This is a genomic window from uncultured Methanofollis sp. (assembly GCF_937919355.1).
Lineage (GTDB): Archaea > Halobacteriota > Methanomicrobia > Methanomicrobiales > Methanofollaceae > Methanofollis.
Genome location: NZ_CALFSA010000145.1, coordinates 1 through 40,550, shown reverse-complemented (window position 1 = coordinate 40,550; position 40,550 = coordinate 1). Strand labels below are relative to the sequence as shown.

Annotated in this window: 40 protein-coding genes; 19 read left to right on the top strand and 21 right to left on the bottom strand. The window is 61.4% G+C overall.

Annotation, left to right across the window (positions count from 1 at the left end; all coding sequences use genetic code 11):
- Window positions 1–212: 212 nt before the first annotated feature.
- From uvrB to uvrA, 3 genes are read right to left on the bottom strand one after another with little or no spacing between them, the layout of a single operon-like run.
- Entirely contained in the window at window positions 213–2,144 is a 1,932-nt protein-coding gene (gene uvrB / locus Q0520_RS07155; protein WP_298668134.1) for an excinuclease ABC subunit UvrB, read from the bottom strand.
- On the bottom strand, window positions 2,141–3,691 hold the full coding sequence (gene uvrC, locus Q0520_RS07150; RefSeq protein WP_298668131.1) for an excinuclease ABC subunit UvrC: 1,551 nt from the start codon (window positions 3,689–3,691) through the stop codon (window positions 2,141–2,143). Before uvrC ends, uvrB begins: the two co-directional genes overlap by 4 nt.
- Window positions 3,688–6,489 (bottom strand): excinuclease ABC subunit UvrA, encoded by a 2,802-nt coding sequence (uvrA, locus tag Q0520_RS07145; RefSeq protein ID WP_298668144.1) that lies wholly within the window; start codon window positions 6,487–6,489, stop codon window positions 3,688–3,690. The genes uvrC and uvrA overlap by 4 nt, the downstream gene beginning before the upstream one ends.
- A 108-nt stretch (window positions 6,490–6,597) precedes the next feature.
- On the opposite strand from uvrA, the gene Q0520_RS07140 reads away from it, so the two are divergent.
- From Q0520_RS07140 to Q0520_RS07125, 4 genes are all read left to right on the top strand, one after another.
- Entirely contained in the window at window positions 6,598–8,742 is a 2,145-nt protein-coding gene (locus Q0520_RS07140; protein WP_298668128.1) for a helix-hairpin-helix domain-containing protein, read from the top strand.
- A complete protein-coding gene (locus tag Q0520_RS07135; RefSeq protein ID WP_298668125.1) occupies window positions 8,739–9,227 on the top strand; it encodes a DNA-deoxyinosine glycosylase in 489 nt (162 codons plus the stop codon). The genes Q0520_RS07140 and Q0520_RS07135 overlap by 4 nt, the downstream gene beginning before the upstream one ends.
- A gap of 25 nt (window positions 9,228–9,252) precedes the next feature.
- Entirely contained in the window at window positions 9,253–9,846 is a 594-nt protein-coding gene (locus tag Q0520_RS07130; protein WP_298668122.1) for a hypothetical protein, read from the top strand.
- Between the two features lie 505 nt (window positions 9,847–10,351).
- Complete coding sequence (locus Q0520_RS07125; RefSeq protein ID WP_298668121.1) at window positions 10,352–10,618, top strand: hypothetical protein; 267 nt, start codon at window positions 10,352–10,354, stop codon at window positions 10,616–10,618.
- 318 nt (window positions 10,619–10,936) lie between these two features.
- Here the strand turns inward: Q0520_RS07125 and Q0520_RS07120 are convergent, their stop codons facing one another.
- Window positions 10,937–11,335, bottom strand: a complete 399-nt coding sequence (locus Q0520_RS07120) for a DUF5804 family protein (RefSeq protein ID WP_298668119.1) — start codon at window positions 11,333–11,335, stop codon at window positions 10,937–10,939.
- A gap of 6 nt (window positions 11,336–11,341) precedes the next feature.
- Window positions 11,342–12,499 carry a proteasome-activating nucleotidase gene (locus Q0520_RS07115; RefSeq protein ID WP_298668117.1) on the bottom strand — a complete coding sequence of 386 codons (1,158 nt, stop codon included), beginning with the start codon at window positions 12,497–12,499 and terminating at the stop codon, window positions 11,342–11,344.
- A gap of 44 nt (window positions 12,500–12,543) precedes the next feature.
- Between Q0520_RS07115 and Q0520_RS07110 the strand changes: the two genes are divergently transcribed.
- The 3 genes from Q0520_RS07110 to Q0520_RS07100 are packed head-to-tail and all read left to right on the top strand — an operon-like array spanning window position 12,544 to window position 14,720.
- On the top strand, window positions 12,544–12,942 hold the full coding sequence (locus Q0520_RS07110; protein WP_298668114.1) for a DUF126 domain-containing protein: 399 nt from the start codon (window positions 12,544–12,546) through the stop codon (window positions 12,940–12,942).
- A gap of 13 nt (window positions 12,943–12,955) precedes the next feature.
- Window positions 12,956–14,065: a TIGR04013 family B12-binding domain/radical SAM domain-containing protein gene (locus tag Q0520_RS07105; RefSeq protein WP_298668110.1), complete on the top strand. Its 1,110-nt coding sequence runs from the start codon at window positions 12,956–12,958 to the stop codon at window positions 14,063–14,065.
- A 13-nt stretch (window positions 14,066–14,078) separates the two neighbouring features.
- Window positions 14,079–14,720 carry a metallophosphoesterase gene (locus tag Q0520_RS07100; protein WP_298668107.1) on the top strand — a complete coding sequence of 214 codons (642 nt, stop codon included), beginning with the start codon at window positions 14,079–14,081 and terminating at the stop codon, window positions 14,718–14,720.
- On the opposite strand, the gene cyaB is transcribed toward Q0520_RS07100, so the two are convergent.
- Window positions 14,710–15,231 (bottom strand): class IV adenylate cyclase, encoded by a 522-nt coding sequence (gene cyaB, locus Q0520_RS07095; RefSeq protein ID WP_298668105.1) that lies wholly within the window; start codon window positions 15,229–15,231, stop codon window positions 14,710–14,712. The two genes, Q0520_RS07100 and cyaB, sit on opposite strands and share 11 nt — an antisense overlap.
- Window positions 15,232–15,287: 56 nt before the next feature.
- On the opposite strand from cyaB, the gene Q0520_RS07090 reads away from it, so the two are divergent.
- Window positions 15,288–15,995: a peptidylprolyl isomerase gene (locus tag Q0520_RS07090; protein WP_298668100.1), complete on the top strand. Its 708-nt coding sequence runs from the start codon at window positions 15,288–15,290 to the stop codon at window positions 15,993–15,995.
- 21 nt (window positions 15,996–16,016) lie between these two features.
- Here Q0520_RS07090 and Q0520_RS07085 read toward each other — a convergent pair whose 3' ends face one another.
- On the bottom strand, window positions 16,017–17,270 hold the full coding sequence (locus Q0520_RS07085) for a winged helix-turn-helix transcriptional regulator (protein WP_298668097.1): 1,254 nt from the start codon (window positions 17,268–17,270) through the stop codon (window positions 16,017–16,019).
- 135 nt (window positions 17,271–17,405) lie between these two features.
- Between Q0520_RS07085 and Q0520_RS07080 the strand changes: the two genes are divergently transcribed.
- Entirely contained in the window at window positions 17,406–18,416 is a 1,011-nt protein-coding gene (locus tag Q0520_RS07080) for a hypothetical protein (RefSeq protein WP_298668094.1), read from the top strand.
- On the opposite strand, the gene Q0520_RS07075 is transcribed toward Q0520_RS07080, so the two are convergent.
- Together Q0520_RS07075 and rqcH are read right to left on the bottom strand one after the other, a co-directional pair.
- Window positions 18,401–19,426, bottom strand: coding sequence for an mRNA surveillance protein pelota (locus Q0520_RS07075; RefSeq protein ID WP_298668091.1), 1,026 nt, complete (start codon window positions 19,424–19,426; stop codon window positions 18,401–18,403). The two genes, Q0520_RS07080 and Q0520_RS07075, sit on opposite strands and share 16 nt — an antisense overlap.
- Entirely contained in the window at window positions 19,416–21,326 is a 1,911-nt protein-coding gene (gene rqcH / locus Q0520_RS07070) for a ribosome rescue protein RqcH (RefSeq protein WP_298668089.1), read from the bottom strand. Before rqcH ends, Q0520_RS07075 begins: the two co-directional genes overlap by 11 nt.
- A 200-nt stretch (window positions 21,327–21,526) precedes the next feature.
- On the opposite strand from rqcH, the gene Q0520_RS07065 reads away from it, so the two are divergent.
- Both Q0520_RS07065 and Q0520_RS07060 read left to right on the top strand, forming a co-directional pair.
- Window positions 21,527–21,898, top strand: coding sequence for a hypothetical protein (locus Q0520_RS07065; RefSeq protein WP_298668087.1), 372 nt, complete (start codon window positions 21,527–21,529; stop codon window positions 21,896–21,898).
- A 6-nt stretch (window positions 21,899–21,904) separates the two neighbouring features.
- Entirely contained in the window at window positions 21,905–23,677 is a 1,773-nt protein-coding gene (locus Q0520_RS07060; protein WP_298668085.1) for a ribosome biogenesis/translation initiation ATPase RLI, read from the top strand.
- Between the two features lie 63 nt (window positions 23,678–23,740).
- On the opposite strand, the gene Q0520_RS07055 is transcribed toward Q0520_RS07060, so the two are convergent.
- The 4 genes from Q0520_RS07055 to Q0520_RS07040 form a co-directional block, all read right to left on the bottom strand.
- Complete coding sequence (locus Q0520_RS07055) at window positions 23,741–24,325, bottom strand: flavodoxin family protein (protein ID WP_298668083.1); 585 nt, start codon at window positions 24,323–24,325, stop codon at window positions 23,741–23,743.
- Between the two features lie 93 nt (window positions 24,326–24,418).
- Window positions 24,419–24,862 carry a hypothetical protein gene (locus tag Q0520_RS07050; RefSeq protein ID WP_298668081.1) on the bottom strand — a complete coding sequence of 148 codons (444 nt, stop codon included), beginning with the start codon at window positions 24,860–24,862 and terminating at the stop codon, window positions 24,419–24,421.
- Between the two features lie 128 nt (window positions 24,863–24,990).
- Complete coding sequence (gene speB, locus Q0520_RS07045) at window positions 24,991–25,857, bottom strand: agmatinase (protein ID WP_298668079.1); 867 nt, start codon at window positions 25,855–25,857, stop codon at window positions 24,991–24,993.
- A 44-nt stretch (window positions 25,858–25,901) separates the two neighbouring features.
- A complete protein-coding gene (locus tag Q0520_RS07040; protein ID WP_298668141.1) occupies window positions 25,902–26,282 on the bottom strand; it encodes a translation initiation factor IF-5A in 381 nt (126 codons plus the stop codon).
- 67 nt (window positions 26,283–26,349) lie between these two features.
- Here Q0520_RS07040 and Q0520_RS07035 point away from each other — a divergent pair, with 67 nt between their 5' ends.
- The 3 genes from Q0520_RS07035 to Q0520_RS07025 all read left to right on the top strand — a co-directional run bounded on the left by Q0520_RS07035 (window position 26,350) and on the right by Q0520_RS07025 (window position 28,737).
- Entirely contained in the window at window positions 26,350–27,126 is a 777-nt protein-coding gene (locus Q0520_RS07035) for a bifunctional fructose-bisphosphatase/inositol-phosphate phosphatase (RefSeq protein WP_298668077.1), read from the top strand.
- Window positions 27,127–27,131: 5 nt separating this feature from the next.
- Entirely contained in the window at window positions 27,132–27,950 is an 819-nt protein-coding gene (locus tag Q0520_RS07030) for an NAD(+)/NADH kinase (RefSeq protein ID WP_298668075.1), read from the top strand.
- Window positions 27,951–28,026: 76 nt separating this feature from the next.
- The gene (locus Q0520_RS07025; protein WP_298668072.1) at window positions 28,027–28,737 is read left to right on the top strand and encodes a DUF169 domain-containing protein; all 711 of its coding nucleotides are present in this window, start codon (window positions 28,027–28,029) and stop codon (window positions 28,735–28,737) included.
- Window positions 28,738–28,898: 161 nt separating this feature from the next.
- On the opposite strand, the gene Q0520_RS07020 is transcribed toward Q0520_RS07025, so the two are convergent.
- The 5 genes from Q0520_RS07020 to Q0520_RS07000 all read right to left on the bottom strand — a co-directional run bounded on the left by Q0520_RS07020 (window position 28,899) and on the right by Q0520_RS07000 (window position 33,386).
- Complete coding sequence (locus tag Q0520_RS07020) at window positions 28,899–29,354, bottom strand: hydrogenase maturation protease (protein ID WP_298668070.1); 456 nt, start codon at window positions 29,352–29,354, stop codon at window positions 28,899–28,901.
- 25 nt (window positions 29,355–29,379) lie between these two features.
- Window positions 29,380–30,267: a glycine betaine ABC transporter substrate-binding protein gene (locus Q0520_RS07015; RefSeq protein ID WP_298668067.1), complete on the bottom strand. Its 888-nt coding sequence runs from the start codon at window positions 30,265–30,267 to the stop codon at window positions 29,380–29,382.
- Between the two features lie 239 nt (window positions 30,268–30,506).
- Complete coding sequence (locus tag Q0520_RS07010; RefSeq protein WP_298668064.1) at window positions 30,507–31,394, bottom strand: glycine betaine ABC transporter substrate-binding protein; 888 nt, start codon at window positions 31,392–31,394, stop codon at window positions 30,507–30,509.
- Between the two features lie 25 nt (window positions 31,395–31,419).
- Window positions 31,420–32,268 (bottom strand): proline/glycine betaine ABC transporter permease, encoded by an 849-nt coding sequence (locus tag Q0520_RS07005; RefSeq protein WP_298668062.1) that lies wholly within the window; start codon window positions 32,266–32,268, stop codon window positions 31,420–31,422.
- Window positions 32,265–33,386 (bottom strand): glycine betaine/L-proline ABC transporter ATP-binding protein, encoded by a 1,122-nt coding sequence (locus tag Q0520_RS07000; protein ID WP_342765246.1) that lies wholly within the window; start codon window positions 33,384–33,386, stop codon window positions 32,265–32,267. Before Q0520_RS07000 ends, Q0520_RS07005 begins: the two co-directional genes overlap by 4 nt.
- A 425-nt stretch (window positions 33,387–33,811) precedes the next feature.
- Between Q0520_RS07000 and Q0520_RS06995 the strand changes: the two genes are divergently transcribed.
- Genes Q0520_RS06995 through Q0520_RS06985 form a run of 3 tightly spaced genes read left to right on the top strand, consistent with a single transcriptional unit; the run spans window position 33,812 to window position 36,391 of the window.
- Window positions 33,812–34,303, top strand: a complete 492-nt coding sequence (locus Q0520_RS06995) for an amino acid-binding protein (RefSeq protein WP_298668057.1) — start codon at window positions 33,812–33,814, stop codon at window positions 34,301–34,303.
- The gene (locus Q0520_RS06990; protein WP_298668138.1) at window positions 34,303–35,289 is read left to right on the top strand and encodes a homoserine dehydrogenase; all 987 of its coding nucleotides are present in this window, start codon (window positions 34,303–34,305) and stop codon (window positions 35,287–35,289) included. Before Q0520_RS06995 ends, Q0520_RS06990 begins: the two co-directional genes overlap by 1 nt.
- Window positions 35,273–36,391, top strand: coding sequence for a helix-turn-helix domain-containing protein (locus Q0520_RS06985; RefSeq protein ID WP_298668056.1), 1,119 nt, complete (start codon window positions 35,273–35,275; stop codon window positions 36,389–36,391). The genes Q0520_RS06990 and Q0520_RS06985 overlap by 17 nt, the downstream gene beginning before the upstream one ends.
- Before the next feature lie 102 nt (window positions 36,392–36,493).
- Here the strand turns inward: Q0520_RS06985 and Q0520_RS06980 are convergent, their stop codons facing one another.
- A complete protein-coding gene (locus tag Q0520_RS06980) occupies window positions 36,494–37,732 on the bottom strand; it encodes a proteasome-activating nucleotidase (RefSeq protein WP_298668054.1) in 1,239 nt (412 codons plus the stop codon).
- 56 nt (window positions 37,733–37,788) lie between these two features.
- Here Q0520_RS06980 and Q0520_RS06975 point away from each other — a divergent pair, with 56 nt between their 5' ends.
- A complete protein-coding gene (locus tag Q0520_RS06975; protein WP_298668052.1) occupies window positions 37,789–38,271 on the top strand; it encodes a multiprotein bridging factor aMBF1 in 483 nt (160 codons plus the stop codon).
- Complete coding sequence (tpiA, locus tag Q0520_RS06970) at window positions 38,272–38,940, top strand: triose-phosphate isomerase (protein WP_298668050.1); 669 nt, start codon at window positions 38,272–38,274, stop codon at window positions 38,938–38,940.
- Here tpiA and Q0520_RS06965 read toward each other — a convergent pair.
- Complete coding sequence (locus Q0520_RS06965) at window positions 38,937–39,491, bottom strand: CBS domain-containing protein (protein ID WP_298668048.1); 555 nt, start codon at window positions 39,489–39,491, stop codon at window positions 38,937–38,939. The genes tpiA and Q0520_RS06965 overlap by 4 nt on opposite strands.
- Before the next feature lie 119 nt (window positions 39,492–39,610).
- Window positions 39,611–40,183, bottom strand: a complete 573-nt coding sequence (locus Q0520_RS06960; RefSeq protein ID WP_298668046.1) for a hypothetical protein — start codon at window positions 40,181–40,183, stop codon at window positions 39,611–39,613.
- Between the last annotated feature and the right edge of the window lie 367 nt (window positions 40,184–40,550).

The following is a 40,550-nucleotide window of genomic DNA, read 5'->3' as shown; positions in this document are numbered from 1 at the left end:
CTGGCCGGGGGACTACGCCGAAAATCAAAGATTTTCTTGAACTCGCTGACGCTCGTTCCCCGCTCAGGATTGGACTTCAAAGGGGCAAACGTGTATTTTGAAGGGGGACTGCCCTCCACCCCCTATCCTCATGACAGGGTGCGAACGAAGTGAGCATGAGAAAATCTCTGATTTTTGATACAGTATGAGGGTTTCTACAGAGCCAGATTTCCTCACTTCTCCATCCCGGCCCGCAACTCCTTTGCCCGGTCGCGCAACAGGATCGCCCTCTCGAAGTCGAGGTCCTCCGCGGCCCTGTACATCTGTGCCTCCAGTTCGATGACGAGGTTCGGGATCTCCGATTTCGGGAGGTGCTTCGTGTCGGTGAGGTCGATCTCCTTCGCCGGGACCGGTTTTATGATCGTCTGCGGGACGATGTTGTGTGCCTCGTTGTAGGCGACCTGCATCCGCCGCCGCCGGTCGGTCTCGGCAAGGGCGGTGCGGATCGAGTCGGTGCTATGGTCGGCATACAGCACCACGCGGGCGTTCACGTTCCTCGCCGCCCTGCCTATGGTCTGGATGAGGCTCCTTGCGTCCCTGAGGAACCCCTCCTTGTCCGCGTCCAGGATGCCGACAAAACCGACCTCAGGGATGTCGAGGCCCTCGCGGAGGAGGTTGATCCCGACGAGGACGTCAAAAGTTCCGAGGCGGAGTTGCCTGATGATCTCGGTCCTCTCCAGGGCGTTGATCTCCGAGTGGAGGTAGCGCGTCCTGATCCCCTGCTCAGCAAGGAAGTCTGTCAGTTCCTCGGCAAGGCGCTTCGTGAGGGTGGTGACGAGCACCCTGTCGCCCCTCCCGATCGTCCGCCTGATCTCCGCCATCACGTCCTCCACCTGCCCTTCGAGCGGGCGCACCTCCACGGCCGGGTCCACGAGGCCTGTCGGCCTGATGATCTGCTCGACGACCCCTGCCGAGTGCGTCAGTTCGTACTCGCCCGGCGTCGCCGAGACGAAGATGACGTTCTTCATATAGCCCTCGAACTCCCTGAACCGCAGGGGGCGGTTGTCGAAGGCAGAGGGGAGGCGGAAGCCGTACTTCACCAGTGTCTCCTTCCGCGAGCGGTCGCCGCGGTACATCCCCCGCACCTGCGGCACCGTCTGGTGGGACTCGTCGATGACCATCAGGAAGTCGTCGGGGAAGTAGTCGAGGAGGCAGTACGGCTTCTCCCCCGCCTTCCTCCCGTCGAAGTGGCGGGAGTAGTTCTCTATCCCCTTGCAACTCCCCGTCTCCCTGATCATCTCGATGTCGAAGAGGGTCCGCTGCTTCAGGCGGTGGGCCTCGATCATGCCGAGGGAGGGGAGAGTCTCGTCGAGTTCCTCCGCAATGGAGACGATTGCCCTCTCCCTCTCCTCTTCGGTGGCGACGAAGTGGCGGGCCGGATAGACATAGAAATACTCCATCGTCTCCTTCCGCCGTCCCGTCACCCTGTCGATCTCAGAGATCCGGTCGACCTCGTCGCCGAAGAGTTCGACCCTGACGATGTCGTTGAAGTAACCGGGGACGATATCGATCACGTCGCCCTTCGCCCTGAACCGTCCGGGGGCGAGGTCGAGGTCGTTCCTCTCGTACTGGATATCGACAAGTCTCTCCAGCAGGTCGGCCCGCCGCATCCTCTCCCCCTTTCTCAGTTCGAACCCGAGGCCCCGGAAGTTTGCCGGGTTGCCGAGGCCGTAGATGCAGGAAACAGAGGCGACGATGATGGTGTCTGGCCGCGAGAGCACGGAGGCCGTGGCGGCAAGGCGCATCTGCTCGATCTTCGGGTTGATCGAGGCGTCTTTCTCGATATACTGGTCCTTTGCCGGGAGGTACGACTCGGGCTGGTAGTAGTCATAGTACGAGACAAAGTACTCCACCCTGTTCTCCGGGAAAAATCCCGAGAACTCGTGGTAGAGTTGCGCCGCCAGGGTCTTGTTGTGGGCGATGACCAGGGTCGGTCTCTGTGCCGCCTCGATCACGTTCGCGACCGTGAAGGTCTTCCCCGACCCTGTCACGCCGAGGAGGGTCTGGAAGCGTTCGCCCTCCGCAATGCCGTCTGTCAGTCCCCGGATCGCATCGGGCTGCGACCCTGCCGGGACAAAGTCCGCGTTCAGCCTGAATTCAGTCATCCTCTCATCTCCTTCCTCCGCAACAGGCGGTTGTAGGTGATCGCGAAGCGGTGGGCCTCGTCCCTGATCTCCTGCACGAAGAGGGAGGCCTTCTCGTCCTTCCTGACCGGCAGGGGATGGGGGAAACCGGGCACATAGATCTCCTCCTCCCTCTTGGCGATCGCGATCACCGGAAGACGTGTGCCGAGGCGTTTCAGCACGTCGAGGGCGGCGTCGAGTTGCCCCTTCCCGCCGTCGACGATCACCAGGTCGGGGAACTCCCCGCCCTCTTCGCGGATGCGGGTGTACCGGCGGCCGACCACCTCCGCGATGGAGGCGAAGTCGTCTATCCCCTCGACCGTCCTGATCCTGAAGCGCCGGTAGTTCCGTTTGTCCGGTCTCCCGCCCCGAAACTGCACCATCGACCCGACCATCGCCGTGCCTGCAAGGTGGGAGATGTCGAAACACTCAATGACATTCGGCGGGTCGGGGAGGTGCAGGGCCTTCTGGAGGGCCTCGACCTTCAGGGCGTCGCCGAAGAAGGCGATCTCAAGGTTCTTCTCCGCAAGGTCAAGGAGTTTTTTCTTGTCCCCCTTCTGCGGCACCGTGACCTCGACCTTCGAACCCCGGCGGTCTGCCAGGTAATCGGCGAGAGGTTCGCCGACGCCCGCGGGGAGGACAACCTCCTTCGGGGGGGCGTGCTCGCCGTAGTACTGGACCAGGAACTCCTCGACGGCGTCGTCCGAGGCCTCGAAGACGTACTCCTGCTTCCCGGTGAGGGTACCCATCTCAACATGGAAGAGGAGGAGATAGAGGTTCCCGTCCTTCTTCTGGTAGGTGATGATGTCCTCGTCGTGGTCTCTCCGGCGCTCCACCCTCTGCCGCCCGGCAAGGTGCCTGATTGCCGCGATCTCGTCCCGCAGTTCGAGGGCACGCTCGAACTCGAGGGCCTTCGACCTCTCTGCCATCTCGGCCTCCATAGCGGCGACGAGGTCCTTCCCCTGTCCGCGGAGCACCGCCCGCGCCCTCTCGATTCGTGCGGCGTACTCCTCCTCCGTCACCGTCCCGGCGCAGGGGGCCGAGCAGGTACCGATGTGGTGGCGGAGACAGGGCCTCTTCGGGATGCGCCGGCACGACCGGAGGCCGAAGGCCTTCTTCACGACGGAGAGCACGTAGTCCCTCTCCCGCGCCGAGACGAAGGGCCCGAAGTACTCGCCGTCCCTCCCTGCCCGGCGGGCGATCCCGATCCGCGGGAAGGCCCCGCCGGAGAGGTGGATGTAGGCATAGTTCTTCGCGTCCTTCAGGTCGATGTTGTACTTCGGCTGGTGCCTCTTGATCAGGGTGTTCTCCAGGATCAGGGCCTCGACCTCGTTCTCGGTGACGATAAAGTCGGCCGAGGCGATCTGCTCGACGAGTTTCTGCGTCTTGGCGTCGTGGCCCCTCTTCTGGAAGTAACTGGAGCCCCGCCTCTTCAGGTTCTTCGCCTTGCCGACATAGATCACAGTCCCCGCGGCGTCGCTGTACAGGTAGCACCCCGGTTCCTCGGGGACGGCAGATAGGTCGATCATTTCAGCATCCCGGCCAGGAACTGCCCGGTATAACTCTCCTTCACCCCTGCCACCTCCTCGGGTGTGCCTGTGGCGATCACCCTGCCGCCCGCGTCCCCGCCCTCGGGGCCGAGGTCGATGAGGTAGTCGGCGCATTTGATCACGTCGAGGTTGTGCTCGATCACCACGACCGTGTTCCCCTTCTCGACGAGATCGTCCAGGACGCCGATGAGCTTTTTCACGTCGTGGAAGTGGAGGCCGGTCGTCGGTTCGTCCAGGAGGTAGACGGTCCTCCCTGTCGCCCTCTTCGAGAGTTCGCGCGTCAGTTTGATCCTCTGCGCCTCGCCGCCCGAGAGGGTCGTCGAACTCTGCCCGAGTTTGATGTAGCCGAGGCCGACCTGGCAGAGGGTCTCAAGCCTGTTCCTGATCGCCGGGATGTTCTCAAAGATCCCTGTCGCCTCCTCGACCGTCATGTCAAGGACGTCGGCGATGGACTTACCCCGGTATTTCACCTCCAGGGTCTCGGCATTGAAGCGCTTCCCCTTGCACTCGTCGCACTCCACGTACACGTCCGGGAGGAAGTTCATCTCGATCTTGATGACGCCGTCGCCCTGGCAGGCCTCACACCGCCCGCCCTTCACGTTGAAGGAGAAGCGGCCGGGTTTGTAGCCCCGCACCTTCGCCTCCTTCGTCTCCGCAAAGACCTTCCTGATCTCATCGAAGACCTTCGTGTACGTCGCCGGGTTCGACCGCGGCGTCCTGCCTATGGGGCTCTGGTCGATGACGATCACCTTGTCCACGGGAATGTCTGATGTGAGGGTGGCGAAGGCGCCGGGCGTGGCCCGCGAGCCCGAGACCTGCCGTGCGAGGGCGGGGTACAGGGTGTCGTAGACGAGGGTGGACTTGCCCGATCCCGAGACGCCGGTGACGACGGTGAGGGTGCCGAGGGGGATGGCCGCGTCGATGTTCTTCAGGTTGTTCTCCCGGCACCCCGTGATCCGCAGATATGCGTCGCTCTGTCGCCTGTGGTCGGGCACAGGGATGGTGAGGGCCCCCGACAGGTACTGCCCGGTGAGGGAGGCCGGAGATGCCGCTACCTCGTCGGGCGTCCCCGCGGCGACGACCTCGCCGCCGTGCACCCCGGCGCCGGGGCCGATATCCACGACATAGTCAGCCGCCCTGATCGTCTCCTCGTCGTGTTCGACGACGATGAGGGTGTTTCCGAGGTCGCGGAGTTTTTTGAGGGTCTCGATGAGCCTGCGGTTGTCGCGCTGGTGGAGGCCGATGGAGGGTTCGTCCAGCACGTAGAGCACGCCCGTCAGGTTGGAGCCGATCTGGGTGGCGAGGCGGATACGCTGGGCCTCGCCGCCGGAGAGGGTGCCGGCGTTCCGGGAGAGGGTGAGGTAGCCGAGGCCGACCTCTTCGAGGAAGGTGAGGCGGGCCCTGATCTCCTTGAGGACCTGGCGGGCGATCTCGGCCTCCCTGCCGGTGAGGTCGAGGCCGTCGAAGAAGCGGACCGCCGCCGTGACAGGGAGGTCTGTCACCTCGACGATGTTCTTCCCGCCGATCTCCACGGCGAGCACCTTCTCCTTCAGCCGTTTGCCCCCGCACTTCGGGCAGGGCGAGACACGCATGAACTTCTCCAGTTCCTCGCGGCGGTACTCGGACTGGGTCTGGTGGTACAGGCGTTCAGCCTGCGGGAGGAGGCCCTCCCAGGCGCCTGTGTGCGACCAGCTGGTGTCGCCCCCCTTCCCCTGCACGGAGAACCTGATCTGGTCGGGCGAGCCGTACATCAGGGCCCTGTACTGTCCCGGCGTCAGGTCCCTGACCGGCGTCAAAACGGAGAACCCGAAGTGGCGTGCGACCGCAGCCAGGTACTGCGTCCTGTAGCCGTCGACATAGTTCTTGTACAGGGCAACGGCACCGTCCGCGATGCTCAGCGATGGGTCGGGGATGATGAGGGCCGGGTCGAAGTCCATCTTGATGCCGAGGCCGTTGCACTCCTCGCAGGCGCCGAAGGGGGAGTTGAAGGAGAACATCCGCGGCTGGAGTTCCTCGAAGGAGAGGCCGCAGACCGGGCAGGCCATCTTTGCAGAATAGGTCTCCTCCCGTCCGTCTTCCCCGACGGCGATGACGAGGCCGTCGGACTTTGCGAGCGCACCCTCGACGGCCTCGACGAGGCGGGAACGCTCAGAGGGGTCGAGGCGGTCGACGACGATGTCGATGTCGTGCATGACGTACCTCTCCAGGGGGTGCTCCTCGTCTGTCCGCACGATCGCACCATCGAGACGGACGCGGCTGAAGCCTTCGGCGTCGAGGTCCTTGAGGAGTTGCCCGTACGTCCCCTTCTTCCGGCGGACGATGGGAGCGAGGACTGTCACCTGCCCGCTGAATGTGGCCGCGATGGCGTCGGCTATCGCCTCGGGCGAGCGCGATTCGATGCGCGTGCCGTGCTCCGGACAGTACGGCACGCCGATGCGGGCATAGAGGAGGCGGAGGTAGTCATAGATCTCGGTGACCGTGCCGACGGTGCTGCGCGGGTTCTTCGAGGTCGTCTTCTGCTCGATGGAGATGGCGGGGGAGAGGCCCTCGATGGCGTCGACGTCGGGTTTCTTCATCAGACCGAGGAACTGGCGGGCGTAAGCGGAGAGGGACTCCACGTACCGCCTCTGCCCCTCGGCATAGATTGTGTCGAAGGCGAGGGTGGACTTGCCCGACCCGGAGACGCCGGTGAGGACGACGAGGCGGTCGCGGGGGAGGGTGACGGTGATATCCCTGAGGTTGTGCTCCCTCGCGCCCCTGACGACGAGGTGTTTCATCACGCGGATATTCTGTCCTCCCCCTTCATAGAGGTGCAGGCGCGGGCAGTGAAAGTGAACGTGTCGCGGTGTTCCTTTATCCGGAGAGGACCCAGAGAGTTCAGAAGTATGGGGACTGAAGTGGCCGGGGAGCGCTCATGCCGGATCGTCACCGGCATTGCGACTGCCCTCGGGATCAGGAGGGAGCAGGTGGAAGGGACCGCGGCCCTTCTTGCGGGCGGGGCGACTGTCCCTTTCATTGCGAGGTACAGGAAGGAGGCGACCGGGTGCCTGGACGAGGTGGCCGTCGCCGCGATCAGGGACCGCCTTGCCGCGATGCAGAGGCTCGAGGAGAGGAAGGAGACGGTCCTGGCATCGCTGCGGGAGCAGGGCGTGCTCACCCCTGCCCTCATGGCCGGCGTGATGGGGGCGGAGACTCCCGCGGCCCTCGAAGACCTCTATCTCCCCTTCAGACCAGCACGCCGGACCCGCGCTTCGGCGGCGCGGGAGCAGGGGCTTGCACCCCTGGCAGAGGCGCTGCTGAGAGGCGAGTGTGCCGATCCAGAGGTTGAGGCGCGGAGATATGTGCGCCCCGGCGGGCCTGCGGATTGTGCAGAGGCGCTTGCCGGTGCGAAGGACATCATCGCCGCCACTGTCTCCGAGGACGCCGACGTCCGGGCGGCGATGCGCCGCCTTTTTGCAGAGGCCGGGGTGCTCACGGTCAGGGCGGCCCGCGGGAAAGACCTTGCGTCCACCCCGTATGCCGACTATGCAGGCTATACCGGGACTGTCAGGACCATGCCGGGCCACCGCGTCCATGCGGTGCTGCGGGGAGCGCGGGCGGGTCTGCTCTCTCTCACCGTCGCCCCGCCTGAGAGACGGGTGCTCGCCCTGCTGGGAGAGAGGGGCCGGGGGCCGTTGGCGGAGGTGGTGGCAGCGGCGGTGCAGGACGGGTACCGCCGCCTCCTTGCCCCGGCAATGGAGCGCGAGACTCTTGCGGCCGCAAAGGAGCGGGCCGACCACGAAGCAACGCGGGTCTTTGCCGCAAACCTCAGGCGTCTCCTCCTGGCGCCCCCTCTGGGGAGAATGGTCGTGCTCGCCGTCGACCCCGGTTTTGCGGCCGGTTGCAAGGTCGCCTGCCTGGACAGGCAGGGGAAACTCCTCGACGCCACGGTCGTCTGTCCCCTCCCGCCGCACCGGCAGGAAGCGAAGGCCGGTGCGGTGCTCGCCGACCTCTGCCGGCGGCACGGCGTCGAGGTGATCGCGGTCGGGAACGGGCATGGCGGCAGGGAGGCACGGACCTTTCTCCAGGGCCTCGACCTGGGCCCGGTGATCTCGGTGAGCGAGTGCGGGGCCTCGGTCTACTCGGCCGCGGCAGAGGCCCGCCGGGAGTTCCCCGACCTCGACCTCACCCTCAGGAGTGCGGTCTCCATCGGCAGGCGCCTCCAGGACCCGCTTGCCGAACTGGTGAAGATCGACCCGCAGGCACTCGGCGTCGGGCAGTACCAGCACGACGTGGACGGGAGACTCCTGGCCGCGGCCCTCGACGACACGGTCGTCAGCGCGGTCAATGCCGTCGGTGTGGAGGTGAACACGGCGAGCGCCTCTCTCCTCGCAAGAGTCTCCGGGATCGGGCCCGCACAGGCCGAACGGATCGTCGCTTTCAGGGAGGAGCACGGCCCATTCAGATCGCGCCTGGCCCTCCTGGACGTGCCCGGGATCGGGCCGAAGACCTTCGAGCAGGCGGCCGGTTTTCTGCGGGTCGTCGGCGGGGCAGATCCCCTGGACGCCACCGCTGTCCACCCGATGCACGCGTCGGTCGTCAGGGCGATGGCCGACGACCTCGGCGTCGGGGTCGGCGACCTTGTTGGCAACCTCTCCCTCCTCGGGCAGGTCGAACCAGAACGCTATGTGCACGGCGCGGTCGGCCTCCCGACAGTGCAGGACATCTGCGCCGAACTCACCGCCCCCGGACGGGACCCGCGTCCGCCCTTCGACCTGAGCGTCTCCGAAGGCGCACCCGCCTCGATCGACGACCTCGCTCCCGGGATGACCCTCACCGGGACGGTGACCAATGTGACGGCCTTCGGGGCCTTTGTGGACATCGGGGTCGGGACTGCCGGCCTGGTCCACGTGAGCGAACTGGCCGACACCTATGTCGCCCGCCCTCTCGACGTCGTGGGGGTGCATGACCGGGTCGCCGTCACCGTCCTCTCGGTGGACCTGAAGAGGCAGAGGATCGCCCTCTCGATGCGGGAGAGTCAGCGGGGATGACCGGCCTTCCCCCTGCTGCGGGGCCCGCACCCCGTATCCTGATCCTCGGCAGTTTCCCGAGCGTCGCTTCGCTCCGTGCAGGCGAGTACTACGCGAACCCGCGGAACGCCTTCTGGCAGGTGATGGAAGGTGTCTTCGGGGTTCCGGCCGACCTCCCCTACCCGGAACGACTGGAAGGACTGAAGGCGGCGGGTGTCGCCCTCTGGGACGTCCTTGCCGGGTGCACGCGGGAGGGGAGCAGTGACGCCTCTATCAGGGACGCGAAGGCCAACGCCATCCCTGGCTTTCTCCGTGACCACCCGACGGTGAGGACGGTCGCCATCAACGGCAGGGCGGCAGAGCAGTGGCTCAGGCGCGTCCACCCCGGCGTGTGGGAGACGCCCGGAGTCAGAGTCCTCTCCCTCCCCTCGACGAGTCCGGCGAACGCCCGCCTCACGGTGGAGGAGAAGGTCGCCCTCTGGCGGTCGGCCGCCGGCAAACCCTGATATAGCACCCAGGCGAGGGAGGGGCATGGAGAGGCAGGGCGCGGTGCTGGCCGGGGGAATCGCGGCACTCTTTTGTATCGTCAGCGCCTCGGCCCTTCTCACGGGCGGCGAACCCCTCTCTCTTCTCGTCCGCCTCCTCGCCCTCAACGGTTACCTTGCCCTCGCCCTCGCCGCCTCGATGTCTCCCTTCCTCCGCGAGATCAGGGTGGCATTCGGGAGGCCGTTCCTCACCGTCCACCACGCCCTCGCCGCCTTCGGCCTTGCCGTCATCCTCCTCCATCCCCTCTCCTATGCCCTCATGGCCGGGAGCCTTGCGGTCCTGCTGCCCTCGACCTGGATATGGAAGGAGTTCTGGACCTATGCAGGGCGGCCTGCTCTCGTCCTTATCTTCATCGCCCTGATCGCCGTCAGCCTCCGGCGCCGCATCCCCGCATACTGGCGTCCCTTCCATATGCTCATGTATGCCGCCCTGGTGATGGGCCTCGTCCATGCCCTCCTCCGCGGCACCGACACCACGGACCCGGTCGTCAGGGTGGTGCTCGGCGGCGCCTTCGCCGTCGCGATGGGGGCATTCGTGGTGAAGAGGTGGCAGAGGAAAAAAAGAGTTATATTAGTATAACAATCACTATCACAAGAGCAACACATACTCCGATAGTAATTCCTAGCCAAATAGATTCCATTCTTGCTTCACCTCCGTCTAATTTCCCAGTTAAGATGGTGAAGATGGAGTGATCAACAGGATTATATCTGGGGCGGGGGACTATACTATGTCACTAATTTAGTCCGAAGTTTGTTGCTCCAGTGGGAATAGTAGGCTATTTTTTGAAATCACTGACTGTTTCAACTGGTATGTCGTGATATATGTGTCCAGAACGTATAAATCCGTCATGACCTCGAAACTATATTTAATTTTAGATAAATTGTTGCGGATTTATTGCTCAGACATTGAGGTTATCCCAAAACTGATCCGAACCCTCATTCAAACCGATGAAATTACTCGCGTTAGGTTCTGAAAAATCCTATTCTGGCATCTGTTACGAGGGATTTCATCCGAAAATCAGAGATTTTCTCAAGGTCGCTATCGCTCCCTCCCCCTGACCCCCCATCATTGCGATAGGGAGTGGATGGCAATCTCCTTCATCAGGATCTCTGTTATCTCTTCCCCGACTCTATCCTGTTTCGGGGGGACGAGCGTCAGCGAGTTCGAGAAACCGAAGGTTTCGAGTTCCGGGGGCGTCAGTCCCCAGCCGAGAGTTGGGGGAAGGAGGTGGTTTCGCACTATTCTTCATGGAATTCAGGAAGATATCGACCAGATCATAAAATTTTCTCCCGATGCCCTGCATGCAGAGATTTGGGGAATGGACGAGAATTTTGGGATGACCTCATGGTAAAATCTCATGTTTGGGTCAATGAATCTCCAGATCCCATGATGAGCGGTGCAGATCCACTGCCTTCCCTGCAATCTAAACCGGGGGACTTCCTCGAAGACTTCGTCTTCTCGTTGCCCCCAGACCCCCGATCTTTAGGATAGGAGTGGAGAAGGATAATCCCTGCATATCAAAGGAGATTGCCAACCCCGCCCTATCGTAATGGTGGGGAGACCGGGGTGGTTCACCCCTCCAAACAAACACGAGATCAGGATTTTTTCAGAACCCGATACCGAGCATTCCATCGACAGGACAGAGGCTAGGATCGGTTCGGGGATGACCTCATACTGTTATCCTCTCCCCCGGCAGGGCCCAGACCTCGACGGCGCCCTCGTCGCCGGCATTCGCCTCCCTGACCGTGCCGTCCCTGATGACGAGGTACCGGCGGTCTGTCGGCGGAGTGTCAGGATCGACCTCTCTCTCCTCGATCGCATGGGCATAGGCGAGGGTGCAGAACCGCCGCGGCGCCATCTCGAAAAGAGTGAGGGCGACGTACCGCCTGAGGTACCACCTCAACTCCGCGGCAAGGGATAGGGCCGCACCAAGAGAGATGACCCTGATGGAGATGCCATATGACCGTTTTTCCGGGCGATAAAATCGGAGGATCTCGCGGCTCGTCTCGGATGCAAAAAGAGTGGTGTTGAGGTCGACCCCCTCACGCGCGATGAGGAGCAGGTGCATGGCGGTTCAGATATACATCCGGAGATCGCCTGCGGCCTCCTTGTGGCTGACCTTCTTGATCGCCTCAAGGAAGTCGTTGTGCTCGATGGCCGTGGCATTCCGGCGGACCGCCCGCATGCCCGCCTCGCGGCAGACCGCCTGGATCTCGGCGCCCGTCATCCCCTCGGTGAGGGGGACGAGGGCTTCGAGGTCGACACCGTTGAGGTTCATCTTCCTGCTGTGGATCTTGAAGATCTCCCTGCGCGAGTCTGCGTCAGGGACAGGCACCTCGATGATCCTGTCGAAACGACCGGGCCGGAGAATCGCCGGGTCGAGCATGTCGACGCGGTTTGTGGCCGCCATGATCCTGATATTGCCGCGGTTGTCGAAACCGTCCATCTCGGCGAGGAGTTGCATCAGGGTCCGCTGGACCTCGGCGCTCCCCGACGTACCGTCGTTTGTGCGCTGGCTTGCGATGGCGTCGATCTCGTCGATGAAGACGATTGCCGGGGTGTGTTCACGCGCGAATTCGAAGAGTTCCCGCACAAGCTGCGCCCCTTCACCGATGAACTTGTGGACAAGTTCTGAGCCCGACATCCTGATGAACTCGGCATGGGCATTGTGCGCCACAGCCTTTGCAATGAGGGTCTTACCGGTGCCGGGCGGCCCGTAGAGCAGGATACCCTTCGGCGGTTCGACACCGACTTTCTCGAAGATCTCCGGCCTCGTGAGCGGGTACTCCACAGCCTCGCGCACCTCCTCGATCTCCTCTCTCAGCCCGCCAATCTCTTCAAAGGTGATCTCCGGCGCTTCTTCAAGTTCCATCACCCTGACACGGGAGTCATAGGTCGTGCCGATGGGCTTCACGATGGAGAGGGCATTGTTCACCGCGACCTTCATGCCCACCGTCAGACCGTCATAGAGTTCGGGGTTGACCCGCGTGATATATTCCTGGTTGTTTCCCTGCTGTCTGAGATAGACCTCGCCGTCACCGAGTTTGTCAACAACGGCTGCAACAAAGAGCGGGACCCGCTTGAGCTGGTTGTTCTCCCGCCGCAGCTGGTTGACCTCTTTCTGGAGCAACTCGTTCTGCATCTTCAGGTCGAGGACTTTCGCCTTCATCTCCTGGACCTGGAGTTTATACAGATCATTGTCATTGTTGACGCCAATCACAGAGTCTTCCATGTCTCTAATATAGTGGATCCTTTATACATTTATTAGGTGTGTCTGTGATAATCAATGGAAGAGGCATTGCTCGGGGAACAGCGACCGGGAGGTTGCTCGTTTCCCCGGCACCACTGTCATTCCTCTCAGGGGTAGACCCTGAGAGCGGCGTGATCATCGAAGAAGGCCATCCCCTCAAGGGCGAATCGATTGCAGGGACTGTTCTTGCTTTCCCCTTCGGGAAGGGCTCGACAGTCGGGTCCTATGTGATGTACGCCCTTGCACGGAATGGAAAGGCGCCGGCCGCCATCATCAACGAGGAGGCTGAACCGATCATCGTCACCGGTGCGATCATGGCGCGGATCCCGATGGTTGACCACCTTGAGGACGGTCTTTCCGGCATCCCGGCAGGGGCGACCGTGACCGTGGACGGGGACGCCGGGACGGTCTCATGGGAGGCATGAGAGGGCAGACAGGATGCAGGTGAACTGGCGGGAGATCACCGCGGCCAGGAACACCTTTGCCGCCCTCTATGCGGCATGCGAGACCGAAGGGTTCGTCCTGCGTCAGGTGAGCGGGCCAGAAGACGACGTGACCTGCTACAGTCTCAACTCCATCAACGCCCCGCACTTCGAGGACGAGATCGCGTCGGCGCACTGCGTCACCGTCGTCGGCGGCCCCCATGCGGCGGCATGCCCTGCGGAAGTTGCGGCGTACGCCGACTACGTCGTCACCGGCGAGGGTGAGCACACACTCCCGCGGCTCCTCCGGGCAATCGAAGCCGGGGAGACCAGGCCGATACCCGGCGTCGCCACACAGGACGGTATCTGCCCGCCGGACCATACGGTCTTCCTCCCCGCGTACCCCCCATTCTCGCAGTTCAAGGGCTACATCGAGATCTCCCGCGGCTGTCCCTTCGGGTGCGCGTACTGCCAGACCCCCTGCATCTTCGGGAGGAGGATGCGCCACCGGCCCGTCGATGAGATCGCCCGGTATGCAGCACGGTTCAGGGACGCCCGTTTCGTCACCCCCAATGCCCTTGCCTACGGTTCCGACGACGGCATCCACCCCCGCCTCGATAGGGTCGAATGCCTGCTCCGGGCGCTCGACAAGAACCAGATCTACTTCGGGACCTTCCCCTCGGAGGTGCGGCCTGAGTTCGTCACCGACGAGTCTCTCGATCTCATCTCCACCTACTGCGCAAACCGTCGCCTCCACTTCGGGGCCCAGTCGGGAAGCGACCGTGTGCTCGGCCTCCTGCGCCGTGGCCATACCGTCGCCGACGTTGAGAATGCCCTCGACCTCTGCCGGGACCACGGTTTCACCCCTGTGGTCGACTTCATCGTCGGCCTCCCGTGCGAGGAGGACGAGGACGAACTGGCGACCCTTGCCCTGATCCGCGAGGTCACGCGCCGGGGCAGGGCCCATGTCCACCTCTTCATCCCGCTGCCGGGCACTCCGATGGCAAACCTGAGGCCAAAAGCGCTTCTTTCGGAGATGCAGCGTGACCTCGGCCGCCTTGCACTGAACGGGAAAATATCCGGCTCCTGGGGCGATCCTGAGAGAAGATTTTATAGGAACCGCTAGAGAAGTTCCTACCATGATGGATGTGCTTTTGCTGGCAGACCTTCATGGCCAGTTGGGCAAGCTGGAGTCCTTCATGACTCTCCAGCCCGACTTCGTCATCATTGCCGGCGATCTCACACAGTTCGGGCCATGTGACATGGTCAACAAGGTGACCTCGCTCATCGACGTACCGTGTTTTGCGGTACCGGGGAACTGTGATCCATGTGATATCTGTGATGCTCTTGAACACTCCGACTGCGTCAATCTCCACGGCGCCGCCTTCTCGCTTGGGAATATCTCGATGGCGGGCGTCGGCGGGTCCAACCCGACGCCCTTCGGGACGCCCTTCGAGTTGAAAGAAGAGGAGATCGATCGTCTGATCAAGGAGGCTACGGCTCACATGGACAGGAACGTCCATAACGTGCTCATCAGCCATGTCCCGCCCCACGGCGTCTTCGACCTTGCGGGCGAGAACCACGTGGGCAGCACGAGCGTCAGGAACCACATCAAGGAGTTCGACCTCGTCTGCTGCGCACACATGCACGAGAACAAGGGGGTCACCGAGGTGGACGGTGTCAAGATCGTCAATCCCGGCCCGGCCTCTGAGGGCAACTGTGCCCTCATCCACTTCGGCGACGAACCGAAGCAGATCGAGATCGAACTGCTCACTCTCTGAGCAGTTCGAGATAGGACTGTGGGATGTGAGGACCCTCTATTCCCAATTCTCCTTTAATCTGTTCGATCTCTTTTTCCGCTTCCTCGTCGGCGTCGTGCGCCATCACCTCGATCTCGACGAAACTCCCGAGGCCGTCCACCTCGTCGAGGGCAACGGAGGCGGTGCCGATGGCGAACTCCTCCCTGTGCTTCCTGACCTCCGCACTCCTGACAAAGCCGAGGCGGGTGAGGATCTCCTCCAGGTTCTCCCCTGACTCGACGGCGAGGTTGAACTCTTCCCTGGTCTTTGTCCCCTTCGTGGCGAGTTTTGGGCCCTTATAGGTGAGGGTGCAGCGGTCGCCCTCGTACCTGACCCTGAGGGCCTCGTCAGTCCTGCCGAAGTCCCGCACCGGGTGGTTGTAGTAGACGTCCTGCTGGTCTGAGACGATGGATGATCGAGCCCCGACCCTGATGAGACGGGACCGGATCTCCGGGAGATCAGGGACACGTATTTTTGTTTCCACTTCAAACATCTATGCCACCAATTTAAGTATTTTCGTCGAGACTTAATATAGACAAGGTGTATATCATGGCAATTCAGGAAGGAGACATCGTTAGACTCAACTATACCGGCCGCGTGGAAGGCGAGATCTTCGACACCACCGTCGCCGCCGATGCAGAAGAAGCAGGCATCAAGAGCAAGAAGGACTATGCCCCGATCGTCGTCCGCGTCGGGAGCAACCATGTCATCCCCGGCCTTGACGAGGCACTCGTCGGCAAGGAGATCGGCCAGCAGTATGAGGTCGAGGTGCCGGCGGAGAAGGGCTTTGGCCCCCACGACATGAAACTCGTCGAGTCCGTGAACACCAACCAGTTCAGAGAGAAGCCCAAGTTCGGCATGCGTATCCAGGCGGGCGACCGTGAAGGTGTCGTCGTCAACGTCGTCGGGAAGCGGGCCGTCGTCGACTTCAACCACCCGCTCGCGGGCAAGGACCTCGCCTACACCTTCACCATCGAGGGCATGGTCGAGACCGTCGAGGAGAAGGCAAAGGGCTTCATCAAACTCTTCTCGGGCCGCGACATGGACCTCACCTTCGCCGAGGGCACCCTCACCCTGACCCTCCCGGCAGGGATCAACTACGACCGCCGCTGGGTCATGGCCCGCGGGATCGTCGTCCACCAGATCTTCGAGTTCATCCCCGAGGTGCAGGACATCGTCTTTGTCGAGTCCTTCAAGCGCCCGGAGAAGACTGCCGAAGAACCGGCAGCTGCCGAACCCGAAGCGAAGGAAGAATAAATACAACCCTTTTTTCCCCTTTCAGTCGTTTTCGCCGCCCATAATGTGCAGGGCGCGGATCAGCGTGTGCTCGCTCTCTCCTGCTATGGCAAATGATGCGGCACGCCCATCCATGCTCTTCTCGACGATCCCGACCTTCTGGAGTCTGTCCATATGGCGGGAGACGGCAGGGCCCGATATGCCGAGACGTCCTGCAATCTCCTGTCGCGAGAGGCCCGGGGTCTGGAGGAGGTTTTCCAGGATCTCTCTCCTCGTGGTGTTCCCGAGGGCGGAAAGGGTCGCCCGTTCACGGCCTGAATATTTTCCGTTGTTTTCATAATAGCGGCAGCAACCTGCCGCCTGTTCGACCGCGATCTTCCCGGCCTCCCTGAGGGCCGCGAGATGATAGCGGAGCGTGCCCCGGTTTGTCCGGGTGATACGGGCGATATCCTTCCTCCTGATGCCGGGGTCCTCCCGGATGATCTGGTAGATACGGCACCGCGTGTCGTTTTCGAGGATGTTTTTCTGGGTGATGCGCCGGTAACCGAGACTCACCCACATGTGCAGGGCGACGTAGGACTCGACGGGGAGGATGACCATCTGCGCAAGGAGAAAGGCGAGGTTCATGAGAAAGTCGGAGGTCACGGGAGGGATACGCTCCCACACTCCTCTCGGTTTTTCGAAGGCAAAAGTGTCTCCCGGGAGGCCGGCGTTCACCCTGAGGTCATGGTACTCCGCCGACCGCACGAGCGCCCCGGTGCTGTCGTAGCCGTCGATACGTAGAGGAAGCATCGTCTTCCCGTCGATCCAGATGGAGAGACGACCGGTGTCGGGGGGGAAGGGGTCGATGGTGCCGAGGGGTATGACGTCCACGACAGGAACGACCCTGCCGTCCATGACGGCCTCGTGCATGCCCGTGACCTTCCCGGTCGAGAGGGCGGCGATCCCGGCGGTCATATAGTCGCCGTCAAGGGGCTTTTCCACACCTGTCGATCCCCCCGTGCACCGGGGAGGCGCATACCACCAGATGGATCCTTCCGACAGGACTGCAAGGGCGGAGCCGTGATGGAGAGACGGGTCGCCGTATTCGGCCCTGAACCTGCCGGGCGGCATGGCCGCCACCCTGACAACTTCGTCCACGCCCGGACCGTGAACAGCGACGTCTGCCGTATAGTCGGAGACCTGATGGTACGCAGAGACGACCGCGGCGGCGACTTCCTCGGCAGGTGCCGCCGCAGACACCCCTGCGAGGGAGCACACGAGGACCAGGACGAGCCACAGGGAAATCGATCTCATTGTCGACAGTGGTAGGTCGGGACCGGTCTATTTATTCATTCTGTACCTTCCGGTTACAGGTCGGGCCTTCGGGAAGAGGATGTGTAACCGATCTTGAGATAAAGACTTTATCTATCCGGGCAGGATCTTTCCCCTATGCCTGCGGCTGCAACAGATCTCGGCGTCTCCGAGGTCGAGGTCACCTCTGTCTCTCTCCGGTCGTGTGTCCTGATGGCGGCGGCGATCTCCCTGGTGGTCGGCGTCGTGTGGGGGGTCATGGTGCTCCCGACGGCGGTCAACGAGAATATCCCCGTGACAACGGCAGAGGGGGAGATGGTCCGGGCCCTTGGCTACCATGTGCTCTACCTCGTGCCCCTTCTCCACGTCGTATCGGCGATCGTATTTGCAGCGCTTGCGGCGACCCTGTACAACCTCGCCGCCGGCAGGTTCGGCGGGGTCGTCGTGAGGGTGCGGCCGGGGACCGTGACGGAAGGGGCGTGGGCTATCCATGAGATCGGTGTTTTTCCGGCGATGAAGGTCGGCATATGCCTCTCTCTCGTCATCATGGCCCTCCAGACCCTCCTCTACGAGTGTTTCGGCTGGATTGGATCTCTTATGTGGCCCCTCTCCTGGACACCCATCCTGTACGGGTCTGAGCCCGGCGTCATCCTCTTCATGGTCACTGTCTGGACTCTCGTCGCCGTGCTCGGCGGCATCCTCATCGGCGGCGTGGGCGCCGTCCTGTACGACCTCGCCGCTGTCATCATCGGCGGGGTGAGGGTGACGGCCCGCACCCCCGGAAACGGAGATCAGGAGAGGGAGATCCTCCTCGAAAATAGTGTGGAGATGGCGGCGGTCGTGCCCCGGTCAGCCGCCCGTACGATGAGTATTGTGGGCTTCGGGGCGGGTTTCATGGCCGGAGTCTCCACCCTCCTGCAGGCAAGCGGGATCTTTCCTCTCCTCGGCGAGGGGCCGGGCGGGACCGCGGGGACCACGCCCGCAGTCGTCGCCGGTGCTCTCCTGTTCGGCATCGTCCTCTACGGCATTGCCGGCGGTGTCGGCGGCTACGTCATCGCCGTGCTGTATAATCCCGTCGCCCGCTTTCTGGGGGGAGCGACCTTCGTACTGAAAAAAGTGGAGAGTGACGCCCCTCACCCGAGGGGGTAGCGGAGGAGTGCGGCGATGCCGCCGAGGGCGTTCAGTTGTTCACCCGGGTCGAACTCGGAACTGAAGACGACGACCCGCGCGTTGATCCTCTCGGCGTCTTCGAGGAGACGGGCGATGCCGGCATCCCTGATCAGGGCGTCGGAGACGAGCACCTCCTCGGCGGCGCCGTAGTCGACTGCCTTCCTCACCTCGGCCTTCCCGTACGCCACCGCCCCTCCGGTGCCGATTCTCTTGAGCACCTCGTCCATCCTCGTCACCTCGCGTGCGAGCTGGAGGTCGCCGGCGAGTTTTTCAAGGACGCCCTGGCCGATGACGTCCTGCACGGCGCCTCGGCCGATCCGCCGCGTCTCGACGGTGACGACTCTCTCCCCGAGGTCGGGGTCCTTCGCCTTCAGGAACCTGACAAAGTCGTCCTTGACAAAGCCCGGCCCCGCCACGACGACCGGGCCGGTGACGTCCTTCAGGGATGTGAGGGCGTCGGCGAAGAAGGCGGTCCTGCCGTCGACCTCCGCACCCTTCCCGCTCCCTGCGGTGATGGTTACAACTCTTTCCGGACCGTACTGCCTGATCCTGAAGAGTTCGGCCTCCCCTTCCTCGATGGTGAGCACATGGACGACATTGTGGAGGGAGGCGCCGACCGCCCGCTCGACCCTTTCGAGGTCTATGCCGCGCCACCGCCTGATCACCGAGATCTCGTAGCCAGGTTCGACATTGAGGGTGTGGTACGAGGCGATGTCCACGCCTGACTCGATGACACCGCCGACCCTGAGACGGTTGGAATACGGGTGAAACTCCACCTTCTCCACCCTGATGCCGAGGCGGACCGGCCTCTTCTCGGCCTTCTCGGGCCGGAGTTTGTCCGTCGCCGAGTCGACCGTCCGCAGGGTCGTCGCAAAGACGAGGTCGCGGGGCTCGATAAGGTGTTCAAGGTGCCAGAGGTCGTCGAGGGACTCGGGGAAGAGCCTGATCTCACCGTACGACCCCTTGAGTTCTCCGTACTCAGCCTTCATGCCCACCCACGATGTCGGACCCGCCCGGCGGGACAAAGGCGGCGATCGCCTCGGTGTTCAGGACAGTCCTCAACCGTTTCCAGTTCTCCTCGCCGACCTTCTCTTTCAGGGCCCGCTGGACCTTCTTCGCCACGTCGTTCGGTTCGAAGGTGCCGGGAGAGAGTTCGACGACATACCCTGTCCGTGCCCGCACCGCCGCCACAGGCCCGCCGATGATCGCGACGCTCGGCTCTTTCTGCACCCCTATTGCGACGCCGAGCTGGACGTCCTTCGCGTAGCGCCTCTCGCCCCGCACGATGAAACCGCCGCGGGCGACGAACTCGCCCGACTCCGCGGTCTTGCTCACCTGGTCGGGGCGCGCGAAGTAGACGTCGGCCGAGAAGTGCCCGGCCTTCCAGGCATTCGAGTATGAGGCGGCGAACTGGGCGACCTCGTCGTCCATGTGCTCCGTCTCCCCCTTGACGATGACGACAGAACCGCCGTGCACGTCGGCGTGGACGAAGGTGTCCTTCCCCTCCATGTACTTCTTGACAAGTTCCTCGTTCTGGGAAGCGTCCCGTCCGCCGAGGACAAGGGTGCCGTCGGTCGTGTAGAACCACCTGAACCTGTGGAACCACTTCTTCTTCATGAAGTGGAGGACCTCTTTCGGTTTCTCCTTCGGTTGTGCGGCGCCGCGCTCCATCGCCGCCATGGCCCCCTCGGTCTTCTTCTTGAACTTCTTGATCTGGTCGTAGTAGTGTTCGAGGTTCGCCTCCACGTTCTCGCGGACGAAGACCTTCACCCGCACGCCTCCCAGGTCAAGGTCGACAGCCGCGTCGGCAGGGTGGACGGCGACGACCTTCTTTGCCGCGGGGAGGTCGCTCTTCTTGAGGACCTCCTCGATCTCCTGCCAGGAGAGGTTCTGGCTCACCCTGTCAAGTGTGGCGATGATGTCCTGCACGAGAGGATAGTTGGTGTAGACCGCCTCGACCGCCTTCTCGGCCCTTTTGATCTTCTTCCCGAACTTCTTCAGCGCCTCTTCCTGCTGGCGGCGGATCACTTCTTCTTTCGAGAGTTTCGGCCGTTTCTCCTCGGCCTTAATCTCTGTGGCGGTCTGGAGAGGGTAATATTCCTCCAGGGCCTGGTTGTACGTCGAGAACGCCTGTTTTTCCACTCCCATGCCCTGGATCGGCCAGCACCCGCTCTCCGTGATCACCGCTTTCCTCTGCCCCTCGACCATGGCGACGACCTGGTGGAGGGCCGCATACACCGCCCCGGCATCGGCTTCGGCGGCAGGAATACTCTTGTCGACCCCGGCAAGGCTGCAGACGAGTTCGGCATAGGCGCCGCCGAGGAGGCAGTTCACGGCAAGGGTCCTGACCAGGTCGCGGTCGGAGGCCCGGAGCATCGCGGCGAAGGACTCGCTGTCAAAACCACTGCAGTCCGTCCCCTCGGGGAAGGCGTAGACCTCGCCCGGCACGACCGCCCGGTCCTTGAAGCGGTGGTGCCACAGAGGTTTGGTGATCACGCCGGCCTCGTCGAGGAGGATGGCATTCCCTTCGTCGAAGAGTTCGACAACAAGTCTCAGTATCCCGACCTTCTTCGCCACGTCGATGTAAAAGATACGCTGGAGACCGTACTGCCCTATAGCGGTCACCCGTCCCCCTTCGAGGTGCTTGCGGAGGAACATCGCATACCCGAGGGGATTTTTCGGGGACTCAGGGAGTGCTCTGACCAGATGGGCGCGCCTCCCTGTCTCAACGAGGAACTGATACTTCGCCCCCTCGTTGCCGTTGAGACGGATCCCCAGAGTCTTCGCATCGTACTGATAGATCTTGCCGATCCAGAGCGGGAGCAGGGCAGACAGTTCTGCTGTCAGCGCCCTGACGTCCATCCCGCTCATCCCCTGTTCATTTGCCATTGATTATTCCACGCTCTTTGTACGTATGGGTCCAGAACTCTCATTAATATACTCTCGCCGGTTTCATCACCCGCGCAGGCGGATCCGGGTCGACCGGTCGCCGGGGTTTTTGCCAGAGGGATGGTATCTCCCGGCACCCCTGCCCGGGCAATACTAAGTTAAATATGGCTACAACGCAAAAAATAGACCACTGATGCATCATGAGCGAGGAGGAAAAACCGTCGCAGGCACCCGAAGTACCGAAAAAAAAGGGTCCGAAGACGAAAGAAGAGAAACAGAGAGAGCATAAAAAGCGCATCCGCCGGACCCTTGTTGCGTGTTTCCTCGGTATTGTGACTGGTGTGCTCTCATACTATGTCTGCGGGACTCCCGACCCTGCGACAGGTCTGCAAAAGAACCAGATCGTCGGTATCCTCCTCCTCATGGCCGGTGTGGTCTTCCAGAAACACATCTTCATGCTGATGAAGATCGACTACACCGAACTGGGGGGGAAGGACTGGTTCTATCAGGCGTTCATGACTTTCGCCTTCTGGTTCATCTCCTGGTCTACAATGCTCACTACCTCGATGTGATCATCCATGCGAATCGCCGTCGTCCACAAAGATAACTGTCATTCTAAGAAGTGCGGTCAGGAGTGCATTCTCTACTGTCCACGAGTCCGAAGCGGGGACGAGACTGTTGTCCTCGACGATGAGGGTAAGGCGGTCATCTCCGAAGAACTCTGTGCCGGGTGCGGCATCTGTGTCAAAAAGTGTCCCTTCGATGCGATCGATATCGTGAACCTCCCGGAGGAACTGGAGCAACCTACCCATCGCTACGGGCCGAATGCCTTCGTGCTCTATGGTCTCCCGATCCCTGTCGAGGGGAAGGTGACCGGCATACTGGGGCCGAATGGTATCGGGAAGTCCACGTCCATCCAGATCCTCTCAGGTCAGATGCAACCGAACCTCGGGATCTTCGATACCTCTGTCTCGTGGGACGAGGTGATGAAACGCTTCACCGGCACCGAACTCTTCGACTACCTGAAGCACATCTCCGGGAAGGAGATCAAGGTGGCGGTGAAGCCTCAGTACATCACCCTGATACCGAAGGCCTTCAAGGGAACGGCGCACGACCTCCTTGCAACGACCGACGAGAGAGGGGTGCTCGACCACCTCGTCGCCGACCTTACCCTCACCTCCATCATGGACCGCGAGATCCAGAGTCTATCCGGCGGTGAACTCCAGAGGGTGGCGATTGCCGCCTGCCTTGCGCGGGACGCCGACTTCTACTTCCTCGACGAGATCACCCCGTACCTCGACATCTACCAGAGGATGGCGGCGGCGAACCTCATCAGGGAGGTCGCGGAGAAGAGACCTGTCGTGATCGTCGAGCACGACCTCGCGATCCTGGACATGCTCGCCGACACGGTTCATGTCGCCTATGGCAAACCGGCGGTCTTCGGCGTGATCACCGGACCGAAGGGCGTGCGGGTCGGGATCAACGAGTACCTCGAGGGATACCTCCCCGAGGAGAATGTCCGCTTCAGGGACTCGGCCGTCGTCTTCGAGAAGAGGGCCCATGCCGACAAGACGAAGCGCGAACTCCTCTACACCTTCCCGCAGATGTCAAAGAGTTACGACCGTTTCCACCTCGACGTGAAGGGCGGCGAGATCAGGAAGGGCGAGGTGCTCGGTCTTGTCGGCCCGAACGGTATCGGGAAGTCGACCTTTGCAAAACTCCTTGCAGGCGTGGAAGAACCCGATGGCGGGTCTCTTGACGAGAAGATCTCCATCTCGTACAAGCCCCAGTACGTGAAGGCCGAGTCCACAGACACGGTGGAGTTCACTCTCCGCCAGATCACCCGGCGTTTCGACACCTCGTACTACCAGCACGAGATCCTCGAACCCCTCGCTCTCATCCCGGTCCTCCAGTCGCCTCTCGACACGCTCTCCGGCGGCGAACTCCAGAGGGTGGCGATCGCCGCCTGTCTTTCACGGGACGCCGACCTCTACATCCTCGACGAACCGAGTGCCCACCTCGACGTGGAGCAGAGGATGGGCCTGACCAGGGTGCTCAAGCACCATGCCGAGGGGAAGGAGTGCGGGGTCATCGTCATCGACCACGACATCTACCTCATCGACATGATCTCCGAGCGCCTCGTCGTCTTCGACGGCGAACCGGGCGTCTCCGGCGAGGCGAAGGGGCCGTTCTCGATGCGCGATGGCATGAACCTCTTCCTCTCCCACCTCGGCGTCACCTTCAGGCGCGACAAGAGCGGGCGGCCACGGATCAACAAGCCCGAGTCGTACCTCGACCGCGAGCAGAGGGCGAAGGGCGAGTATTACTACGCTCAGGTAGACGAGGAATAAATATCCGGGAGTTTGGCTCCCTTTTTTTTCAAGCGTCAATCATTGCTCATCTCTCTTGGAGCATCAGGATTTTTCTGCCTGCTCAAGAGATTTCAGGAGCCATGCCATGGTCTTTCCCGCATCACGGGCACGCCTGATACCTTCCTCATCTTTATCTACGTCGCCTTTCTCTTTCCCGATGCCAAGGACCGGGAAGCCCGGGACGATCATACCGGAGAAGAGCAGGAAGTTGATCATCGAATCGAGGGTGTGGATGCCTCCGGATCGTCGCACCGCTGTAATGGCCACTCCGACTTTGCGGCGGTAAAAATCGCCATTTGCCATGGCCACCAGGCCCGCCCGGTCGATCAGGGCCTTCATCTCGGCTGTGACATCGGTGAAGTAGACAGGTGAACCGAGAATAATGCCGTCCGCTTCAACCATCTTATCGATGCAGTCGTTGATGCAATCATCATCATAGACGCAATGCCCGTCCTTCTTCTCAAAGCATTTCATACAGGCAGTGCATCCCCGTGCAACTCGTCCGCCGAGGTGCACCTCCTCGGTCTCGATCCCCTCTTTCTCAAGTTCTTCGAGCATATGCCTGATAAGGATGGATGTGTTCCCCTTCTCCCGGGGGCTACCGTTAAATGCAACGACTTTTGTCATCGCTTACCACCTTTTGGTTCGAGTGTTGGTTCTGATATGGTGAGGCCAATAAAAATTTACTATGGCAATTGTCTGGAGATTACCTCTGCTATTTCATCCTGGTGCAGGCGTAGCATAATCTTTCCAGAACCGTTTTTTGGTCATGTGTGCGTCCCATGAATTGATCCGGGTGGCCGGTGGCAGTGAAAATCGGGGGATGAGGACGAAGGCCGCACCGGGGAGGATCGCACGACCGATCTCGGCAAGAGGGGGATCGACGGTTTTTCCTTCTGGTTTCGTAGGTCCGGGATCGACCCCGTTGAGGAGGCCGTCGCCACCACTGTCGGGATTGAAGGGATCAGTTCCCCACCCACGTTCTGCCTTGTCGTCCAGCCCGTCGCCGTCCGTGTCGGTGAGATCCGGGTCACTGGTGTGGCGGTTGCCGAAGCCGTCGATATAGCCGTGCTCCTCGTAGTAGTCCGGCAAACCGTCCCCTTCCAGATCGTCGTTGTTCAGGGTCGCGGTGAGGGAGGTCGTCCGGTCCTTCTCGATCGTCACGGTGGCGGTGAAGGGGACGTAGCCCGGAGATCCGCGGCAGAACGCCGATGCTCTTCAGTCTTTGCTGAAAACCTGGAGAAGAGCACCGATCTCTGAGAAGTGAAGAAGAAAGATAAAAAAGAGGGGCCTCAGAGCCCCTCAGTCCCGGCCTCGTGCCAGGCGATGAACTCCCTGATCAGTTTTGCCGCCACCGCCGCGGTCTGGCCCGCGTCGATCGGGCAGACCTCGACATAGTCGAAGCCCGACGCCCGCGCCGCAAAGGCCCGCACCACGCTCCTGAGGTCGCGGGGCGTGATCCCGAAAGGTTCGGGCGTCCCGAGACCTGGAGTGAGACAGCAGTCGACCGCATCCGCGTCGATGGAGAGGTACAGGCTCCGGTCGCCGATGATCTCCTTGATCTCGGCGATCACTGCCGCAATGCCCCGCTCCGCGACATCGTCGGCCGTATACATATGGAGCCTCTCTGACTCCCCGACGAGCTCGAACTCTTCCGCAGGCCCGCTCCGTGCCCCGATGATGAAGATGTCCTCCACACCGAGGTCCATCACCCGCCGCGTTGCGCAGGCATGGTTCCACTTCGTCCCGCCGAACTCGTCCCTGAGGTCGAGGTGGGCGTCGCAGACGACATAGCATGCGGGCTTCACAGCCTCGACCGCACCCGGCGTCACCGTGTGCTCGCCGCCGATCAGTATCGGCACCTTGCCGTCCTGCACGATCATGGCGGCCGTCTCCCTCACCTGATCCACGACGAGGTCAGGGAGAGAGAGCACCTCAAGGTCGCCGAGGTCGCAGACAGGGACGTCCACAAGGTCGACGCCCGGCACAGGGATATAGGTCTCGAAGTTGTACGAGATGGCCCTTATTGCGCCGGGTGCGTCGCGGGACCCTGCCCGGTATGAGGATGTACCGTCATACGGCGCCCCGAATATCACATAACCGGCGTCGGTATACTCCGCTTCGGCGTCGGCAAAAAGAGTATTGAGGAAGACTTCCATGCATGCTCCTCCTGAGCACCACTCCGGCCCGACGGCCGAGGTGCTCAGAGGTCCAGCTTCTTCTTCCCGAGTGCCTCGATGTACGGGACTTCCTTCCCGGCTTCCATCCCGGCGACCTTGTCCTCGGGGACCTCGATCTCGAACATGGAGAAGTCCTTCACGTCCATCAACTGGACAGTGGTGCCCGTGACGGAGATCACCTGTCCGACCTTCCGCTCGACAACAGGCACATACACCTTTGCCGAGACCGGCTGGACGATCGAGCGCTTCTGGCCGTCAAAGATACCGACGACATCGATACGGGCCTTGGCCGCGCCGTGCTTGCCGGGCTTTGAGGTGGCAATCCCGAGGATCTTGCAGGGCTCATCATCGACCACAACATAGCGGCCTTCCTTTAACTTACCAGTTTCAGTCTGTTCCTTCATCGAGTTCACGCTCGCAGTAGTAATTTATCATGACGGCCATAGATAAATACAACGCACGTGAGTTTGCATGGACTTCATTAGGTGGTGCGAAAATCTGGCCGGGATAGTCGAGGATGCCACCCGCGATCTGGCCGGCAGGCCCGAGGGCGGAAGGTATATCCAGATGGGCGCAGACGGCACCCCGACTGAACTGATAGATCAGGCTGCGGAGGAGTGCGTTATCGCCGCTCTCAAGGACAATCCCTTCTGCCGCCGCCTCATCTCCGAGGAGGCCGGGTGCGTCGACGTCGGCGGGGAGAAGGGTACGGTCTACCTCGACCCCATCGACGGCACCTACAATGCAGTCCACGGCATCCCTTTCTACACCATCTCCATTGCCTACGGCGAGGACGGTGTCCTGAAAGAGGGATTTATCAGGGACCTCTGCACTCGCGAGACTTTCACGGCGGAGAGGGGGAAAGGGGCCTTCCTCGACGGGACACCCATCCATGTCTCGAAGACGTCCCTGCTGGAGGACAGCGCCCTCTCGGTCTACGGGCGGAAGTTCGACCCCTCCTCGGTGCTCAGGCTCGGGCAGAAGGTGCGGCGGTGGCGGTTGCTCGGCGCCTCGTCCCTCGAACTCGCCTATGTCGCCGCCGGCAGGCTCGACGGTTTCGTGGACGTCAGGAACACCCTCCGTATCACCGACGCCGCCGCGGGGATCGTCCTCTGTGAGGAGGCCGGGGGAACGGTGACCGGGCTTGAAGGCGACTCTGCCGCTTTCCCCGACGAGGTGAGTATGGGCAGGTGCCTTGTGGCCACGAACGGCGTCCTCCACAACAAGATCATCGAATACCTGAGGTAACAGACGTGAAGGCCATCCTTATATCCCGTATCGACATACCCGAAGTGCTTGCCTATACCACGGAGATGGAGAGGCTCCTCCTCTCGTACGGCTACCATGTGGCCCTGGAAGGGAGCACGGCCATCGCCCTCGGTCGGGCCGGAGAAGGGGAGTGGCTCGACGAGACCGACGCCGACATCGTCGTCGCCATCGGCGGAGACGGCACTGTCCTCCTTGCCGTCAGGAGGATGAAGAGGCAGATCCCGATCATCGGGATCAATAAAGGGCATGTGGGGTTCCTCGCCGACCTCGAAGCCGCCGAGGCGCCTGCATTCTTCAGGGACCTGCAGAGGAAGATGAGACTTGAGATGCGCATGCGCATCTCTCTCAACGCCGGGGGCGAACACCTCGGCGAGGCCCTCAACGAGGCGGTGATCGTCACCGAACGCCCTGCAAAGATGCTGCGGTTCACCATCATCATCGACGGCATCGAGGTCGAGGAGTTCAGGGCCGACGGCCTGGTCATTGCCACGCCGACCGGTTCGACGGCCTACGCAATGAGCGGCGGCGGGCCCATCGTCGACCCGAAGTTCGACGGCTTCCTCCTCGTCCCTCTCGCCCCCTACATGCTCTCCTCACGGCCCCACTTCATCGAGAGCAGCAGGGATCTGAAGATCAGGCTTGAGAGCGACAAACCGGCCCAGCTCGTCTTCGACGGCAGGGGGAGCACGACCCTCCTGGACGGCGTCGACATTGCGGTGAAGAGGGCCGATGCGTCGGCAATCTTCATCGATGCCGGGAAGAACTTCTTCCTGAAGGTGCGCGAGAAACTCCGCAATTTATAATCGTCGTCACATATATGCTGAAATGCACATTTTTATCGTGCATGGGGGAGAGGAGTAGACTACAGGAGGAACAAAAATGAGTGACATACGGACGAAGATTGATTATGCGGCTGCTGCCGAGGCCCTGAAGAAATATCTCAACCTCTCGGGTTCGCCGGTGGCCGTCGGCTTCGTGCAGTCGAAGGAACAGGTCCCCGTCGGGATGGAGGCACTCCCTGAGTCCACCCGCCACTGCCAGATGGTCAGCATGGCCAGGGCTGATGGGAGGGCCTTCTACGCCACCGCGGAGAAGCACGCCTGCCAGGGCGGGGCCTGGGCCCTCGGCCTGAAGGCGATCACGCCGAGTCTGAAGTCGGGTGAGTTTTACTTCAAACTCGGCAAGTTCGACACCTGGGCGGCATGCAAGCGGACGATCGACCGCATCCCGCACGTGGAGTCCGGACAGACCTACGCGACGATGTACGCACCGCTCGAAAAGACGCCCTTCACGCCGACGGTCGTGCTCATCGTTGCAGAGCCGCGGGCGATGCTCAAACTGGCGCAGAGCGTCCTCTACAAACTCGGCGGCAGGGTCGATGCCAACTTCGCCGGCATCCAGTCGGTCTGCGCCGACACGACCGCCCAGACCTATCTCAACGGGAAGGTGAACTTCTCCCTGGGCTGCGACGGGTCGCGGAAGTTCTCCGGCATTGCCGACGGTGAGATGGTCATGGGCATTCCGGTCGAGGTGCTCCCCGAGATCGTCGCGGCGCTCCCGGTCGTCACCGGCGCACCGGGATCGATCTGAAAACTTTTTTTCTCTATTTCTGGTTCTCAAGGGATGACTCGAGGTATAGGAGCGGTGCTGGCCCGGGGTGAAGGACTCATTGAATCCCGACCGCCGCCACCGCCACTGCAAGACAGGATAGGGTGTGGATCGGTGCCGGGGAATCCTATCCGGGATACGATTCACTCTCCGCCCATATCCCCTTCCCGCACCGCCCGTATCACCGCGTCGCAGGCGGCCGGGACCGCGGCCTGCACCTCCGGGGTCATCTCGTCGGAGAAGGCCTCGATCTCGCCGCCCTCGACTCCGACGATGACGACTTCGGCCGTGACCCCCACTTCACGGGCGAGGGCGAGCGTCTCGGCGATCCCGAAGTCGTGGAGGGACATCGGGAAGACCGTGGACGGCGGGACCTCGTGGAAGACCCGCACCTCGCCGGGCGTGCCCATGCCGGTCATCGCGTCGACGATGACAACGCGGTCGCAGTCTTCCATAAGAGGGATGAGCCCGAAGCCGCCGAGTCCCCCGTCGACGATGTCGAGTCCCGGATATTGTGCGGAGAGCGCTTCCATCACGGCGTGGCCGACGCCGTCATTGCCCATATAGGGGTTGCCGCAGGCGATGACCCTGACCTTCATCAGAAAAAAGAGGGGCTCTGGAGTATTATGCCTTCCCGAGCCATGCATTGACCTGGTCGGGGTGGGCGTCGATCCATTTTGCCGCCGCATCTTCAGGGTCCATGCCGTCTTCGATGTCAAGCATCACGCTGTTCATATCCTCAGACGTCCAGTGAAAACGTTTCAGGATCCCATAGGCCCCGGGATCGTCTTCAGCCAGGCCCTGACGCGCATACGTGGCGATATATTCATTCTTCCCGAAGACGTCCAGGGGTTCGTCCAGGAACTTCAGGTCCCAGCGTGCGAACTTCCAGTGCGGAGTCCACCCGACGACCACGACCCACTCGTTGCGGTCTATCCCTCTCTTCAGGACACTGACCATCCCGGCATTGGAACTGGGAACCAGTTCATAGTCCAGACCATATTCTTCGATCAGTTTCTCGGCCGTATGCATGGTCCCCGAACCGGGATCGATCCCGTAGATCTTCCCGCCGAACTTTTCTTTGACAACCGGGTCATTGAGATCGTCCACCGCGTCGATGGTCACATACGCCGGGACGACAAGGCCGATGAGAGCCCCGCCCTCAAGGTTTTTACCGACCAGGTCGATCCGGTCCTGATACTTCTCCCAGTACACCTTCTGCGTCACCGGGAGCCAACCCGAGACCGAGCAGTCGACACTTCCCTGTGCCAGTCCTTCAAAGAGAGGGGCGGTGTCGACGGCGGTGATGGCGACGTCATACCCCGCTTTCTCGAAGACCTGCTTGATCACGTTGGTGCTTGCGATCTCCGAGTCCCAGAGGACATAGCCGATGGAGATCGACTTCTGTTCAGGTGACTGTGTGCCTCCGTCCCCGGTGCACCCGGCAACGAGGACGGATGCAACGACAAGGAAACCAATACAGAGATATACAAGATTTTTGATGTTTTCCATTCTAATCACACACAACTGCAGGATCTCTCTCGTGCAGTAATGTCCAGGCTAAAGTCCCGGGTCTGACCGGGAGTGCGGAACGGTGGCCGCACTCTTGATCCGGTTACCCTCTGGCGTTTCAACAAGAAAGATGCTGGATGCTGGCTATTGTGTCCGATGTCGTTCTTTCAGACAAAGGTTGACAGAGTACGGCGATGACCCGGACTTTTACCCAAAAAATAGAATGGATGTATCTCTTATTATGCCTTGCTGCCGAGCCAGGCATTGACCTGGTCGGGATGGGCGTCGATCCACTTCTTTGCGGCGTCCTCGTGGGACGTGCCGTCCTCGATGTCGAGCATCACCGATGCCATGTCGTCAGGCGTCCAGTGGAAACGCTTCAGGATTGCGTACGCTTCGGGGTCGTCCTGTGCAAGTCCTGTCCGGGCAAGCGTGCCGATATACTCGTCACCGCCATAGACACCCTTCGGGTCTTCGAGGTACTTCAGGTCCCAGCGTGCGAACTTCCAGTGGGGGGTCCAGCCGGTGACAACGATCCATTCCTCCCTGCCGACGGCCTTTTTCAGGGCTGCAGTCATGCCGGCGCCTGAACTGGAGATGAGATCGTACTCGAGACCATATGCCTCGATCGCCTCGTCTGTCGTCTTCATGACCCCGGCACCCGCGTCGATGCCGACGATCTCCCCTTCGAACTTCTCCTTCACGCCGTTCATCTCCTCGATGGAGTCGATGGTCACGTAGGTCGGGACGACGAGGCCTATCCTGGCACCTTCGAGGTTCTTGCCGACAAGGTCAAGGCTGTCGCCGAACTCGTCCATGTAGGCCTTCTGTGTCCTGGGGAGCCAGGCCGAGACGGTGCAGTCCACGTCGCCGCTGGCGACCGCCTGATAGAGGGGTGCGGCGTCGACGGCGGTTATGGTGACGTCATAGCCTGCTTTCTCGAAGACCTGCTTGAGCACATTGGTGCTTGCGATCTCTGAGTCCCAGAGGACGTAACCGATGGAGATCGACTTCTGTTCAGGCGACTGTGCTCCTCCGTCCCCGGTGCACCCGGCGCAGAGGACGAATGCGACGGCCAGGAGGGTGAGGCCGGCGAGGATGAATCCAAACTTTTTATTCTGTTTCATGTCTCATCAAGAATTTTTTTATTCGTCATTCGTTGTGTCCGGGCGCCAGGCTCTGGGTCACCCGGTCGAGGATGATCGCGATGATCACGATTGCAAGGCCGCCCTCAAAGCCAAGGCCGATATCCAGGCGCTGGATGCCCTCCAGCACGGTGTACCCGAGGCCCTGCGCCCCGATCATGGCGGCGATCACCACCATCGAGAGGGCCATCATGATACACTGGTTGATGCCGGCCATGATCGTCGGCATGGCGACAGGCAACTGGACCTTGACCAGTTTCTGTCTCTCGGTGGTGCCGAAGGCGTCGGCGAGTTCTGTCAGTTCGACGGGCACCTGCCTGATGCCAAGGACGGTGAGCCTGACCACCGGCGGCATCGCAAAGACGACAGTGGCGATCATGCCCGGCACGTTGCCGAGACCGAAGAAGACCACCGCCGGGATGAGGTAGACGAAGGCCGGCATTGTCTGCATGAAGTCGAGGACAGGCCTGACCAGTTTGTGTGCCGTCCCTGAACGCGCCGCGAGAATACCTGTCGGTATCCCGATGATGAGCGCAAAGAGAGTGGCGGTCAGGACCAGTGCAAGGGTCTCCATTGCCAGAGACCAGAGGTGCAGGTCCCAGATGAGGAAGAGGCCGATCGCCGAGCAGGCGGCGAGTCTGGTGTCGCGTTTCGTGACGACCCAGATGAGCACCGACGCCAGGACGATGAAGACCGGTGTCGGCAGGACAAGGAGGAGGGTTCTCATCCCGTCGATGAACCAGTCCAGACCTTCGCTGATCCCGTCCAGGGCGACGGCAAAGGTGACCTCGAACCACTCGACGAAGGCCTCGACCAGATCGCCGAGGGGGATCTTCGGGAGTTCAAAGGAGTTCATGCACACTCCTCGTCGTTATTCCCGTTGATGGCCAGAGCGCCGAGGAGCGAACCTCTGACAATGACCCCCCTGAGGCGGTGGCACCCGTCGACGACCGCGACGGGGTATTGAGTCGTGGCCACGAGGCCCATCAGGTCACGGACCGGCGTGTCGGGACTCGTGACAGGTGTGTCGGTGATCAGGATATCCTCGATGTTTGTCATCTTCGCCCGTGCCGCAGCGACGGCGTCCTCGGCGGTCACCAGACCTCTCAGGACTTTCCCCTTCCCGACCGCAAAGATGGTCGAGATGCCGTGCTCGTTCATCAGTTTCAGGGCCACGCGGGGACCGGAAAATATCGGGAGCACCGGGTCGGGGGACTTCATGACGCCCTCAGCCGTGAGCACCTTCGTCATGTCGACGCCGGCAACAAAACTGGCCACATACTCGTCGGCCGGCGCCGTGAGGATCTCCTCGGGCGTGCCGACCTGTACGACGGCGCCGTCCTTCATGAGGGCGATCCTGTTCCCCAGTTTGAGGGCCTCGTCGAGGTCGTGGGTGACGAAGACGATCGTCTTTGCGAGGTCGTTCTGGAGGTCGAGGAGTTCGTCCTGCATCTCTGTCCGTATGATGGGGTCGAGGGCGCTGAAGGCCTCGTCCATCAGGAGGACGTCGGGGTCGCTTGCAAGGGCGCGGGCGAGGCCGACACGCTGCTTCATGCCGCCGGAGAGGGCGTCAGGCATGCTCCCCTCGTAACCGGCAAGCCCGACCATTCTGATGGTCTGCCGCGCCTTTTCAAGCCGTTCGTCCTCGGGCATCCCCTGGACTTCCAGTCCGAAGGCGACGTTCTCGATGACGTTCCGGTGGGGGAGGAGGGCGAAGTTCTGGAAGACCATGCCCAGTTTCTTCCGCCTCACCTCCCTGAGACCGTCTTCGTCGAGAGAGGCGAGGTCGGTCCCGTCGATGAGGACCTCTCCGTGTGTCGGTTCGATCAAACGGTTGATACACCGGAGAAGAGTAGATTTGCCTGAACCCGAGAGGCCCATGATCACGAAGATCTCTCCTTCCTCTATAGAGAAAGAGACATCACGGAGACCGACAGTCTGTCCTGTCCTTTCCTGGACCTCCTTTTTTGACACGCCCTCGCGAATGAGGGGGACTGCCTCCCCGGGATGTTTTCCAAAAATCTTGTATAACGATCGTATGATTATTTTGGGTTTTATCATCTCCTTATTCATGAAAGCCTCCGCTATGCGGTCTTCAAAACCCTGTATGGGCAGGGACATATCTGATTATCCGACACGCCCGGCAGTCCTGCCAAACCCCGCTAGAGTCAATGTTGAACGCGAGAATACGCCCAAAACAAGACGGAACTTGCACTCTTGCGGTAAGCAGGGGCTGATTGTGCTGGCCGGTCATACTTTTGCGGTCATATCATAAATATATTTTTCCATTTGTTATGTCACGGGTGAAGGAAAGGGCAGGTTTTGTCCCTGGCGATCGGAATAAAAGGCTTATCTTTCCGGCGCGAGAATATTACTCCGGTGGTTTGGTGCAGGTATCCATGAAAATCGAAGTGAAGGATGCTCCCGGCCAGCTGGTTGCCGCCCTCAAGCCGATCTCCGATGTCGGCGGTAATATCATGGCAGTGATCCACGAGTGGGACCCGACACTGCGGCCGAAGACCAGGATTGTCCAGGTCGTCCTTGACATCCCCGAAGAACGGCTTGACGGCCTGATCGCCGCTCTCAAGGCGGCGGGGGTGACCATCCTCAGGCTCGGAGAGGAGCGTCTCCTCCTGAAGAGGAGCGTCATCATGATCGGACACCTGATGCACACCGACCTCTCCGACACGGTCAGTCAGATCGACCGGACAGGCTACGCCGAGGTCGTCGAGATGCATCTGACGATGCCGGGGATCGCCCAGAGGTCGTCGGCCCTTTTCACCATCTCTGCGACAAACCGGGCGCATATGGACGAGGCGATGAAGGTCCTCCGTGCGGTGGCGAAGAAGAAAGACCTTCTCCTTGTCGAACCTCTGGAGGAGGTGGCATGATGCGGGTCGCCATCCTCGGCCTGGGGTCTGTCGGGCGGGGCGTCGCCTCGATGCTCGCAAAGAAGGGCCTCGGCATCACCATCACCGGCATCGCCGACTCGAAGAGCGGGGCCTGCGACCCTGCGGGCCTCGACGTCGCCGCGGTGCTTGAGAAGAAGGCAAAGACCGGTCTCTGCGGCGATCCCGCCGTGACTGCACGGGCGGTCGTGGAGGGGGGCGAGTACGACGTCCTCGTCGAGGTGACACCGACAGACGTGAAGACCGCCGAGCCTGCTCTCACCCATATCAGGACGGCCCTCTCGATGGGCAAACACGTGGTCACCTCGAACAAGGGGCCGATGGCCCTCCACTTCAGGGACCTGACGGCCCTTGCAGAGGAGCACGGCGTGCAGTTGAGGTACGAGGCGACGGTCTGCGGGGCGATCCCGATCATCCAGACACTCCAGCACGGTCTTGCCGGCAACACCGTTCATGCCATCTATGGCGTCATGAACGGGACCTGCAACTATATCCTCACCAGAATGGCTGACGAGGGCCTCACCTACGAGCAGGCGCTTGCAGAGGCGCGGGAACTTGGCTATGCCGAGGCCGACCCCACCTTCGACGTGAAGGGGATAGATGCCGCCCTCAAACTGGTCATACTCGCCAATACGGTCTGGAACAACGGCGTCACCCTGAAGGACGTCGAGTGCACGGGCATCGACCTCCTGACCGCGGAGGCGCTGACCCTTGCCGGGCGCCAGAACTGCACCATCAGGCTCATCGGCGAGGTGGTGCCGGAGAAGGGACTGTTGCGGGTCTCGCCCCGTATCCTCCCGAAGAAACACCCCCTTGTCGTCCGCGACACCCTGAACGCCGTGACGGTCGTCACCGACATGGCCGGGGCGATCACAGAGGTCGGGAAAGGGGCGGGGTCGGTGGAGACGGCGAGCGCCGTCATCGGCGACCTGCTCTTCATCAAGAACTGTCATGTCACGGGTCATTGAGAAGAGGCGGGACATTCTCGCCGTTATGAGGAGTTCGACTCTCGAAAAAGGGCATTTCACGGTGCAGGAGATCGCGGTGGGGAGCGCACTGCCGCGGAGCACGGTGCAGGACTGGGTGAACCGTCTCCTGGACGAGGGGTGCATCGTCCAGAAGGAGGAGAGACGGGGGCGGCACCCTGCCACCTATGCCGTTGCCTCGGCCCTGCCTGCGAGTGCGTGCCGGCGGATCTTTACAACCGTCGATGGCGACCGTGTGGAGTGCTACCATGAGTGCCTGAGCAGCGGGTGCGCCGCCTTCTGCGAGTATCACCATGGTCTGGCAGGCGGGGCGCTCGTCCACGTGCAGAGGGACGGCACTCTCCTCCGGGAGTGTGGTACTCTCACCGAGCGCGAGGTGGAGATCGGTCTCCCGCCGCGGCCTGCCGTTGGCGTGGTCGGGATCAGGCGGGAGGGTGATGAGATCGTGCAGAAGATCCGGTGCACAGGGGGTCCGGCCTACTCCCTCACCGACCAGATGGCCGAGGCCGAGGGGGTCTGTTCGGTCGAGACCAGAAAGGTCAGCGGCGGGATCGTCGAGGGCGAGGTGCGGACGCGGGCCCTTGTCATGGTCGGGATCGGCGTCGACGACACCGACACTGCCGAGGGCGGGGCGACCTTTGCCCTGGCTCTCGCTCTCCTCCAGCACCTCAGCACCTTGGACGGCGTGATCCCGATCGGCCACAGTGTGGCCATGCTCAAGCCCGACCTGCCCGAGAGGACGGCGGGCAACTCGTGCAGTTATATCGAACTTGCGGCTGACCCGGCCGCATGCCCCGGGATAGCGGAGAGGGCCCGCCGCTTCGTCGCCGCCGAGGCCCTCTCCCCCGAGTGGGGGATCGCCCTGCGGCACGGGTTCTGCCCCCTCCCCGGCTTGCGGGCCTTCGGCGCCCGTGCGAGGACAGAGGTGGTCACCGTCGAGGAGGCGCGGGAGGTCGCCGCCCGGAACGGCGTTCAGGTCTGCGGAGGCCGCGGCGTGATCGGGGCCCTCGCTGCGGTGGCCCTGCGGGGCCTCCCGAACAGGGTGCTCCTCGACCCGTTTGCGCCTGTCAACCCGATACCTTGAGAGATATCCTGTATTATTGTTGGGAGACCAGACAGATACATCCACGATTTTTCTTGCAACAGAATATCCTGGAAGCGTGGAGAGAAAGAAAAAAAGTGGTCTTCAGGCGAACATCTCGCCGACCGTATTCTTCAGGGGCTGGCGTTCGAAGTCGGCCATGACCTTCTGGAGCGCCTGCCCGAAGTCATCGTTGGTGACGACGGTCCGTTCATCCCTGATCGCAAACATCCCGGCCTCCATGCAGATGGCACGGAGGTCGGCGCCGTTCCTTCCCTCGGTCTGGCAGGCGATCCTGGTGAGGTCGACATCCTTCGCCAGGTTCATGCCCTTTGTGTGGATCTTCATGATCGAGAGGCGCCCCTCGATGTCGGGGAGCGGGATCTCGATGATCCGGTCGAAACGGCCCGGCCTGAGGAGGGCAGGATCCAGGATGTCGATCCTGTTCGTCGCCCCGATGATCTTCACGTCGCCCCGTGCTTCAAAGCCGTCCATCCCTGCCAATAACTGCATCAGGGTCCGCTGGACCTCGCGGTCCCCCGATGTGACAGACTCGGTGCGGTGCGTCCCGACGGCGTCGATCTCGTCGATGAAGAGGATTGTCGGCGCCTTCTCGCGCGCGAGGTCAAAGAGTTCCCGCACAAGACGTGCTCCCTCGCCGATGTACTTCTGTACAAGTTCTGAACCGACGACATGAAGGAAGTGGGCGTTTGTCTCGTGGGCGACGGCACGAGCGAGTAATGTCTTGCCTGTTCCCGGCGGCCCATAGAGCAGGACACCCTTCGGTGGGGTGATACCCACCTTCTCGAAGAGCTGGGGCTTCGTGAGCGGAAGTTCGACCGCTTCCTTCACTTCCTGTATCTGTGGCTCCAGCCCGCCGATATCGGAGTAGCACTCGTCGGGCCGGTCTTCCAGTTCCATTCCATAGACCTGCGGGTCATAGGTGTTCGGGAGCACCTCGATCAGGGCAAGGGACTGCTGGTTGAGTGTGCACCTGCTCCCTGACTTGAGATCCTTCGGGTCAATGAACTGGGATACCCGGACAAGAAACCTCGGACCTGCACTGCTCCTCACCACGACACGGTTGTTGTCGATGATGTCGAGGATCTCCCCGACGACAAGAGGCGGACTTCTGAGTTGTTCGATCTCGCTCCGTAATTTCCGCATTTCCCGCTCGTAGCGGATCTTCTGCGTCTCCACGTACCTCTTTTCGGACTCCATCTGGCGCATCCGCTCCCTGAGTTCCAGGTTGCGGTTCTCCAGGTTAGAGATCCGTTCGAGCAGGTACTTGCAGAGTTCTTCGCTGTTCTGCGGGTCCGGTGAATCACAGCCGCTGTCCCCCATTGTCCTCCTCGAATAGGTATATAGTATAAAGTGACTTAAATGTGTTTGCGAGTAGTATGCAGTGCGAATTATGTGGGACTATAATTAAGGGCGCCCCGAAAAGAGTGCGTATCGAAGGTGCGGTACTGCAGGTGTGCCCGAAGTGTGCGACTCTCGGGGTGGAGGTGGCACAGCCACGGTCTGCCGAACCGAAAAGGAAAGCCGCCGCTGCTGCACCTGCCGCTCCCCAGCGCCGGGGACGTGATGTCTTCGACCTGATGGTCGGCGAGGTCGTCGAGGACTTTGGCGAACGGATCAAAAGTGCCCGTCTGGCGAAGAACTGGACCCTGAAGGACCTCGCCAATGAGATCAAGGAGCGTGAGATCCTGATCCGGAAGATCGAGAAGGGCGACCTCATCCCCGAGGACGATGTGCGGGTCAAACTCGAGAAGGTGCTCGGCATCTCTCTCCTCGATGTCTCGGACGAGGAGGTGAAGAGACAGAAGGGAGACAGGCTTGCGACGACTGTCGGCGACATCATCAAGATCAAGAGGGAATAAATGACGACACCCTTGATCCTGGTCAACCTGAAGGCATACGCGGAGGGCATGGGCGAGCGTGCCGTTGCAATAGCAGACACCGCCGAGACGGTCAGCGAGGAGAGTGGCGTCGTGATCGGCGTCGCTCCCGCCTTCACCGATCTTGCGGCGATTGCGTCCAGGTTCAGCGTCCCCGTCTATGCCCAGCATGTCGATGGCGTCGCTCCCGGTGCGTATACGGGCCACGTGACTGCCGGGCAGGTGAAGGCGGCCGGGGCGACGGGTACACTCATCAACCACTCGGAGAGGCGCCTCACTCTTGCAGATATCGATGCCAGTCTCTCTGCCGCACGGAGTGCCGGGCTTAAATCCGTGATCTGCACGAACAACGAGGCGACGACCGCCGCAGCAGCGGCCCTTGCCCCCGATTATGTGGCAATCGAACCGCCGGAACTGATCGGGACGGGTGTCTCTGTCTCAAGGGCTGATCCGGGCATCATCGAGCGTTCTGTGGCAGCGGTACAGGAGGTCAACCCGAAGGTGAAAGTGCTCACCGGCGCCGGGATCAGCACGGGTGAGTGCGTGAAAATTGCGCTTGAACTCGGCACCGACGGTGTCCTCCTTGCTTCCTCGGTCGTGAAGGCGAAGGATCCCGCGGCAGTCCTCCGAAATCTTGTCTCCCTGATCTAACCAATAAGTGTGATCAGGTCGTGCTTTGTGATCACGCCCTGAACCTTTCCCCCACCGAGGACAAGGACGGCGTGGTGCTGCTGGAGAAGGTGGACCACTGTCTCGACATCAGCGTCGGGGGGTACGGTCGGGAAACCCGACTCCATAAAATCCTTCACTTTTCGTGTATGTGCCCGCGCGATCCCGATCTGCTCGATCGTATTGACGATCGCGGATTCGGAGACGCACCCGATGGGTACGCCGCTCTCGATCACCGGCAACTGGGAGACGTCTTCCTTCTCCATGATCGCAACGGCGGTCGTGATTGCATCGTCCGGGGTGACGGCATGCACGGGGGCGTGCATCACTGACCCTGCCGTGATTGATGGGTTTTCTGCCACCTTCAGCACCTGGATGATCTTTTTCAGAGTGCTCACGCGTGGGTCGACGGTGCCCGACTCAATCCTTGCCACCATGGACTGGGAGATCCCGGCTCTTTTCGCGACATCGGCCTGACGGAGGCCGAGCATGATCCTCTTGGCCCTCAGTTCCGCGGGGGTGGGAATATACATGGTATTACTCATGGTTATTTCATCCGATAAAAATATGCATTGCTCGACCTGGTCTGATCGGCGGTGCGGATGTTCTCTCCTGTGGCCGGAGAGTTAATAATACACTCAAAAAAGGGAAGTTACGGGTTTCGTCTCCACACCAGAAACCCGAGGGCGAGGACTGCAAGGACGGCACCGAAACCCGGGAGGGGAAAGGCGGGCAGTTCGCTCTTTGCATAGATTGTTGTCGTGAAGACGTCGGACCCGGTGAGATGCCACTCGGCGGTCTTCTCCTTGACCGTATTGGCATTGGAGTCGACGATCTTCCCGGGCATCTTCAGGTAATAGTGAAGGGAACAACTGCCGAGCATCGCATCGGTGATCTTGCTTGACTCGCTCATCTCCTCAGCACCTGCGAATCTCCCGTCCTTGTAGACGAGGAAACCGTCGTCTTTTGTAAGGGTCCAGTCTGACCTGTCGGGTACGACTCTTTCTGTGGCAGCGATATTCATCGTCACCGTATCTCCGTCCCAGACTTCGTCATAGGACAGGGTTCCGGCATCTGACCTGGACAGGACATAGTCCCTGACACTTGTGTATCCTTCGTCTCTGGCGTTCTGTTTCAGGATGTTGTAGGCGAACGATGTTGTCGTGAGTTCGACGCGGTAGTCACTGATCGATCCGTCTGAGTTTGCCGTCGCGTGGGTACTCATCGTGAAGCAACCTGTGACCATTACAAGGCTCAGTAATGCTAATATAGCCATAAAGCCGGTTATTTTCTTTGATAACGCCATATGAATTGCCAGATAATAAAATACACGGGTAAATAAAATATTTTCGATTTCAGTTTCCTGCTCAGGATAGTTTCACAGTTAAAATACGGGCGCAGTCAGATTTCGTCGATTGCTCGCGCTGGAGGTGTTGAAGATACAAAAGGTGGAGTCGGAGGAGTAAGCCCCCTTATGTTCTGTGCGGCATTCAACTCCGCGCCAAACCCGGGCAGGCCCAGGCGCCTGTATGCCCTGTTCTGGCTTGCACCCGCAGGGATTCACCGTTTCATCGTTTCCCGCCGCTACGTTC

Bases quoted from the DNA above. Each gene is read 5' to 3' on its own strand.
- Q0520_RS07125 (WP_298668121.1), top strand. From the start codon at position 10,352: ATGGCAATCTCCTTCATCAGGATCTCTGTTATCTCTTCCCCGACTCTA.
- uvrB (WP_298668134.1), bottom strand. From the start codon at position 2,144: ATGACTGAATTCAGGCTGAACGCGGACTTTGTCCCGGCAGGGTCGCAG.
- uvrC (WP_298668131.1), bottom strand. From the start codon at position 3,691: ATGATCGACCTATCTGCCGTCCCCGAGGAACCGGGGTGCTACCTGTAC.
- Q0520_RS07080 (WP_298668094.1), top strand. From the start codon at position 17,406: ATGCCTGCGGCTGCAACAGATCTCGGCGTCTCCGAGGTCGAGGTCACC.
- Q0520_RS07075 (WP_298668091.1), bottom strand. From the start codon at position 19,426: ATGAAGGCTGAGTACGGAGAACTCAAGGGGTCGTACGGTGAGATCAGG.
- Q0520_RS07130 (WP_298668122.1), top strand. From the start codon at position 9,253: ATGGAGAGGCAGGGCGCGGTGCTGGCCGGGGGAATCGCGGCACTCTTT.
- Q0520_RS07100 (WP_298668107.1), top strand. From the start codon at position 14,079: ATGATGGATGTGCTTTTGCTGGCAGACCTTCATGGCCAGTTGGGCAAG.
- Q0520_RS07035 (WP_298668077.1), top strand. From the start codon at position 26,350: ATGGACTTCATTAGGTGGTGCGAAAATCTGGCCGGGATAGTCGAGGAT.
- Q0520_RS07065 (WP_298668087.1), top strand. From the start codon at position 21,527: ATGAGCGAGGAGGAAAAACCGTCGCAGGCACCCGAAGTACCGAAAAAA.
- Q0520_RS07135 (WP_298668125.1), top strand. From the start codon at position 8,739: ATGACCGGCCTTCCCCCTGCTGCGGGGCCCGCACCCCGTATCCTGATC.
- Q0520_RS07115 (WP_298668117.1), bottom strand. From the start codon at position 12,499: ATGGAAGACTCTGTGATTGGCGTCAACAATGACAATGATCTGTATAAA.
- uvrA (WP_298668144.1), bottom strand. From the start codon at position 6,489: ATGAAACACCTCGTCGTCAGGGGCGCGAGGGAGCACAACCTCAGGGAT.
- Q0520_RS07015 (WP_298668067.1), bottom strand. From the start codon at position 30,267: ATGGAAAACATCAAAAATCTTGTATATCTCTGTATTGGTTTCCTTGTC.
- Q0520_RS07055 (WP_298668083.1), bottom strand. From the start codon at position 24,325: ATGACAAAAGTCGTTGCATTTAACGGTAGCCCCCGGGAGAAGGGGAAC.
- Q0520_RS06990 (WP_298668138.1), top strand. From the start codon at position 34,303: ATGCGGGTCGCCATCCTCGGCCTGGGGTCTGTCGGGCGGGGCGTCGCC.
- Q0520_RS06965 (WP_298668048.1), bottom strand. From the start codon at position 39,491: ATGTATATTCCCACCCCCGCGGAACTGAGGGCCAAGAGGATCATGCTC.
- Q0520_RS07060 (WP_298668085.1), top strand. From the start codon at position 21,905: ATGCGAATCGCCGTCGTCCACAAAGATAACTGTCATTCTAAGAAGTGC.
- Q0520_RS07020 (WP_298668070.1), bottom strand. From the start codon at position 29,354: ATGAAGGTCAGGGTCATCGCCTGCGGCAACCCCTATATGGGCAATGAC.
- Q0520_RS06975 (WP_298668052.1), top strand. From the start codon at position 37,789: ATGCAGTGCGAATTATGTGGGACTATAATTAAGGGCGCCCCGAAAAGA.
- Q0520_RS06960 (WP_298668046.1), bottom strand. From the start codon at position 40,183: ATGAGTACCCACGCGACGGCAAACTCAGACGGATCGATCAGTGACTAC.
- Q0520_RS07105 (WP_298668110.1), top strand. From the start codon at position 12,956: ATGCAGGTGAACTGGCGGGAGATCACCGCGGCCAGGAACACCTTTGCC.
- Q0520_RS07140 (WP_298668128.1), top strand. From the start codon at position 6,598: ATGGGGACTGAAGTGGCCGGGGAGCGCTCATGCCGGATCGTCACCGGC.
- Q0520_RS07040 (WP_298668141.1), bottom strand. From the start codon at position 26,282: ATGAAGGAACAGACTGAAACTGGTAAGTTAAAGGAAGGCCGCTATGTT.
- Q0520_RS07005 (WP_298668062.1), bottom strand. From the start codon at position 32,268: ATGAACTCCTTTGAACTCCCGAAGATCCCCCTCGGCGATCTGGTCGAG.
- Q0520_RS06985 (WP_298668056.1), top strand. From the start codon at position 35,273: ATGTCACGGGTCATTGAGAAGAGGCGGGACATTCTCGCCGTTATGAGG.
- cyaB (WP_298668105.1), bottom strand. From the start codon at position 15,231: ATGTTTGAAGTGGAAACAAAAATACGTGTCCCTGATCTCCCGGAGATC.
- tpiA (WP_298668050.1), top strand. From the start codon at position 38,272: ATGACGACACCCTTGATCCTGGTCAACCTGAAGGCATACGCGGAGGGC.
- Q0520_RS06995 (WP_298668057.1), top strand. From the start codon at position 33,812: ATGAAAATCGAAGTGAAGGATGCTCCCGGCCAGCTGGTTGCCGCCCTC.
- Q0520_RS07085 (WP_298668097.1), bottom strand. From the start codon at position 17,270: ATGAGATCGATTTCCCTGTGGCTCGTCCTGGTCCTCGTGTGCTCCCTC.
- Q0520_RS07090 (WP_298668100.1), top strand. From the start codon at position 15,288: ATGGCAATTCAGGAAGGAGACATCGTTAGACTCAACTATACCGGCCGC.
- speB (WP_298668079.1), bottom strand. From the start codon at position 25,857: ATGGAAGTCTTCCTCAATACTCTTTTTGCCGACGCCGAAGCGGAGTAT.
- Q0520_RS07010 (WP_298668064.1), bottom strand. From the start codon at position 31,394: ATGAAACAGAATAAAAAGTTTGGATTCATCCTCGCCGGCCTCACCCTC.
- Q0520_RS07025 (WP_298668072.1), top strand. From the start codon at position 28,027: ATGAGTGACATACGGACGAAGATTGATTATGCGGCTGCTGCCGAGGCC.
- Q0520_RS07120 (WP_298668119.1), bottom strand. From the start codon at position 11,335: ATGCACCTGCTCCTCATCGCGCGTGAGGGGGTCGACCTCAACACCACT.
- rqcH (WP_298668089.1), bottom strand. From the start codon at position 21,326: ATGGCAAATGAACAGGGGATGAGCGGGATGGACGTCAGGGCGCTGACA.
- Q0520_RS06980 (WP_298668054.1), bottom strand. From the start codon at position 37,732: ATGGGGGACAGCGGCTGTGATTCACCGGACCCGCAGAACAGCGAAGAA.